Source organism: Variovorax sp. P1_G12, assembly GCF_056405555.1.
The window spans coordinates 1-56,215 of record NZ_JBFUBW010000041.1; the positions used below are offsets into that span (position 1 = coordinate 1).

The window sequence follows — 56,215 nt, forward strand, 5'->3', positions numbered from 1 at the left end:
ACTTCCAATGGCCTCGGCCTCGGGTGCCGGAACGCCGGTCGTCGCTCGCCGCCGCTTCCAGTTGCCCACCGTTGCCACCGGCACCCCCAGCCGGCGTGCCGCCTCGTGGCTGCCGACCGATTCCGCCAGTCTGGTCGCCTCGACCCTGAATTCATCCGTGTACTGCCGTTTCGGCAGCTTGCTATCTCGCATTTCGATTCTCCATACAGCTCAAGTTTCCAACTTCTTGGTGTACGTGAAATCGGGGCAGGGTCAATCAGCCTCGGAGTCCACTTGAGGCACATCGACATGGCTGTTTCATGAGGATTGGAAGATGGGCCGGCGTGTGACACAAGCCAGCCCCTCACGATCAGATAGCTGGCGGCCAGATCTTGACTGCCAAACCACTGTAGACAGCGTTGAGCGCTATGCTGGATGAGGTCAGGGACACCGACGTCCATACACCGTCCGTCCCGGGGTTACCCGGGCAGGGGCCGCCAACCACCGGCACACTGCCTGCCGACGTCGGCGTGCCAGTGAAGCCCGTCAAGTTGAACCCCGTGATCTGATTCCGCGCCCGAGCGTCAAAGGCAACATCGCCCGACACACCGACGGTCGTGTTGTGCCCGACGTTGTGAGTCCGCTCCCCGCGAGTTCCTTCCCCAGTGGTCCAGGTGCAGACCGCGGTATAGCTCTCCGACGCCACAAATGAGAAGGTCAAGCCCGCTGCCCTGGTCTGCAACTGAGCGTTGTTCCAGCCGAAAGCAAGTTGTACGTCGCCTTTGCCGACAAACCCCGTCCCTGCATCGGGGTTAAAGGTCACTGTTGCGCTCGCGGCGCCGGCAGTGGCTATCAACACCAAGGCCATGCCCATCTTGAGTAACTTCATCTGGTTCTTCTCCAATGGGTCCGTCTTACTGTGGTTGTTGCGCCGGCCCAGACGCATTTCCAACTTTAGTGTTACATCTAGCCACACCCTCCCCTGGGAAATGCTTTCTTTTCAATGAATTAGGGAAAAGTTCACATGTAACTAAAGTTTGCATGCGTGCGGGCGACTCGGCATTGCGGTGCTGGCCTTTGACCATGTGCCCGTGCGCGGCGGTCCAGGCGAAGTGAGAGAGGTGGCTTTCGAGGGCGCGGTCACGCCAGGGCATTTCATCTGCATTGACCGCGGCGGGGTGGTCGTTTTGCCGAAGGCACCTCCGTCGGAACCAAAGGCTGCGGGCTCAGCGCGGATCAGAGTTGGTTCGATTCCTCACGCTTGAGGGCCGAGCGGAAGCAGACGGTCGTGACCGACGGGTTGTGGCCGTTCTAAGCCGTTGGCTGTCCGGGAGAACATCACCGCGGGGCTGACGCTCAGCTGATTTCGGCGACCCTTACGACCTCATCTGTTCGTCTAGGCGGACGCAGGGCGACTTGCCCCGTCCGAACGCGGCGCGCCTGCGCCAGAACGACAAAAGAAGGCCCGTACGAAACGGGCCTTAAGGGGTTGGTCCTTGATGCCTACCCTTGGAGAAACCAAGCCCTCACGGTATTCCGATTGACGTCAATCGCAAGTCGGCTGAAGGTTCACACTGTTGGCACTATTTCACGAATCCGTCTCATTTGGAGGCAGGCTCTTGCCGCCCGAAGTCTGGCGTTCCGCACGACCAACTGCTTGACGGAGAGAGAAACACGCTCGAACCCCAATGGTCCGCCCGCCTTGGCGCAGGAGTACCGTCGGGGTACACCTTGCGACGTCAGTCGTCGCCAAAGGGATCTACTTGAAGGCCGTCAAGGAATCGATAAAGCAGAAGCGCCATATGTCGGTGGCTTTCGCTGTTCGGGTGGACGCCATCTGGAAAGGACCGCGCATCAGACGACGCCCCCTCAAAGCCCGCTAGCGTCGACATGTCCATGACCAGGCTGCTGTACTTCCTGGCGATCGCGAGAATAGCTTGCCTGATGGCAGCCGTCTTCTGATTGATCTCTCCTCCGGCGTATGGGGTGTAAAGGGAGGGCGGGGTCAGAAACAACATCGTGGTGCCTGGTCGGTCAAGCAGAACTGACTCGACCACTCGGTTGTAGGCACCATAGAAAGTCGCCGGGTCTGCGTCGTCGATGTTGCCGATGGGGTATTCCCTGTCGTTGTACCCATGATCGAAGATGATCAGGTCCGGCGTGAGGCCGATCAATTTGGTCTCGAAGGACTGCGAACGATCAAACCCGGCTTCCATCAGTTCTTTGCGCGTCGCAGAAAGACTGCGCTCCCGCAGGCCATCCCACACTATTCCGCTTGATCCCACGGCGTGGTTGATGAACTTCGCCTTGTGCCAACGCACTGCCTGATCCACGAAGCCATCGAGAAATCGCCCGTCGGCACCTGCAGTGATCGAGGTGCCGACTGCGACGATCTCCACGTTGGCCCAACGACCGCTGCCGCTTGCCGAACGCGGCCAGATCTCCATCGAGCCATCCAAGCCGGTTTTCATGAATGGCGACTGCTTGACTGCGGTTTCGAATCTCGCGTACGGCATTCCAACCAACACTGCAATGCCAGCCGACACTGCAGTGCCGTAGACGATTCCAGCGACTGCTGCGACCAGCGGACGGCGTCGGCTGCGCGCGAGATAGGCAGGCAGTGCCACGATGGTGAATAGGAAAACCCCCACCGACCAAGCCCATCTTTCGCGATGCCGATCCTTGGCATCAATCAGGACCCAGGCTGCAATCAGAAAGTTGAGGACGAGGAACCAGATTTTGAACATGCGCTTCCGCGAAATGAGCTTTGGATTGATTGGTAGCGTCCGGGGTAGTTACCCCGTGCCGGCCCGGCCATTGACCGCCCGTGAAACGTGCGCGCGAGCGCAATCGTCCAGGCAGCCGCGGCTTCCTTTCGCTATGAAGGGCACGGCGGGAGGCGGCAGGTCACCCTATGTTTCGCGCCGCGCAGGCTTCACCACTTTGGTAGGGATGCCGGCGATTCTTGACTCGACACACGTTATCCATGCACACCTACAGGATTCGGCCCCCGCCATTGTTCACGATGGTGAGTTGGTGTGCACGCTCTTCGGCTCGAGGACTCCCAACCCGAACAGATTTGTTGTAAACGCGCCGAACGTCAGCTTCTGTTTAGGGTTGTGAGATACCTGCCCACGATTGGCCACTGAGACTTGTCCTCCCGACGGAAGGTTCAAGACCTGGGGAGATGTTCAGAAAAGACCTTGCAACAGCGAGCGTTGTGCTGCCTGTACCGCAGCCGACATCGAGCACCCGCTGCCCGGGCCCGGCCCAGACCGCTTCGACGACTTTGCAACTTCAAGTCGACTTGAGGTCAAGAGGGTGAGGCATCTGGACATCGCCGAGGTGGCGCAGCAATCCGGCGTTCCCGCATCCACGCTGCGGTTCTATGACGAAAAGGGGCTGATCGCCTCTACCGGCCGGCGCGGGCTGCGCCGCTCGACGAGATCGCGCGCATGTTCGCGCCCGAGGGCCAGCCGCGCATCGACCGCCAGATGCTCGCGGCCAAGGCGGAGGAGCTCGACCGGACGATCCGCAAACTGAGCGCCATGCGCGACGGCCTGCGGCACGCCGCTGCCTGCCCGGCGCCGAGCCATATGGAATGCCCCACCTTCCGGCGCATCGTGCGGGCTGCGGGGGCTGGGGGTGTGGGGGTGGGGAGGAAGAGGGTTGCGAAGGCGTCCGGGGAATAGTTCCAGGCGTGTTGTCCAGTGAAGCCGCTTGTCGACGTCATTGGCACAATGGCGAACTCGGCACCCGCCAAGCTTGGCTCCCGCGCCCATGGCAAGGGCTTCAGCCGCAGCAACCTGATTCGCTTCCGCCAGTTCACCTGGCCTATGCCGACCTAGCGACGAAAGGTGCGACGCTGTCGCTCCAATTGACCTGGATCTGCGCACGGTACCTGCGCCACTAGGCAATGAGCACGCGATCGAGTCCGAAATCTGCTGTCATTTTTCGGACAACTTGATGCCTTTTCTCTCCCCCGCGAGAGTGCAGCCCCCGACGTTTGTTCCAGCGCGGGGCCCACGTAGGTGGCCCGGACATGATCCTCGTGGCGCAAGCCCAGCGCTTCCTGCATCTGCTGGCGCGCCGTGTCGCCGGTCATGGCACGCAGCAGCCGAGCAACTTCCCCGGGAACTTCCCCTGCAACTTCCCCGGTGACTTCCGTGGCCACGCGTGTAGGCCAGCTTGCCGCCCAGGCAGAAGCCGAGCTCGACAGCGGGCTGCTGGCGCCAGAACAGCTCGGGCACGAGCACCACGTAGCCTTCTTCGGCGTAGAAGTCGGCCACTTCGTCCAATAGCTTGTTGGACATCTGCCCTGGGACCGCAATTTGGTGGCCGCGCGCTGTCCTTCGAGCGAGAGCGTGATGCCCTGGCGTTCGTCCACCGAGACCACGCGGCCGAAGAATTGTTGCTGCTCAATCAGGGTTTCGTCTGAATCGAAGTACGCCAGACCGATGAGCCGGTCGAATCCTTGACCGGCTTGCTATTCGGCGGTGGGTCGGGCAACCGACGCGGTTGTGGGCGCGTATTCAGGCCAGTAGAGCTTGACTTCCTGATCCGACAAATAGCGGCACTTCTCTTTCGCGGATTCCAGAAAGAGCCGTTGTGCAGTGCCGAGTTGGGGCGACCGGCTGTTGTAGCAATGCTCCGCATCGCACATGATTCCATTCATAACCCCTCCCGCCGCAGTTTGCATCGTCGGACAAAAATAGACGCTGCCATCGTTGAATTCGAAAGCGAGCGCATGCTGGTGGACGAGAGCGACGAAGCCAAGGAATGCAGCGGCCAAGAGCCTTCTTGGGCCGGCAGAATGATGGCGAGAAAAATTCATGGCTTGTTCCTTCCTGTGGGTTGGTTCGGTCTTCGATGAAGCTGGCCGAAGTTACTGCGCGGTCGTTCGCCAATCGTTCGCAAGCCCGAGCATGTGGGGCAGACCCCATCACATCGGCGCGTCGACATTGAAGAGCCAGGTGTCGACGAGTGCCGTGCCATTGGGGTCCACATGCAGCGCCCGGCCCTTTCCAGTCCGCTGATTGAGCGTGTAGACCCACAGCACCGATCGGCTCTTCGCCGTCGCGAACACCGATTCGCCCTCCAACGCAGCCAGCTCGAGCTGGCCGGAGAGACCCGAGCAGTTCACGCCTGCACCGGAGGCGAATCCGCAGTCGGGCCGCTCGCGGCCGCCGAGCAGCGCCTCCGCCGTCGCGGGCTGCTCGGCCGACCATCGAGCCACTTGCTCGAGCCGAACTCGCAGGCACACCTGGTCGGCGCCATTCATGAGCCCGGCGAGCCCGTGACGCGGAAATTCGTATTGGCGCACCAGCACGATGCCCTTCCTGGTCGATGGGTTGACCATCAGCACGAGCCAGGCCGCGTTCGCGCGGTAGCGCGTCAGGCCCGCATGCAGCCGTAGCCGGGACTGGGCGATGTACTGATCCTCCGCGCCGGATTGGATGGCGCCTCTGGCCACTTCCTGCCCGGCGAAGGTCCCGGCGTCGAGCGACACCTCGACCATCCGTTCGAGCTCCTTGCGGACGCGCGACGCGCCTGCGCTGCGCGTGGCGATCCCCTTGAAGGCGCTGTCGTCGTTGGCGATCTCGTTCGCATACAGAAAGCGGGCATAGCCAGCTTCCGAGCTTTGCTTGACGACCTGCTTGAGCGAGTGGCACTCGCCATCGGCGCGGGCTGGGCCGACGGCCATCAGGCCGGCCAGCAACAGGGCGGCCCCCAGCCGGTTCATGCCTCATTCTCCATACGGCATGAGGTCCGGCTCGTTCCGGGGGAGGGCCGCGAGCGCCTTCTGGACCTCCGAGAAGACGTCACCGATGTAGGCACCGGGCTCCCCTTGCGCAAGCTGGTGGCCCACCGCTTTGGCCGGCAGCACCACCGATGGGCTGCCAAGCTCGTGACACCCGGATGCGACGAACGCAATGCAGACACACATCGCTGCGTGAGTTCCGCGGATTGACTTCATGACGTTTCTCCCAGGGCGGCCGCGCAGCTTTTGACCGAAGAACATGCCGATCGCGACCGGACTCGATTGTCTTGATGCGCATGCCTTGACGGTACCGAGCCACCGTTCGCCAATCGTTCGCACGTTTGGCCCCCCCGATATATAGTCACGGCCGACCTTGAACCCGCCCGAACCACCCCCCGATCACGGCCTCCAACTCGGGTTGCTGGGCGGATTCAGGTGCGTCTTGGACGGACGTCCTGTTGCCGGGATTTCGTACGACAAGATGCGTGCGCTGCTCGCCTACCTGGCGATGGAGCAGCAGCAGGACCATAAGCGGGAGGTTCTGGCCGAGATGTTCTGGGGCGGCAACGACCCCGTCACGGCGCGCGGCAATCTGCGCCGGACCTTGTCGGACTTGCGCCGCGTGCTGGAGTTGCCCACAGGCAAACACTTGTTCTCGGCCAGCAAGAGCGCCATCCGATTTGTTCCGGAGGCCTACGTCGACGCGCTTGCGTTCAGCGGACGGGCGCAGCTTTCGCCGGACGAGCGCGTCGTCGACCTCTATCGCGGTGAATTCATGGCCGGCTTCTACTTGCCGGACTGCCCTGATTTCGAAGACTGGCTGCTCGTCCAGCGTGAAGCCCTGCACCGCCGGGTGCTCGCCATGCTGGAGCAGTTGGCAAACTTCCACGAGGCCGGCGCAGACCATGGCAAGGCCCTGCAATTCGCCTTGCGCCATGCGGACCTCGAGCCATGGGACGAGGCCGCACACCGCAGGGTGATGCGCCTGTACGCCTTGAACGGCCAGAACGGCGCAGCCCTGGCGCAGTTCGACGCCTGCTGCCGCCTGCTGAAGAAGGAGCTGGGCGCCAGCCCCGGCGAAGAGACGCGGCAACTGGCCGAGCGCATCCGCAATGCCGAAGTCGTGCGCGACGCGCCAGGGATCCCGACCGCGCCGTCGCCTGTCGTCCCGCAGGCGAACGCGGAGCGACGACAGGTCACCGTGCTGTTCTGCGAGCTGGCGCCCTCCGGCATCGACGACCCCGATGACGCGATGGAACTCCTGCTCGCACCCCGGGACCACTGTGTCGAGATCATCCGGCAGCTTTCAGGGCATCTGGTGCCGATGCACGGCGGCGGATTGCTGGCCTATTTCGGCTACCCGCAATCCCGTGAGGACAGTGCCGTGCGGGCCGTGCGAGCCGCCTTGGCCGTCACGCGGGAAGCCGCTCGCGGCATCGAGATCCGCTCGGGCGTGCATACCGGGCTGATCACTACAGGCAGCGACCCCTCCCTGCCGGACATCGTCGGCAAGACCTCCGGGGTCGCGATCCAGCTGCGCCGTTGCGTCGGGTACAACGAGACAGCGATCAGCCAGGAGACGCACAGCATCGTGGCCGGCTATTTCGATTGCACGAGCGTGGGCGCCCGATCCCTGCCGGACGCGTCGCGGCCCGTGACTGTGTTCAGGGTCGACAAGGAAAGTGGCGCCCGCACACGGCTGGATGCCGCCACGCAGCTGACGCCGCTGGTCGGACGGCAGGCCGAACTCGCTCAGCTCGCGGGATGGTGGGACGAGGCCACGCAGGGCGCGAGCCACGCGGTGCTGCTGCAGGGCGAGCCGGCCACCGGCAAGTCCCGCCTGGTGCATGCCTTCAAGCAGCGGCTGGCGGGCCAGCCGCACGCCGTGCGCGAGCTGCGCTGCTTCCCGGAATACAGCCGGTCGCCGTTTCATCCGCTGCTGGTGCTGCTCGAGGCCAACCTGGGTTTTGCCCCCGGCGACACGCCGGAGCTGAAGTCCGCCAAGCTGGCGCGCCACGTCGCAAGGAACTACCCCGCATTGGCTCGGGAAGCCGTCCCCTTGCTGGCCTCGCTGTACTCGCTGCCGCAACCCGCCGACTACCCGGCGACGGGTCTCTCGCTGCAAAAGCAGAAAGAACTCACGATCAAGCTCCTGCGCACGATGTTGAAGGGGCCGACGGCTCGGCTGCCGATCTTGCTCATCGCGGAAGACCTGCATTGGGCGGACCCTTCCACGCAGGATTTCCTGACGGCACTCTTCGAGCAAAAGGGAGTGCGGGCCCTGCTCGCGATCTTCACCGCACGGCCCGGATTCGTTGCGCCCCATGCGGCCTCCGTGCTGTCGCTCCCGCCCCTCGCCGAGCACGAGATGGAGCAACTGATCAGCTCGGTCAGCGGCAAGCTTCCGGCAGCGACTGTGCGCCGCATCGTGAAACGCGCCGATGGCGTGCCACTCTTTGCGGAGGAGCTGGCGAAGACGGCCACCAGCGTCGATTGGGCCAGCATCCCGGGCACCTTGCACGATCTGCTGGCGACCCGCATGGACCAATTGGGCGACGCGAGGTACACCGCGCAGATTGCCGCCACGATCGGGCGCGAGTTCGGTGTCGATCTGCTGGGCAAGGCCTCCCCGTGGGGTCCGGATGTGCTGGCGAGATCCCTGCGTCAGTTGAAGGATGCCGGCCTGATCGTGCAGGTCGACGAAGCGACCTGCCAGTTCAGGCACGCGTTGATCCAGGAAGCGGCCTATCAATCGCAGACCCGGGCCGATCGGCAGGCGACGCATCGGCGGATCGCGCAGGTGCTGCAAGACAGTTTCCCCGACAGCGTCGCGGCCCGGCCGGAACTCCTGGCGCAGCACCTGTCCTCCGCCGGAGAAATCCGGCAATCCATCGACTACTGGATCAAGGCAGGGCGACGAGCGATCTCCGGCTCGGCCAACCAGGAAGCGATCGCACATTTCAATCGCGGGCTGCGATTGCTGATGACGCTGCCCGCGTCACCGGAAAGGGATCAGACCGAATTCTCGATCCTGGTCGGCCTCTGCCCTGCGCTGCACGCGACGCGTGGCTACGGGTCCGAGGATGCCACCCGGGTCACCGCGCGAGTGTCTGCCTTGCGCGAGCTGGTGGCGGACAGTCCGGAACTGTTTCTGGCGGAATGGACGCGCTTGAGAAACACCGTGGCGACCGTCGGTCCCCGCGGCGTGCCGCAAGCCGCCTTGCGGTTGCTGGACCTGGCGCGCGATGACCCGATCGGAAAGCAGGCGGCGCACTATGTGGCCGCCGTTGCCTCTTTCTGGCTGGGTGAGTTCGAAGCCTCGAGCACGCACGCCGCGAAGGCCATTGCACTTCATTGTCCGGACCAGCACCACCTCATGCTGGAACTGTTCGGCGAGGACCTGTCCGTCTCGTTTGCCGGGCATTTGTCGTGGGCGCTCTTGTTCCTCGGTTTCGCGGATCAGGCGCTCGAGGTGTGCGAGCGGATGCTCGAGCGGGCACGCGCGATGGAACATCCGAAGACCCTGGCGATGGCGCTGCTCTTCGCGACCATGCTGCATCGCTGGTTGAACAAGCACGCGGAGACCCTGAGCTTGTCTGCCGAGACCATCGCCCTCACGCGGCAACATGGCATGTCGCACTGGATGGCGACGGGCGAAGCGTTGCACGGCAGGGCCCAGATCCTGCTTGAAGGCCGGCAGGACCTCTCCGAACTCCAATCGCTCGTGGCCCGCTTGAGCGCGGCGGCGCCTTCGTACTCGGCGCAGCGTTTGTCCGACTTGGCCCAGGTCCATATGCACCTGGCGCAGTACGACGATGCGCTCGGCTTGCTTGCGCAGGCGCAGGCCAATGAGCAAAGCACGGGGAGTTGCCAGTTCGCGGCCGAACGTCATCGCCTCGAGGGCATGTGCCTGCTGGCGCTTTCGCCGCCCGATACGACGGCCGCCGAAGCGTCTTTCAGCCAGGCGCTCGCCATCAGCCGTCGGCAAGGGACGAAAACGCTGGAACTGCGGGCGGCCATGAGCCTGGCGAAGTTGTGGCGGCAGCAGGGCAAGCAAGCGCAGGCGCGGCGCATGCTCGCGAAAGTTCACGACTGGTTCACCGAGGGCTTCGACACCCCGGATCTTGTGGAAGCGGCGAAGCTGTTGCGTGCCCCGATCTAGGGTTTGGGGCACTGCCTGCCCATCAAGGTGTTCGACGGCAGCGTCTTTCAGTTCCCTACGACAGTCTGGACTTATCAATCAGGCAATCCCGCCTTGCGGAGGCCCTCGATCAGCCGCGCGCGCTGCGCGAGGAAGACAGGGTCGGTCGAGGGACTGAGGAACACGACATAGGCAATCGAGTCGTTTGGCAGTAGTTCGCGATGCTTGGCCATGTGGGCGGCAGCCTCGGCGTCATGTCCGCGCAGCGCATCGATGGCGGCGAGCATCGCATAGGGTTGCCCGCTATTCGGATATTCGGCAACCCACCTCATTGCCCACCTGTAGGCTTCGTCGTCCCTGCCTTGCACGAAATTCGCGGTCGCCGACAGCGAATAGACGGCATACAAGAGGCGCGCGTCCGCCGGACTGAGCCCGCGGGCCTTGTCGATTTCCTGCTGGGCTTCGGCAAAGCGGCCCTCCCAGATCAGCTGGCGCGCAACGAAGAGGTGGGCGAAGGCGTAGTTCGGACTGATCTCCAATGCCTTTTTGTACATCGCCATCGCCTCGGCCGGCTGTCCACTCAGGCCGAGCAGGCTACCCCAGGGCAGGAGGTTTTCTGGCACATCAGGACGCAGTTCCATCGCCCTCTTGAGCGCCTTCTTGCCAGGTTCGACCAGGCTCTGCGGGGCGCGGCTGAAGCAGCTGACGATCTCGATCTGGTAGCTGGAACCCACCCCTTGCAGGGCGACCACCGAATCGGGATCGACTTTCAGCGCCGCCTCGAAGCGGCTGCGAGCCCGCAACACGTCGTCGCGCGTCGCGAAGCGATTCAGGTCGCGCCAACCCAAACTGGTCAGATCGGCGGCATCGACCACGTGACCGGGCCGACTGGCACGCACCTTGTCGATTTCGAAAAACTGCATGCGAAAGGCACTGGCAACCCGCTGGTCCAGGTTGGAATGTTGGGCATCGGCAGCCGTCGGGAAGGTAGAACGGTTCAATCGGATCACCTCGCCGGTCTCGACCGAGGTCAAGGTCGAATCGATGAGGATGGCGCCGCCGTCGCGCGTCACGCGACCGCCAATGACGTAGCGCACGCCCAGTTCGCGCCCGATGTGCGCAATGTCGGGCGCTGCCGCGTTGTAGCGCGCGGTCGACGCCGGGCCGATCACACGCGTTCCATGTCGCAGCGAGATCTGCGCGCTGATATCGTCAGCCAGGGCATTCCCGAGCACGGAAGTGCCGCCAGGCGCGTCGGCATCGGCCAGCGGCAACACCGCAACGGCATGACGCGCAGTCAGCTCGTCGTCGATGCGGAACGGCGTGGGCTGGCGGATCTTCCAGACGGCACCAGCGACGCCCAAAAGCAACGCGCACATGAACGGTACCAGCCACCAGCGCCGGTCCGGAATCCGACGTGTGCGTTTCGGTCCATCCATCGCCGGCTCGGCTTGTGGCAATTCCTGAGGTCGGGTGGCCAGTCTTTCGACCGTCGTGTCGAGCATGTAGCCGCGGCGCGGCAGCGTCTTGATCAACACGCCCCGATCTCCCAACGCCGCACGCAGCTCGCCCACGCATTGAACCAACGAGTCGTCGCCGACAACCACCGACCCCCACAGGGCCCTGATCAATTCTTCCTTTCCGAGCAGCCGGCCCGGATGGTCGAGCAGATGGCGCAGCAAGGCGCGCGGCTTGGGTCGCATCGAGATAGGGACGCCATCCTTGCGCAGTTCGTCGCGCCGCGAATCGAACTCGAAGCCGGCAAAGGCCGCGATGCCGTCGCCGACGGCGTCTGGCGCACCCATCGGGAGCCCGTCGCCGATTCGGTGATTGATCGTCGATCGTTCGTCGTTCATTCGGCCACCCCTCGGGCGCCGCGTGCCCGCCAGCACTAGCGTCGGCATACCGGCCACCAAGCCGCATTTTGATCTTTACATACCAAGATGGGGGGGTTTCGTGTGCATTCAAAACAAGCCCCGCCCCGGTGCTGCCAAGCGCCTTGCAGGGCGCACCACCAAGGCGCGTGCCGGCACGGCCGCGACGATCGGCCGATGCCTGATCCGCACGCTCTTGTGCGTGGTGGCGGTCCCTTCCATCTCCGACGACCCCGCGCATGCGCCGCCTTCGGTCCGCGATTTGCCCGGGCGGTCGCTTGCTCTTCGTATTCCTGCGCTGCTCACCGATCCTCCCATCGACTTCGATCTCCCGTCCCGGAATCTTGTCTTTTCAAGGAGTCGAAGCTGCCCGGCGGACTTGTCTGGCTCGAAGGCAGGTGGGTTCAAGGGGTCGCCGACGTCGCGTTCTTCCGCGTCACCGACCATCCTGCAGGAAGCTAGACTGTGCAACTTCAAGTCGACTTGAGGTCAAGAGGGTGAGACATCTGGACATCGCCGAGGTGGCGCAGCAATCCGGCGTTCCGGCATCGACGCTGCGGTTCTATGACGAAAAGGGGCTGATCGCCTCTACCGGCAGGCGCGGGCTGCGCCGCCTGTTCGATCCCGGTGTGGTGGAACGGCTGGCGGCCAAAGCGGACGAACTCGACCGGACGATCCGCAAGCTGAGCGCCATGCGCGACGGCCTGCGGCACGCCGCTGCCTGCCCCGCGCCTAGCCACATGGAATGCCCCACATTCCGGCGCATCGTGCGGGCTGCGGGGGCTGGGGGTGTGGGGGTGGGGAGGAAGAGGGTTCCGAAGGCGCCGGGGGACTAGTTCGCGTCCGCGTGGCGCGACTGTTGTAGGCTGCCATGCCATGACCGAACGCCCCGCCTCCCTCATCCGCCCGCCGGCCGGCTACGCCGATTGGCTGGCCGAGCTCAAGACCCGCATCCACAGCGCCCAGCAGCGCGCGGCGCTGGCCGTCAATCGCGAGCTGGTGTGGCTGTATTGGCAGATCGGCCGCGACATCCTGGAGCGGCAGGCGCGCGAGGGCTGGGGCGCCAAGGTGATCGAGCGGCTGGCGCACGATCTGCGCACGGCCTTTCCGGACATAAAGGGCTTTTCGCGCGCCAACCTGATGTACATGCGGGCTTTTGCCGAGGCTTGGCCGGACAGCGCAGATGTCCAACAGCTTGTTGGACATTTGCCCTGGGGCCACAACCTGGTGCTGCTCAGTCAGCTGAAAGACCGTGAGCAGCGCATCGGCTACGCGCAGCGCGCCATCGAACACGGCTGGTCGCGCAGCATGCTGAACATCCACATCGAAACCCGCCTGCTGGAGCGCGAAGGGCAGGCGGTCACGAACTTCGAGCTTCGCCTGCCGGCACCCGGCGCAGACCTCGCCCATCAGACGCTCAAAGACCCCTACCTGTTCGATTTCTTGGCGTAAATCGGGAAGCCGACGAGCGCGCGATCGAGTCTGCCCTTGTGCAGCACATCTCGCGCTTCCTGCTGGAGCTGGGTGCCGGCTTTGCCTTCGTCGGCAAGCAGGTGCCGCTGGAAGTGGGCGGTGACGATTTCTTCATCGACCTTCTGTTCTATCACCTCAAGCTACGCTGCTACGTGGTGATCGAGCTGAAGGCCGGGCCGTTCAAGCCGGAGCATGTGGGGCAGTTGGGTTTCTATCTCAGCGCCGTGGACACACAGATGAAAACGCCCGCCGATGCGCCCACCATCGGCCTGCTGTTGTGCAAAAGCAAGAACAAGGTGGTGGCGGAATATGCGCTGCGCGACAGCGCCAAGCCGATGGGCATTGCCGAATACCAGTTGATCGAAGCGTTGCCGGCTGAACTGCAGACCAGCCTGCCCAGCATCGAGCAGATCGAGCGTGAGCTGGCAGGCCTGCCGGCGCCCGGGACCGACGCGGAGGCCGACAGCCAATGACTTCGCTCCGCCTGCTCGCACGCGAATCGCTCACGTTCGAATTGAAGAGCGGCCGTGGCGCTTCGGCCGGCCGGAGCCCGACTACCGGCGCACCGCCCCGGTGACTTCGCGTCCACCTGCGCCTTGAGCAGCTCCTTGACCCGCTGGCCAGCCGCGGTGAGACGGTAGCGCAGCTTGCTGCTGCGCGGTGCCTCCGGAAGCGTCCTTTCCAGCACGCCGCTGGCCAGCGCCGGCAACAGATAGGCCTTTCGGAAATGCTCGGCATTCGCCAGCCTCAGCAGGCGCTGAAGTTCCTGGCGTGACAGCTCACGATTCATGGCCGCGACGACCCGGCGTACTTCCGTGGTGACTTCCATGGTGACTTCCCTGGCCGCGCGCCTGCGTGCACCGGCAGCCGGATGACGAAAGCCGTGCGATCGTCGTCGGTCTCGAACAGCGGGGGCGGCGTGCCAGTACCGCCACGTTCAATCAGCCGGCCGCCGTGCTGCTCGATGCACAAGGCAACCTTGTCGTTGCCGACCACTTGGGGGGTCTCGCCGCAAGATCGGTCAGTAACGATGCGGGGGCCCCACCAAGGCGGCGAGATGGCTGCCGATGGCGTAAGGGGCAGCGCCGGAGCCTACTGAGCCCAATCCACGTGCGATTGCGGCACAGACCCCACCAGGGCGGCTGCTAGCCGCTGCGCCTGCCCTCATGACTGCACATGGCTGACCGTCGCCGGGCCGGCGGTCAGTTCACAGGCGGAGTGTTCCCCAAATGCGGGGCGGAAAAATGAACGGTTGCTTCGTCGGGTCGAGGTGGGTGTCGTCGAGGCAGCCAACGAATGTGCCAGGAGTAAACAGGCCTCGCACTGTCAGCGTGAACTGCGCCACGCCTGCACCGCAGCCGGAGCCGAGGATTTCCTGATCGAGAGCGGGCGGCCACGTCACGTAGCCCCCCTCGACCCGTCCGAAATTCACGTGGTTGTCTCGGTCGATCCGGTACCAGCGCCCGCCGACGACCGTGACCCCGCTGCCTCCGATCCCGGCAACGCCGACGCGGTCAATCTTCGCGGTCCAGCTACCGCCGTTGCCGCTCGTGGTCCAGCGATCACATGCGGCAGGGTTCGGGCCACCGTCCAGATAGGGAAGGTTGTCGATCCCGGCGAAGGTCACGCCTTGGGTCACACCGAACACGTCGCTGCCGGCCGACACCTCGTAGCCCGAAAGGCAGGTGTCGAGGGCGAACGCGAAATTTCCGCCGCTGAAAGCGAGGACACCAGCCACGACGGCACTGCGGCAAACGCCTGTACTTTTACCGATGGCGCGCTTGGTCGTTTCCTTGACCGTTTGCATGCCCTCTTCGGTGGAACTCATTAAACCAACGTAGGTGACCATGTCATCTCCTTCGGGTTCGGCATGAGCGGCCGAGGCCATTTGCCTCGAACCGACGCGGCCGCCTGACGTCGGTCAAGCTCACTGACAGTGAAGTGACATTCGACCCATTCGGCAAGGCGGGTTCCGTGATGGAAGTGGACCTAGCGCGGCGGGAAGGAACTTCACTGCGAGATGCGGCCGATATGCTACGCGCTTCCGACGCAATGGCAAGATGATCGGCCTCCCGCCGATCTAGCGGCGTTTTGGTGCGCCGCTGACCGCTTATATCCTTACCGGAGATCACGCTCTCTGAAGGTGATGACCGTAGCCAACGCAATTGAACAGGGCCGCGAAGCCATGGCGCGTCGGGCGTGGGCGCGCGCCTACCGCGCGTTCGTGAGGGCTGATCGGACGTGTCCCCTCGACCCGCAGGATTTGGCGCATCTGGCCGTCGCGGCCTACATGCTGGGCCGCAACGACGATCACCTGGAGTGCATGAAGCGGGCAACCTTCTCCTGCCCACACTGCGGCCCAGCACATGCAGCAGGAAGCGCCGCATGAATTCATCGGCATCGAGCGTCATCGTCTTCGAGCGTGTGCGGCCCTTGGCCCGGCAGTCCTTCCAACGGAAGGTGACGCGGCGATCGTCAAGAGAGATCAGCCGGCTGTTGGAGATTGCGACCCTGTGCGTGTAGTGCGAGAGATAGGCCAGCACCGCCTCGGGGCCGGCGAAGGGTCGCTTGGCGTAGACCACCCATTCGCACTTGCGCAGCGGTGCGAGCCACTCGGCGAACGCCTTCGCGTTGACCAGTGCGGCGTACTCGCCGAAGAATTGCAGCCGACCGGCTCGGTGTGCGTCCTGGAGTTCTTCAAGGAAGCGCCGCCGGAACAGGCGCGACAGCACACGCACCGGCAAGAAGAACCCCGGCCGACAGGCGATCCAGCGTTCGCCGTCGGGCGCTACTCCGCCGCCCGGAACAATCCCATGCACATGCGGGTGATGCGTCAGCGCCGATCCCCACGTGTGCAGGACCAGGGTAGCGCCGATGCTTGCGCCAAGATGCTTCGAGTCAGCCGCGATGGTCGCCAAGGTCTCGGCGGCCATGTCGAACAGCAAGGAATAGATCGTGGCCTTGTTGTCGCGATACCAAGTGAAACCAGGAGATCCAAGACGTGCCGCCCACCCGGCGCACTGGGCGGATTTGATGGGGGGTGCTGGCGACCTTCTCCGCGGTCATTCAACGCTCGCATTGATGAGCGATCGCCGCATCACAAGCTTCTCATGCGCGCCGGCAGGCAACTAGCCGATACCTCCGGCGAGACGAGCCGATTCCGGCAAGGACTTAAGCCGAAGCATCGCCAGCACGCCGAGAGCTGGACCTGGGGCCAGAAACGCAAACACCCACCGCCATCCAAAGGCATCTGCGATCAATGGGATCAGCCAGATCGTCACGATCGTGAGGATGAACCCAACGGCAAGCTGCAGTGTCAACGCTGTTCCTACATAAGATTGATCGGCAAGCTCGGTGACCATCGCCGAAAACTGCGCAGAGTCGGCCACGACGGTAAAGCCCCACACCAAGCCGACGATGAGCAGCAGCCACGGGGATGAGCCGAACAGCAACCCGATCAGAATGCAGCAGCTCCCGGATACAGCCATCATCAGCGCGGTCGTTCTGGTCCTGCCCCAGCGATCTCCCAGGATACCGCCTACCCAACAGCCCAATGCCCCAACGGCAATGACCGCGAATGTCGCGAAGGCGGCAGCCGAGCCCACAGTCTTCCCTCGAGCTACCAGCGCCTCGGAGAAGAACGGCATGAACCACGCATACATGGCAAACAGCTCCCACATGTGGCCAAAGTAACCGAAGGAAGCCAGCCGGACGCCGCGGTTGGCAAATACGCGCCACACCTGCTTGGGATCGAATGTCGCCGTCGGGAAAGGAGAGGGACCTTCCTTCACTGCGAACTCTGCAATCAAACCACCAATCAGCGTCAAAGCGGAGGTCATGTAGATCACAAAGCGCCAATCCAGCCCACCGAGCCCATTGATAAGATGAGGCGTCGCTTGTCCCAAGACAATCGCACCAACGAGGATGCCGAGCGCGACTCCGCGGCCTCTCCGGAACCATGTGGCCATCAGCTTGAGGGCTGGGGGATACACGCCCGCCAGGAAGAAACCTGTTGCGAAGCGAAGCGCGATTCCGATGTCGCCTGCGCCAGCGAGCTCCAAGAGCCCGTTCGCGGTGGCAGCACCGATCGATCCGCCAAGGACTACATGCTTCGGCGGGACGATGTCGGAGAGATTCAGGAAGCTCGAGACCAGCGCGCCGCATACGAAGCCGAGTTGAACGGCGATGGTCAGCCATGCGGCGGCGTTGGCGGAAAGCGCCCACTCTTGCCGCAGTTGGGGGATCACCGCGGAGGCCGAGAACCACGTTGTCATCGACAAAACCAGAGTCAGTGCGAGCAGCGCCAACATTTGCCAGCGACCGGCACCCTCCTCCTCTGGCCCGTTCGAATTCATCGTCGTGCTCTAACCCGATTGTGTGGATCAGTGGGACTCTTGGGCAGCACCCAGGGCGTTCTTGATGTTATGCATGGCGGTTCCTCGCTATTTGTTGACCGCCGGAGGGCATTCTTACGGGAGCCGTTCCCTTCGAGCGAGAGCCTATCGCAAGCACCGTAGCACCGAAAGTAGCCAAATGGGACATGCTCCACCCGTAGCGCCTGCTGTGCCGGCAGTGCGGATTCATCGGCAGCATCTTCGCTTCGACGCCGGTTGCCTATGTTTGCGAGGGCGCGGACAGAAGGAGCATGCTTGATTTTCCAGTCGGCAGGCTGCGCCTCTGTGCGCAGCCATCCGGTGCGTCGACTCCCGGTGGACAGCAAATTTGCCTGTGTGGCTTCATCATCACCGGACCATGCGATTCCAGGTCAAGTTTTGTCGTGAACGGGGATCACTTCAACGGGGTGATTCACACGTGGTTGCCGCGCGACTGAGCCAGTGACAGACACAGCGCCGGCCGGGGCGCTCCAGGCGCGCAGCGTTTCAGCTGATTTCTTTCCCCGGAGGTTGGCTACAGCTCGACCGGACGATCCACTTGGGATGGCTCTATTGCTTGGACCAACCCGAGGCCGCGACGATCGGCTCCCATAGTTTTGTCTCGGCGGCAATGCGTTCGCTCAACTGAGCCGGGGTCGAAGCCTTGGGCTCGAACACAAGGCCGGCCATGCGCTGCTGCACCTTGGGAGCGGCAAGCGCCTTGCCGAGCACTTGGTTGAGGTGTTCGACTGCAGCTTTGGGGGTGCCGGCCGGCGCGAACATGCCAACCCAGAAGTCGACCTGCATCGGATAGCCCAGTTCAGCGGCCGTGGGCACATCAGGGAGGATGGATGAGCGCCGCTGTCCGACCATCGCGATGACTTTGAGCTTGCCGGCGCGATCGAACTCCAGGAAGTCGCCGAGCGCCGTGATGCCTGCAGTCAGGTGTCCGCCCGCGAGGTCCTGCACCATCGGCACCGAGCCGCGAAATGGCACTGTGGCCAGCGGCACACCCTGACGCTTGGCGAGCGCATCTATCTGGAACTGCGGCTTGCTGCCGGCGGCCGAGACGCCGATGTTTCCCGCCTTGGGATCGGCCTTCGCCGCGGCCAGAAGGCCCGGCAGGTCCTTGATGCCGCTGGCCTGGCTTACCGCCAGAGCACCTGCGTAGTTGGCGACCAGCCCGATCGGCGCGAAGTCGTTTGCGACATTGAAGCCTGGATGGGCGAGCGTCAGCGGGATGATCACCGCCGTGTGGTCGGGCGCGATCATCAGCGTGCGGCCATCGGGCGCAGCACGCTTGAGCGCCTGGGCTGCGAGTTGGCCGCCGGCGCCGGTCTGGTTCTCCACCGTCACCGGCACGCCCAGTTCTTCGCGCATCTGCTCCGCCACCTGGCGCGCCACGACGTCGATGGTGCCGCCGGCCGGAAAGCCCACCAGGATGCGGATCGGCCCGGTGGGAAACGGGTCTGCCGCCCAGGCAGGAGAAGTGGCGGCAGCGATGGCGAGAGCGGTGAGGCCGAGGATCTGACGTCGAATGAGGTTGAAGACTTTCATCGAATACTCCTGATGGGGAATGGAAGGGCGGGTGCCTGAGCGGGTGGCAAACTTCGCAAGAGCTAGGCCGCCAGCAAACATTCGCGCGAGACGCTGCGCGCGTCGATTTCGATCTCGAGTTCCTTGATGGGTGGACGCACCCAGTGCCAGCCCAGTCCGCCGGCCAGAGCGCCGCGCTCGGCGAGTTCACACTGCATGGCGTGGTGCAGGTCGTGAACGGTGTAGAGGCGTGTGTCGGCCACGTCGGCCCAGTCGACGCCCATCAGCGCGAAGCGCGACTCGAGGTCGCCGATGGCGAAGCGCAGCTTGTCGATCAGCGCCTCCGCCGAGGTCTCGCCGAGGCGAACAATGTTGTCGCGGTAGCCGGGGCGGTCCGGGCACTCGGCGGCTCCGGAGGTCACGAAGTCCCGTGTCCTGGCTGACGCCGGTGCACGCAGCGTGTAGCTGAATGCATGGAAGCTGGGCTCGCGCGGAGCATCGACGGCTGGCACCAGATTGCATCGCGCCACGGGATTGATGTCGTCCTTGAAGAGCCCCCACTCGGCCAGCGGTCCGACGTAGGCACGGTTGAAGGCGATGAATCTCGGCTCGTCCATCGGTGCAGGCGAGCGCAGCTCGCAGGCGCACAGCGCCGTCAGCGGGCGCCCCAGAGAGGTCAGGTGGGACCGGATGCGGGCGAAGCCCTCGGCCAGCGCCACCGGCCGCCGAAACCGCGCGCGCTCGATGAGGTGCCCGTCATCAGCGATCACCGCCGCCGAATACTGGAAGCCGCCGGCGAGGTAGTGGTAGTTGCCGGCCGGAAACGCGATGGTCTGGATCATGAGTTTCAACACTTATTAACTACGTATTCGTAGTATTAAATGGCTGGACCCCCACAGTGCATATAGGGATAACCCTAGCGCGATTCAGCCGGCGGGCTATCCGCCGAATCCCAGCATCTTGCGCAACAGCGCTATGAGCTGGTTTCGCTCGGACGCGCTGAGCCGACTCGCAAGGGCATCGCGGTATTCGATCGCCTTGGCCGTGGAGTTCAGCAGCGCCTGCTGGCCTTCGTCTGTGAGGGAGAGGCAGAAGCTGCGCGCATCGACGCTCGATCGCTCGCGGTGAAGCAAGCCCTTTGACACGGTTCGCTGCACCAGATCGCTGCAGGTGTTCAGGTCCAATCCGATGTCCTGTGCCACTTCACTCTGCGATGCGCCGGGGCGCTGGTCGACTGCGACCAGCAACGCAAGTTGGCGTGAAGTCAGTGCGGTGCCGTAAATCTGCGGAAACAGAGCGTCCGCTTCGAAATGTGCCCGGCGCAGGAGATGGGGCAAATGATTCAGCAGCTTGAAGTTTGAATTCGCCATTGCGGAGTGCCGTCAGGTTGAAAGCTTGCCGCGTGCCTACGTGCAGCAAATGATGTCAAGGAAGGAACCCTTCCGCGGCGTGGGCGATTGTGCTTGAAGCGCACCACGGCCGATGACCGATCGCCCCGCCCCCCTCACTCGGCCGCCGGCCGGCTACGCCGATTGGCTGGCCGCGCCACACTTGACGGCGGCGCGAGGTTTCATCGAGTTGCGGCACCAGGTCCGTGGCCGTTGCAAGAGGGCACGACAACAGTTGCGAGTCAACCGGTGCCGGGCGAGGTCCGCGAGCGCACAATGCGCAGCTTGCAACCCGCGGTGATCGCCGTGCCAAGGAGCGCGTCCATGAGCAATGACAGCCGATCCGTTCTTGTTACGGGCGCGAGCGGCGGTATCGGACGCGCCGTCTGCGCCCGGCTGGCGCAATCGGGGCGTGCGCTGGTGCTTGCGGCTCGCGATGAAGGCAGGCTGCTTGCGCTTTGCGATGAGCTGAGGTCGGTTCGCCCAGGCCGCTACGAAGCCATCCCAGTGGAGATGGGTGACGACGTCGCCGTCGCCGCCTTCGGTGAGCGGCTCGTCGACCAGGGTATCGTGCTCGATGGCGTTGTATTGATGCCGCCGCAGATGACTCCGACGAACGATTGCCTGCCGCCCAACGACACCTGGCGCACGCTGTTCCAGCGCAGCTTCATCGGCCCCTTGGGGCTTCTGAAGGCGGTTATCCCTGCGATGAAACCCGAGCCGGCCCAGGGCCAGCGCGTCAAGGTAGTGATCATCTCGGCCGTCACGTCGGTGCAAGCTCTCGGGAACTATGCGACGAGCAACGTTCTGCGCTGTGCCTGGCTGGCCGAGGCCAAGACGCTCGCGTTCGCCTTGGGCGAGCGTGGCATCCACATCAACACCTTGTCACTCGGCGGCACGCTGACGCCCGACTACACAGCCTCGGTGCAACGGCGCGCCGATCGGGCGGGCGTCAGCCTCGCTGAGCGCCTGGCCGACGAGACCTCGAACATTCCGCTGGCCAAATACGGCAGGCCGGAAGAAGTTGCCGTGGTCGTTGAGCAACTGCTCGGTGCATTCTCGGATCACATGACCGGCGCGAACTTGCTGCACGACGGCGGATTCACCCGCGCGTACTGAGGGGAAGCCGAGGACAGGGTCGCCGCAATCCCCGTGGCGGTCGGACGCGGGGCATGAGATAGTGAATCGTTCTGCACTCTCTTGACCCAGCATGCGCTTGCAGCGGAAAACCGTCATCGTCATCGGCCTTGCCGTGTTGACGGTGCTGGTGGTCGTGTGGTGGCAGTGGCCCGTGCGCGTGGAAGTTGCACTGCCCACGCGCGGCCCCGCCATCGAGGCGGTGTATGCCACCGGCACCGTCGAGCCGACCGTGATGGTGCCAGTGGCGCCGCGCGTCGGCGGTCGGCTGGTGGCGATCGACGCTCAAGAAGGCGAGAAGGTCAAACGCGGGCAGATGCTGGCGCGCATCGAGTCGATTGACCTCGATCAGACCGTCGAGGAGATGCGCGCGCGCGAACAGCTGGCGCGGGCCCAGTTCGAGCGCACACGAGTTCTGGTGGCGAAGAGCTTCGTCGCCCCGGCCGAGCTCGACCGCACGCGTAGCGAGCTGCATGCCGCGCAAGCAGCGGCCAGGCGGGCCGAGGCGCAGCGCGACTACAACCAGCTCGTGGCCCCGGCCGACGGCGTGATACTGCGCCGCGATGGCGAAGCCGGCCAGTTCGTGCCTGCCGGCCAAGCGGTGTTCACGCTGGCCTGCTGTGCGCCGTTGCGCGTGACGGCCGAGGTCGACGAAGAAGACATCGCACGCGTCGAAGTGGGCCAGAAGGTCTCGATGCGCAGCGATGCCTTGCCCAACCGCCTGTTCGAAGGCGAGGTGGGCGAGATCACGCCCAAGGGCGACCCGGTCTCGCGCAGTTACCGCGTGCGCATCCGGCTGGCCGACGCACCGGCGGTCGATGCCGGCCCGATGCGCAGCGGCATGACGATGGACGCCAACCTGATCGTGTCGCGGCGTGAAGGCGCACTGCTGGTGCCCAATCGCACGCTGAAGTCGGATGTGGTGTGGGTGTTGGCACAAGGCCGACTGCAGCGGCGCACCGTGGTCAAGGGCGTCGTCGGTGGCGAGCGAACCGAGATCGCGTCCGGGCTCGCGGATGGCGAGATGGTCGTGCTGTCGCCGCCCGATGCGCTGCGCGACGGGCAGCGCGCGCGCGGCGTGCCGGCTCCGGCGGCTCCGGCGGCATCGCGCAGGAATTGATGTGATGACGATCGCCCTCGACGTCGCGCTGGCGCACCTGACGAGCCGCAAGCGGCAAACGCTGGTCTCGCTCACCGGCGTGGTGCTCGGCGTCGCATTCTTTCTCGCCGTGTCGGGGCTGATGCGCGGCTCGGAGACCGACTTCCTCAAGCGTCTGGTCGACAACAGTCCGCACATCACCGTCTACGACGATGTGCGCCAGGGACGCGTGCAACCGGCCGCGCTGAGTTGGCCGGATGGCGCGGTCAGCGTGCGCAACGTGCGACCGCTGCGCGAAACGCGTGGCATCCGCGGCTGGCAGCAACGCCTCGCCATGATCGAGACGCTGCCGGGTGTGAGGGCCACGCCGGTACTTGCCGACGCGGCCGTGCTGACCTTCGCCGGACGCCAGCAGGGGGTCACCTTGTCCGGGGTGGTGCCCGAAAAGATGAAGCATGTGACGACCATCGAGGAGAAGATGCTCGAGGGTTCGCTCGACGCGCTGTCCGCCGATCCCAACGGCGTCGTCATCGGTCGCGGGCTGGTCGACAAGTTCAGCCTGCACCTGGGCAGCACACTGATCGTGCTGGCCGCCGACGGCACCAGCCGGTCCTTGCGCGTGGTGGGCATCTTTCGCACCGGCAACGCCGCCTATGACGAAGCCCAGGCCTTCGTGCTGCTCAAGCGGGCGCAGTCGCTGCTGGGGCGCGAGAACCGCGTCAACCGAGTGATCATCCAACTCACCGACCCCTACACGGCGCAAAGCGTGGCGCAGACCATCGAAGCCGCCACCGGCTACAAGTCCGTGTCGTGGATCGAGGCTTCAGAAGACCTGCTGAGCCTGCTGCTTGTGCGCAACATCATCATGTACAGCGTGGTTTCGGCGATATTGGTGGTCGCCGCATTTGGCATTTACAACACGATCTCGACCATCGTGATGGAGAAGACACGCGACATTGCCATCATGAAATCGATGGGTTTCCATCCGCGCGACCTGCGCCGCATTTTCCTTCTCGAAGGGCTGATCGTCGGAGTCATCGGCAGCGCCTTGGGCGAGTTGCTTGGCCTGGTGCTGATGTATCTGATGGAGCAGATCGAGATCAGGCCGCCCGGGGTGACCGAGGTCGTGCATCTGCCGATGTTCTGGGGCGCCGAACAGTATGTGCTGGCGGCGGCGTTCGCGATGCTGTCGTGCGTCGCGGCCTCGTATCTGCCCGCGCGGCGCGCCGGGCGCGTGCGTCCGGTGGACATCCTGCGGGGTGCGGCGTGAGTGGTGCTCAATCGCCGTCCGGCCCCGTGATTCGCGTCGAACACGTGACGCGCACGCTCGGCGGCGAAGTGCCTGTCACGCTGGTGAACGACGTCAGCCTGCAGATTGAACGCGGCGAATTCGTCTGCGTGATGGGACCGTCGGGTTCCGGCAAGTCCTCGCTGCTGTACTTGCTGGGGCTGCTCGACGCACCCACCCAGGGGCGCGTCTGGATCGACGGCGAAGACACGAGCGGGTTTGATGAGGACCGGCTCACCGATTTTCGGCTGGTGCGGCTGGGCTATGTATTCCAGTTTCACTTCCTGTTGCCCGAATTCAGCGCGCTCGACAACGTGACGCTGCCTATGCGCAAGCTCGGCCGCGTCTCCATCGAAGCGGCCAGGGCGCGCGCCGGCGAGCTCCTGGACAGGATCGGGCTGGAGGGCCAGCACCACAAGCGGCCAAGCCAATTGTCGGGCGGCCAGTGCCAGCGCGTGGCGATCGCCCGCGCGCTAGCGAACGACCCGCTTGTGGTCCTCGCCGACGAGCCAACCGGCAACCTCGATTCGGCCGCCAGCACCAACGTGCGCGACATCCTGCGCAACCTGACTCACGAGTTCAACAAGACCGTGGTCGCCGTCACACACGACGCCGACTTCGCCTCGGCCGCGGACCGGCGAATCGGTATCGTCGACGGCCGCATCGATATGGCGTGGCGGCCGGGATGACCGCACGACGGTCGGTGTGCGCGCCGGCGGGCCCAGGGCGCGAACAGCCGTTCTGGGGAGCTCTGCGTTCATGCTGAGCGGTGTCTATCGCTGGCTGGACGCTCTTGGCCCGTGAGCGGCTGGCCGTCCCATCTTGCTGCTCGGTGACGGGGGCGCCGCCACGTCCGTGTCATTTCTTCGGACTTCAGCGGCGACGTAGGAACTCCGGCTCACCTGGGCAGACTTGCCATTTCAGGTTCCCGCCTGATGTCGCGCCTGAAAAAACGCCGTCATATGGAGCATCGCGAAAATAGGCACGAGGTAGGCTGGGATGAGCAGGAGCGGCAACAGTGCCATCGGGCTGGTCGTAGGCTCCCCGGCGACTCCGACGGCGAGGCTCGCAGTGAGTGCCCCGGTGCCAACGGCCACGACGAGGTCCAATAGCCCGAGCGCATTCCATACCATGAAGGTCTTGCTGGCGGCGAAGCCGGGCCGGTTGATCAGGGCAGCCAGCATCCAAGGCGCGGTCAATCCGATCGCGATGTCGCCAAGTCCTGCGGGCCAGGCAAAGCTGCCCGGCAAGACGCCAGAGGTGTGTAGCGCCAGGAAGACCAGCCCGGCCAGTCTCCACGCCTGGACCGCCATCATGAAGCGAAGGTCAGCCGTCAGAACAAGTTCTCGGAATGAGCGCGAGATCCGATAGCCGGCGAGAAACACGACGATGGGTGCCGTGACGCCGATCAACAATCGCAAGGGCGGCGAGCCGGGGGGCGTGACGAAGGCACCACTGGCGCCCAGCAGCATGACGAGGATGAACCAGGCGGCCAGCACGATTGCGACGACCCGCCTTGTGCCCGGAAGGGCTGGCGGCCTCGACTGAGTGGGTTGCGACAGGACAGCATTTGACATGGCATCTCCTTTGCATAGTAACTTGCACTTTGCAAGTTACTATCAACGTAGCATACTAACTTGCATTTTGCAAGTTACTCGCGCGGACGACGCCGCGACAGATGGAAGCGAAGATGAACAAGCCGGAAGATGGATTTCGAAGATCGGTCTGCCCCGTTGCCAACACGCTCGATCTGGTGGGGGACAAATGGTCGTTGCTCGTCATTCGGGACATGCTCCACGGCAAGCGCACCTTTGGAGAGCTGTTGGACTCGCCTGAGAAGATTCCGACCAACATCCTCGCCGATCGGTTGAAGCGCCTCGAGGCCGCCGGGATCGTCGAGAGCTCGGCATACCAGGAGCGTCCGGTTCGCTATGCGTACGTGCTCAGTGAGAAGGGCACCGCCATGGGAGACGTTCTGCTCGCGTTGGTGCGATGGGGCAAGAGGCACATACCAGGTACGCAGACCTTGAGTCGCCCCACCCGCGCCAAGACGGAGCGCGCGCGCCAGCGGCATCGTTGAAAATCCGCTGGCGCGAGGCCCCAGCGCTCGCGCCTGGCGCCTGGCGCCGGCTCACTGGGATTGATGAACCGGCCAGCACAGCCGGGCGGCCGGATAGCGGCCGTTCGCCAAGGACTCCATCTGGCCGTGAGCCGTCTCAGCATACCGGCCCACGATCGGCCACCGAGACTTGTCCTCCCGACGGAAAGTTCAAGACCTGGGGAGATGCTCGACGACCCGCTGGAGCGGGGCTTCCATGAACAGCAGGCGCTGCGCGAACGCCGGTCGGTGCGCGCAACTGAGTGCGCACCAAAGCTACCGTTCAGACGAGGTCTTCACTAGCGGACCTCGGCTGTCGCAACGCGGGCCCACCTTTCACGGGCCGTTGAGCGCCTGCGGCCCCCGACCGGCCACGAACGTCTGCCGACGCCGAGCGGCCACCAGGGTCACCGCCGCACAACACACCAGGTTGAGCATCGCAATCAGCGAGAAGAACAGGTCGCAGGCGACGAAGGCCCCATAAGCAACAGCCGTCGCATTGGCCACGACCCAGGATCCCCAGGTTAGCAGGGAGATGTCGCGTGCGCCGTCAGCGCTGCGCCAAACCGCCCTCAATTGCGGTACGTAGGTGAATATCCGCGCCGCGTTGGTCAGGATGTAGAGCCAAGCGATCATTGTGTCTGACACGTGGGGCGCCGGAATGGGAAGCAGGGTCATCTTGCGGCGATCAGCGTCGGTATCGAGTTGTAGACGCCGGCAAGGATCATGACGAAGCTTTCGATCCACTGCGGTGGTCGCAGGCGTGTCGATTCACTGGCGAGCCTCCGCATTGAAGAGCCAGGTGTCGAGAAGCGCCGTTCCCTCCGGGCCTACGCGGAGCGCCCGGCCCTTTCCCGTGCGCGAATTGAGCGTGTAGACCCACAGCACCCTTGTGCCGCGCGCTGTTGCGAAGATCGATTCGCCTTCCGACTCGGCAAGTGCAATTTGGTTGCCGAGACCCGCACAGCCTACGCCCGCACGTGAGGCGAATCCGCAGTCGGGGCGCTCGGGTCCGTTCAGAAGCGACGCCACCGAAGGTTGTTCGGTCGGCCAGAATGTGACCTCCTCGAGCCGTTCGCGCACGCAGGCCTGCTCCGCGCCATTCATGACCCCATCGAGCCCGTTGTGGGGAAACTCGTATTTGCGCACCAGCAGCACACCACTTCGGGTCGTCGGATTGACCAGCAGCACGATCCACGACGCACCGGCGTGCTCGCGCAGCAGACTGGCGCGCAATCGTTGGCGGAGCTGCGCGACGAATCGCTCTCGTTCGCCGGACTGGATGGCGCCGCTGTCCATCGCCCGCTCGGCCACTGTCCCGGCATCCAAGGACATCGCGGCCATCGCCTCGAGCTCGACGCGCACGCGCGAATTCAACGCGCTGCGAGTCGAGACCCCATCGGAGGCGCTGGCATCGCTGGCGATCTCGTTCGCATAGAACAAGCCGGTATAGCCGGCTTGCGTCGTGCCTCTGATGGCTTGCTTGAGCGAACGGCATTCGCCATCTGCATGCGCCGTGCCAAAAGCCAACATGCCAGCCACCAAAAACAGAACAATATGCAGCCACCTGGTTGCGACGCATGTCATCGAGACGGCGTAACGTCGATGTTGTACAGCCTTCCAGGACGTGAACGCAAAAACCGCTGCTCCCATGCAAGGTTTCATCGCCGACGCCAGACCTGGCCAAGCCAACCCGATCAAGGGGCCGGCGAACAACAACGCCGGACCGCGGCGGTCTGCAAAACCGAGTAGGGACTTCATCGTGGGCTCTCCTCCTTCAACGGTCTGCGGTGGCTGCCCGTGGAAGGCATGGTCGCGGCGCCTGCGCTGCCCGGCGCACCAACGTTCAATACTGACCGGCGGGCCCTGGCGTCGTTGTGAGATGACTCAAGCAGGCGGCCGCCGGCCAGCCGCGCCTGCGGCAGGCCTTCGCCCCAGTCTGGTACGCGTTAGATCAGGCTCGGGCGCGCACGGCAGGCCGAGTTGGCGCTTCGAAGGCACTGGTCAGCCGGCTGCTGACCGACCTGACCAAGGGCGGCTACGTCGAAGTCTCCGGCGAGCGCATCGCGCTGTCGGAAAGTTGCCACTCCGCTGGTAACTGCGCTACTTTTCGTAGCGCACGACGCCGTCCCAACGGCCACTTATGGCGGCTGGACTTGGGTTGTACGATCGCCAGCGCAGTCATCAAACCCTTAACCGTGGTGCCGGCTGTCTCCAGTCTTCAGGCGTCCGATTGCGCGCCCCTCGGCTCCAAGAGGCGGGGTGCGTGCGCCGTTGGATTGAGACGCCGGGAAGCGCCTCTTCCATGGCGGCCACTACCTCCAGACGAAGCCAGGGTCCGCGCCGTCGCCAGGCACGGGACTATTGCCGAGCGTGCTTCTGCATGTACGCGACGATTGAACTCATCTCCTGTTCAGTCGGCGTGTTGATGCTCTGCCAGCGGCTGTCCATGTGGATGTGCATGCGCTGGGTCACGCTGGACCACTCCTTGGCGGTATGCAGTGAGGGCGCCGGTGCTGCGTGGCACTGAACGCAATAGGTTGAGACCAGCTTGGCGCCCGCGGACTTGGCGTCCGGTAGCGGGCTCGAACCTGGCGGCGGGCCGCTACCCATCATCCCCCCACCCATCATGCCGCCGCCCCACATCCATCCCCTGCCGCGCATGGTCTGCATGCCCTGATACATCTCACGCCATTGCTCTTGCATGAGGCGTTGGCGCTCCTGYGGGTCGGTGGTCTGCTCAATCTTGTTCATCTGCTCTTGCATCCGCTGCGTGTAGTCGCGCATCTGCTGGCTGTATTGGTCGGGCGTTACGCCCTGGGGCGCGGGCCACGATGCACCTCCCCCCATCATTCCGGGTCCCATCGTCGACCATGGATGTCCCATCATCCACGGATACCCCATCCCCCACCGGTCGTGCATCTGTCCCATGTAGGTTTGCATGCTCTGCCAGTGTTGCTGCATCAGCTGCTGGCGGGCGGCCGCGTCGGGCGCGGCCTTGAGCTGGTCCAACTGCTTTTGTAACGTCTCGACTTGCTGCTGCAGCTCGCGCACTTGGGCGTCGGTCGRCGCAGACATTGCGGTTGGAGCCTGCGCCGGCGCCTGGGCGAAAACCACCGCTCCTGCGCTCATGAGGCCAGTGAGCAATGCGGCAAGTGCCGCTCTTTGCAACATCGTCATGGCAGTCACTCCTTGATGGTCAGCTTGACGGCGTCGTCAAGGGGAAGGCAGAGCGTCGTCCCGCCCGCGCCTGACATCTGGCCGACTCGGTCATCCGAACTGGCGGCCGCTGAGCTGAAGATACGCCGCGATATGCGCCGGGAACTGATGCAGGTCAAGGAAGGGCCTTCTCTGGAATGGATTGGCTGCCGACCATTCCAATGGTTGGGAGGGCACCCCTTTCGAACGGATGGCGCTCGTATCCGTGGCGCCAGGGTCCGAAGTCTCCTGCGCTCGGGCAAGGGATTCCCAGTCACTAATTCTCAGCGGCGAGTGAACGCCTCTCCCTACTCCGATTCGAACTTCCTGGCAAGAGACATTTCAAGGTGGCGCGCTGGTTAGACGCGCGACGATACTGGCCGCCCGCTGAAGGAGAGTGCGATGGCCAACAAGAAAGTTCAGCTCAACGACGAACAGTGGAGTGCTCTCCAAGCTCTCGAGAAGGCCAATGCCCGGCGGTATCCAACCGACTCAATCAAAGTCTCGAATCGCCTAAGGTCAAACGGATTTGTGGAAATGGACCGCCAAGGCGGCAAGCTCCTGACAGACCAAGGGCTGCACCGGTTGCAGCAAGGACGCTAAGCGATTTAGTCGTCTTTGTAGGCGACTACGTCCTCTCAATGCGTGGTTTGCCGGTGTCGGCACGGGGCGACGACGGGTCGAAGTCAAGCGGGGCTCAGCCGGACCGACCCATCCGCCGCGGCCAGCAACGGACGCGGTGAAGGTCGGCTTGTGGCCGCGTGCTGAAGTCCACCGGGACAAATCCATCGCTCAGCCGCCACCGTGGAAAACTCGCCACCCCTAGATCCGCTCCCTGGGGATGCCGGTCACGGTCACAGGCGAGGGATCGCGCGTCGCCCGCTTGAAGATCGACGGCGAGACGCCGGTGTGCTCCTTGAAGAAGCGCGAAAAGTTGCCCGGCGCGGAAAAGCCCAGATCCATCGCGACCTCCGTCAGTGCACCACCTTCGGCGACTCGGCGCATGGCTTCCTCGACCCGCACGCCGCTCCAGAACACCTGCGGTGTCGTGTTGAGCTGATCGCGAAACAGGGCAAAGAAGTGCGCGCGCGACAGGCCGACTTTTGCCGCGATCTCATCAATGGTCGTGAGCTCCGACACGTGGTCGCGCATGTGTGCGATGGCGCTGCGAAGCCGGTGGTCGAGCATCACGCCCACACCAGCCACAGGCGCCTCCGCGCCGCCCGTGGTCGATGCCGCAATGGCCGCCTCCAGCAGCCGCTCCACCTCGTCGTCGATAGCCGGGCGCGACTTGTCGGCGGAGATGATCAGATCGAGCACGCGCCAGCACGAGCGGCGCAATGCTGAGCTGATGGGAACGCGCGGGGAGGGAAATCGGAAGTTGCGTCCCGTTGCGTTGCCCAGCGCGTCAAGCCATTGCTTGGAGATCATGAAGACGAGGAAGAGGCAGGAACCGCTGCCCTCCATCACCATGTCGTGCGCCTCGAAGGCGTTGACGCCCAGCGCGAGGTTTTCGCCGTAGGGAACGACCTCGGCGCCCACGTTCGCGACCGCGCGGGTGCCACCGAGCCACAGGGCCAGCTGCGATTCGGAATGGGCGTGCGACACCAGGTTGGCGCGCGATTCGAGAACGATCGCCGTACCAAAAGCTCCCTCGTGCAGCGCATAGGCCTCGGCCATGTATTCCAGTCCCTCAAGGTGGGTCGACGGGTGCAATTGTTCGCCTTCGCGAGGCCTGAAAGGGCCTGAACCCGGGTAAATCCCTAGCACTCCACCAGACTCCCTGATACGTCGCCGGATTCGTCGATAAGCGCCCAAAGCGCTGCGTTTTTAAAGTTGCTCCATCCCCGCGGCACCTTCACCGGAACCGCAAATCCGCAGAGAGAAATCACAGGAGCCAACTGAAATGCGCATCGCCACCTACATCGCCGACGGCACCCGCCGCGTGGGACTTGTTTCCGACGACGGCCTCACCCTCCAACCCCTCGAACTCACGCCGCAGCAAGCAGCCGCGGGTGCCTTGAGCATCATCGAATCCATGGCTGAGGGCGGCGCTGCACCGGTCGCGACCGGCGCTGCCATCAAGGTCGCGGATGTCGCGCTCGACGCGCCGTTGCCCAAGCCCCGTCGCAACCTCTGGTGCGTGGGCCGCAACTACCACGCGCACGCCAAGGAACTCTCGGCATCGGTATTCAAGGACAGCGGCGCGAAGACCGACGAGTGGCCCATCGTCTTCACCAAGGTGCCCGAATGCGTGGTCGGCCCGCACGACGACGTGCTCGTGCCCAGCGCGATCTCGACGCAGATCGACTACGAGGCCGAACTCGCCGTGGTCATCGGCAAGGGTGGCAAAAACATCACGCGCGCTGCCGCCATGGAGCATGTTTTCGGCTACACGGTCGTAAACGATGTGACGGCGCGCGACGTGCAGATTCGCCACGGCCAGTGGGACATGGGCAAGTCCTTCGACACCTTCTGCCCGATGGGCCCGTGGATCGTGACGGCCGACGAGTTCGACGGCACCAAGACACGCGTGCGCTGCTGGGTCAACGGCGAGTTGCGCCAGGACGGCCCGACCGAGAACATGATCTTCGACATCCCGACGCTGATCGAAACCATCTCGCGCGGTATCACCCTGTATCCGGGTGATGTCATCGCTACGGGCACGCCGGCCGGCGTCGGCATGGGCATGTCGCCGCCGCGCTACCTGAAGGCGGGCGACGTGGTGCGCGTCGAGATCGACCGCCTTGGCGCGATCGAGAACAAGTTCGTCTGAAGCGCAGCGCAATGACGACTCGATTCATCAACGAACTGGCCGTCGAGATCGACGGCAACGGCGAAGCGCTGCTGTGCATCCACGGACTCGGCGGCTCGTCGAACACATGGACGCCTTTGCTGGCCGCCCTGTCGGGCTTCAAGGTGATCCGGCCGGATTTGCCCGGCAGCGCACGCTCGGCGCTGCTGGCGGAGCCGCTCTCGATCGAAGGCTATGCCGCAGCGCTTGAAGCCTTGCTCCCTGAGCTGGGCGTCGAATCTGTGCACGTGATGGCCCACTCGCTTGGCACCATCGTTGCGCAGCATCTCGCCGTGCGCAACCCCGGCAAGATCAAGTCGCTGGCCTTGTTCGGTCCGTTGGTTGCGCCACCCGAAGGGGCGCGGCCGAACATCGTGGCGCGTGCGGCGGCAGCGCGTGGCGGCGTGGCGGTCATGCAGGAGATTGCCGACGCCATCGTCAAGGGCGCCACCAGCCAGGAGACGAAGGCCGAGCAGCCCGCAGTGTTGGCACTGGTGCGCGAAAGCGTGATGCGCCAATCACCCGAGGGCTACGCTCAAAGCTGCGAAGCGCTCGCCGCCGCGCAGTCGGCCGAGATCGACCGCATCGAAGTGCCAACGCTGCTCGTGACCGGCGACCAGGATGGCGTTGCGCCACCGGCCAACGTCGCCGCGATGGCGGCGCGCATCAACGGTTCGCGACAGGTGGTCCTTGAAGGCTGCGGCCACTGGACGACCTTTGAGAAGCCGCAACGCTGCATGCAGGAACTCGAACAGTTCCACGCGTCGCTGCGCTGAATTCATTTTCACCTCCACACGTTCATCAACCCATTTCCGGCACCTCGGGCCGGAGGAGACAAGCATGACCCGCATCGCATTCACCAACGTCCGCATCTTCGACGGCACGGGCGAAGACACCTACACCGGCGACGTGCTCGTCGAAGGCAAGCGCATCGTCGAAGTCACCCGCGCACCGAAGCGCGTAAGCACCGACGACGCTCGCGTCATCGACGGCAAGGGCCGCTTCCTGATGCCCGGCATGACCGAGGCGCACACGCATTTCTCGTGGAACGACCAGCCGAGCCTCGCCGCCATCCAGTTCATGCCGCCCGAGGAGCACATGCTGTGGTGCGTGCGCGTGGCCAAGCGCTATCTCGACATGGGTTGGACCTCGGCTATCGGTGCCGCTGCCGCGAAGCCTCGACTGGACGTGGTGCTGCGCAACGCGATCGATGCGGGCGAGTTCCCCGGACCGCGCTACCTCGCGGGCAGCCAGGAGATCACCACCATCGGCGCCCTCGGCGACAACACGCTGCCGCACATGAAGTTCGAGGAACTGAGCTTCGGCAGCGTGTGCAGCGGACCGGAAGAAATCCGCAAGTCGGCCCGCACCTTCATCAAGTACGGCGTAGATCATCTCAAGATCAACTTGTCCGGCGAATACATTGCCGGCCTGCCGGCCGAGATGTCGCCGTTCGCGGAGGATGAGGTCGCGATGCTCGCGCAGGAAGCCAAGCGCTATGGCAAGCGCATGGCCGCGCACGCCCGGTCAAGCGAGTCGGTCAAGCAGTGTGTGCGACATGGCATCGAGATGGTCTACCACGCCAGCTTTGCGGACGAAGAGGCGCTCGACATGCTTGAGGCGGCCAAGGACAAGCACTTCGTCGCCCCCGGCATCGGCTGGCTCATTCGTACGACCTTCAACGCCGCCGAGTACGGCATCACCGAGGCCGTCGCGACGCAAATGGGCTACAAGCGCGAGCTGGAGATTGCCTCGGCATCGCTGCGCAAGATGCATCAGCGCGGCATCCGCATCCTGCCGGGTGGCGACTACGGCTTTGCTTGGATGCCTCACGGCACCAACGCCAACGACCTGCAGTACTTCGTCGACTACATCGGCATGACGCCCAAGGAAGCGCTGCTCGCAGCGACCAAGCTGGGCGGCCAAATCATGCTGCGTCCGGACGAACTGGGGCAGTTGAAGGCGGGCTACCTGGCGGACATCGTGCTGGTGGATGGTGATCCGCTGAAGGACCTGTCAATCCTGACCGATCCGGCGAAGTTCCAGCTCGTGATGAAGGATGGCGTGATCTACAAGGATTGCGCGACCCCCGTGCCTGCGGAGGCTGCGTTGCATCTGGAAGGGGCTGACTTTCCGCTACGTGAGGAAGGCGTCAAGGAAGCGCTTGCTGAAATGCATTGAGCCAAACTACCCAACGGGGGCGGCGGCAACGCCCCCGCTCTTTTCCTTCGACCGCAATGCAAGCGCAAGCTGGCGCTGAAAATCACGCCACGCACGACGGCTTGTGGCCGACTGCCGACAGCGCTGATGACTGACAAAAAATGAAGGCCCGCTGAACTACGCCGGACCTCCCGGCAACGCACCGAGCTGCTGCATGAGGCCCAGCGTATCCATGAGAATTCGAGTGGATTTAACTTTCGCACCCTCGAAGCGGTCGATGACCATACCCGAGACACGGACTGACCTCTGCGTAGGAGGAATTCCCAAGAAGGCGCCCTGATGCGTTCCGTGCCATTCAAAGCGCGTTAGCACGCGGTTGTCTTCTGCCATCTGCTCTTCAACATCCCAGCGCATGTCGGGAAACGCCAGTCGCAGTGCCCCCGCGCCGGCCGTCGCCGGTTCGCGCCGTCCGCGCGGGTTTCAGGCAGCCGGCGGCTGTTTTGCGCGTCGGCCGCCGGCCGCGGGGCGGCTTTCCTCGGATTCGGCCTTGGGCTCGGGGTCTCGCACGCGCGCTTCGAGAAAGTCCAGCAGCGCCCGCAGCGCGGCACTGTTGTGACGGCGCTGCGAATAGGCGGCGTACAGCCAGAGGTCGCGTGGCATGAACTCCTTCAGCACCGGCACCAGCGCGCCGCGTTCGATGTGCGACTGCGCCATCATCGTCGGCACGCAGACCGCGCCGAGTCCGGCCAGCGCGACGCCGATCAGCGCTGCGGCGTCGTTGGCGTCCATGCGGCTGGTCACCGGCACGCTGTAGGGCTGGCCGTCGATCTCGAACGGCAGGTGCGGCGCGCCGCCCGCCAGAGAATAAGTCAGGACGTCGTGCCGGCGCAGGTCGTCGGGCTGCTTCGGCATGCCGCGGCGGACCCAGTAGTCGGGCGTCGCGCACAAGACCAAGTCCATCAACCGCAGGCGCCGCACGATCAGGTTCTCGTCTGGGATGCGGTCCAGCCGCAGGGCGATGTCCACCCCTTCCTCGACCAGGTCGATCACGCGATTGCTCACGTGCAGGCTCACGTGCACCTCCGGATAGATGACCATGAATTCGCCGATCCATCCCGCAAAGCTGCTCTGGCCGAGCCCGTGCGGCGCCGTGACCCGCAGCCGGCCTCGCGGGTGTCCCGCATGTCCCTGCAGTTCGGACTGGGTCAGCTCGATCATCTCGAGCAGCGGCTTGCTGCGCTCGAGCAGGAGGTGGCCCGCGTCGGTCAGGCTGACCGAGCGTGTCGAGCGATTGAGCAGCCGTACGCCGAACCGGGTCTCCAGCAGCGCCACGTACTTGCTGGCGTTGGCCTTGGACATCCCGAGCGAGTGGGCGGCACGGGAGAAGCTGCCGCGCAGGGCGACTTCGCGAAAGGTCTCAAGCAGGTCCTGGCCGTCCATGGCGCTCCATTGATTCTGTTTCTCTTGTGTGCTTGGGTGGGCTGCTCAGTGGGATGGTTTCGCCTCGACGCCGAAGGCTGCCGCAGACCGTGGTGCGCGAAGCGCCCGCCGACAACGTGCTGGACCGCGTCAAGCTGCGAGTTGTGGTTCAGGCAGACTTGTGTGATCGACAAGCGGGCTTGCGGCCCGCTCGACATCGCGCTCGTAGGTACGGGAACCGATGACCAGCATCCAGGCGGCAGCGATCCCGAACACGGGTGTCACGGCCAATGCCGTCTGCAGCCCGAAGGCATCGGACAGCGCCCCCCCAATGAGCGGCCCCATGGCCATGCCGAACAGGTTCTGGAGCAACCCGAGGATCGAAGCGCCCGTGGCGCGAAAGCCGGGGTGAACGACGTTCATGACAATGGCAGCAGAAGGACCGGCGGTACAGGTCGCAAAGAAGCCGCCAAGGGCAAACAACGCGAACTGCACCTGGTTGGAGAGCTGCACGCCGAGCAACGGCAGACCGAACGCGGCGCCAAGGACGGCTGTCGAGATCAGGCACAACACGCCCATCGAAAGCACCCGGGCACGCGGGTAGCGCTTTCCGGCCATGTCACACACGACGCCCCAGATCACACTGCCCAGCGCGCCGCACAGCACGACAAGCGCGGCGTGCACTCCCGCCTGTGCAGGCGCGATCCCATGCACACGATTCAGGAAACTCGGCAGCCAGGCCCACATCGACGACAAGACGATGAGTTGCACGGCGCTCCCGATGCCGACCCACAGCAGCGTCGGCGACCGCTTCAGTGCCTCGAAGGCCGCGCGGAAGACGCCGACCGCTGAGCGCGTGGCTCCCTGGGCATGCGTGCCGACGTCGACCGTTTGGTAGTCGCGCACCTTGATGTAGGCCAGACTCACCAGGAGGCCAGGAATGCCGACCACGCCGAACGCCGCCTGCCAACCCCAGCGCGCCGCGATGACGCCGCCGAGCGCGACGCCCAGCACGGAGCCCACGGAGGCGGCCGCCATGAAGCTGCCCATCAGCGCGCTGCGCATCCGGTCGGGGAAGTGGGTCGCAATCAGTGCGGCGCCCACCGCACCGTAGCCGGCCTCTCCGACGCCGACCACAGCGCGCGCCGCCAAGAGCGCGCTGTAGTTGCGCGTGAACATGCAAGAGATCGAGGCGATGCTCCACACCGTGGCCATCGTCACGATGCTCTTGACGCGGCTCACGCGGTCGGCAACGAGCGACACCGGAAGCGCGCAGGCGGCGAGGACGATCGAGAGGGCCGAAACCAGGGCGCCGAGCTGCTTGTCCGAGAGGCCCCAATCCGCCTTCATGTACGGGAACAGCGAGACGATGACCTGGCGATCGATGTAGTCGAAGAGCATCAGCCCAATGGTCATCGCAAAGGCGAACCACGCCTGGCGCGGCCCGAACAGGTAGCCGTCATTCGGCTTTGAGCTGGTAGTTTGGATATTCACTTTGTCTCCTTCGTTGTAGATATGCGGCGCCCGAGAGCGTGGTGTGGATCTTCCGAACTCAGGCTGTCGGCAGCAGGTAGTCGCGGAAGTTCTCGCGCAGCCGGTTCTTCAGCATCTTCCCCGTGGCGCCCAGCGGAATGCTGTCGACGAATGCCACGTCGTCCGGCGTCCACCACTTGGCGATCCGTCCGTCGAAGAAGGCGAGAAGTTCGTCGCGCGTCACCTCGGCGCCCGGCTTCCTCGCCACCACCAGCAGCGGGCGCTCGTCCCACTTCGGGTGCTTGACGCCGATGCACGCGGCCATCGCCACTGCCGGGTGGGCCATTGCAATGTTTTCGAGGTCGATCGATCCGATCCACTCGCCGCCGGACTTGATGACGTCCTTGCTGCGGTCGGTGATCTGCATGAATCCGTCGGCATCGATCGTCGCGACGTCGCCCGTCGGGAACCACCCCTCGACCAGGGGATCACCGCCTTCGCCCTTGAAGTAGGCGGCAATGACCCAGGGACCGCGCACCATGAGCTCGCCCGAAGTCTGGCCATCGCGCGGGAGTTCGCTGCCGTGCTCATCGACAATCTTCATGTCGATGCCGTACAGAGAGCGCCCCTGCTTCGCCTGCAGCGCCCGGCGCTGCGCCGCGTCAAGGCCCGCATGCTTGCCCTTGAGTTTTCCCAGCGCACCCATCGGGCTCAGCTCGGTCATGCCCCAGGCATGGATCACCTGGACGCCGTACTTGTCCTCGAAGGCATCCATCATGGCCGGCGGGCAGGTCGAGCCGCCGATCACGGTGCGCTTCATGGTGCTGAACTTCAGGTTGTTGGCTTCGACATGCGCCAGCAAGCCCTGCCACACGGTCGGCACGCCTGCCGACATGGTCACGCCTTCGGTCTCGAACAGCTCGTGCAGCGACTTGCCATCCATCCATGGGCCGGGGAACACGAGCTTGGCGCCGACCATGCACGCCACATAGGGCAGGCCCCAGGCGTTGACGTGGAACATCGGCACGACCGGCAGGATCGTGTCGCGCGAAGAGCAGTCGAGCGAATCCGGCAATGCGCTGGCATAGGTGTGCAACACCGTGGACCGGTGGCTGTACAGCGCGCCCTTGGGGTTGCCGGTGGTGCCCGACGTGTAGCACAGCGACGAGGCCGTGTTTTCGTCGAACACCGGCCACTTGAATTCCGGGGAATGCGCGTCGATCAGGTCCTCATAGCACAACAGGTTCGGGATCATCGACGCCACCGGCATGAAGTCCCGGCTGGTCATGGCAACGAATGCCTTGATGGTTTTCACGCGCGAGGCGATCGCCTCGACCAGCGGCAGGAAGGTCAGGTCGAAGAACAGCACCTGGTCTTCGGCATGGTCGGCGATCCACACGACCTGGTCCGGATGCAACCGAGGATTGAGCGTGTGCAGCACGGCGCCGGATCCCGACACCGCGTAGTACAGCTCCATGTGGCGGTAGCCATTCCATGCGAGCGTTGCGACGCGATCGCCGAAGCGGATGCCGTTCGCGGCCAGCGCGTTGGCCATGCGGCGCGCTCGCTGGGCGAGGTCGCCGTAGGTCTGGCGATGCAGGTCGCCTTCGACGCGGCGCGAGACGATTTCCTGGTCGCCATGGTGGCGCTCCGCATGATTGAGGAGCGTCGAGATCAGCAGCGGCTGCTGCATCATGTTTGCGTTCATGATGGTTCCTCTTACCAGCGGGTAGACACGAACCGGCCGTTCACGGCCGCGTCGATGAGATCGGGAACCGCACCGAAGTGCCAGCCCTGTCCGAAGCCGCCGCCGAGCTTGACGTACTTGAAGCTGTTCGTCGCGATGTTGAGGTCGTGACTCCAGGTGCGCACCGGGTTCATGCCCATGCACGTGGAGTGATAGATCTTTCCGCCGGCGTCCTCGATGATCTTGGCCTCGCCGTTGTCTCTGGCCATGTGGTAGGACGGAGTGTCGGTCTGCACCCACATGTGCACGTTCGAGCTCACCTTGCGGCCCTTGATCAGGCCGGCGATCTGGCGAATCTCGTGGTACGTCAGGTGCGGGCAGCCGAAGACGACGATGTCCACCTTGTCGCTCTTGGCCGAGTCGAGTTTGCGGTAGTACTCCCGCACGTCGTCCAGCGTCACGATGTGCTTCTCGACGTTCGCCGGGACCTTGCCGCCGAACGCGGCTTCCAGCGTGCGCGACTCGGGCAGGGCCGAGCCGATGATGTGCAGCATCGGGTCGTTCATTCCCGCGGAGACGCAACCCGACAGGCACTTGCCGGCCGTCGGGCTCAGCAGCGGCGGCATGTTGACGACAGCCGGGATGCGGTTGCCACCCTTTTCGGCAATGACGGCGCCCAGGGCCGCCCAGTCCGCCGGGTCGGTCATCTTCTCCTTGACCTCGTCGGTGAGTTCGACGATCACCTTCGCGAGCCGGTTTTCGTCGAGCAGCATGCCGTATTTGGGCAGGTAGCCGGTATAGCCGGCATACACGGTGTTGACCGTGCTCTCGCGGTTGCTGCGCGCACCGACGAAGGTGTTCAGATAGGCGGCGACGCTGGACTCGGAGGAGGCGCAGAACTCGCCGTACCTCGGCGTGCGGGTGGTGAGGTGCGAATTGCACGACTGCGACATGATCCAGCCGTGCGCCTTCAGCGCGTCATGGCCGCGCACATAGCCGTCGTAGATGTCCTTGGGCAGCTTGTAGCTGCCGTCGCCCCACGAGAAGTTCCACGGGTAGCCGGGCTCCTCGTACTTGTCGATCTGGACGAGATACGGGTCGTTCAGGCAGATCGTCTTGCTCTCGTCGGCGACGCGGGCATCCTTGATCTCGATGAATTTGTCGTACAGCGGGCTGTGGCCCATGTCGAAGGTCGAGAGGTCGGGATGCGACCGGTCCTTCATCTCTATCGGACAGACGTTGAGGACGAAGGACAGCGGCACCATCTCCTCGGCGCCGACAGCCTTGCCAAAGTCCACCAGCTTTTCCAGCGCGAAGCGCCGTGCCTCGCCAAACTTTCCATCCAGCATTTCCTGCTGGTTTCGATCGAGCTTCATATAGTCCTCGTGTAATTCAAATGGGGGTTGGACAAGGCATCAGGCCGATGCTTTGCGCGTGATCGTGACGGTGGCTTCCTTGCCGACTTCGTCGGCGCGGATCTCCACCCAGTCACCTGTGCGGATCTCCTGGAGGGGGTCGCCGTCGAGGCAGTCCACCGCGGGAATCTCGCCGGCGATGGCGCCCGCGATGTCGATGTCGTGCACGTTGCGGCAGACGATGCCGGTCGGGCCGACCTTGGACACCTGGCACTTGTAGTACAGGCCCACCGAGCCCAGCGTCGTGCCGGACACGGTCGGGTACACCATGATCCTGCCCTTCACGCACTGGCCGTTCAGCGGGTTCTCGTAGGCACCGATGATTCCGCCGTCATTGGTGACCGTGTTGTAGCCCCACCCGAATCGCATTTCACTGACGAGAGCCTCACCGCTGGCCCGCCCCTTGGAGCGGGCAATGCCCTTCATTACTTTCACGTGTTCCATGTTTGTCTCCATGTTCTTCAGCCTGCTCAGATCAACATGCCGCCGTTCGGCGAAATGACCTGCCCGGCCAGGTAATGCTCGCCCGCCAGGTGCACGACCGTGGCGGCGTACTCTTCGGGGGTGCCCATCCGTCCGGAGGGCACGAGCTGCAAGAAGCGATTGCGGCCTTCCTCGCCCATCTTCTGCAGGACCGCTTCGACCTCCTGCGTGTGAACAAGGCCCGGTGCCATCACATTCACGTAGATGTTGCTGCCGGCGACTTCCGCGGCGACTGACTTGGTGAAGGCAATCACCGCCCCCTTCGTCGCGCTGTAATGGGGGCTGTGGGCGGACAGGCCCGACATGCCGGACAGCGATGCGACGTTGATGATGCGGCCGTACTTCTGCGGCTCCATCAGCTTGAGCGCTTCGCGCGTGCAGTAGAAGGTGCCGTGCACGTTGACGCCCCACCAGCGGTGCCATTCCTCATCGGTGATGTTGCTGGTGAACTCCAGCGACTCCCGCGGCACGGGCGTCGTGAGGTACGTGTAGTGGCGATTGCGCCGCACGTCGTCAGCCGGCCGGTTGGGCGTCAGCGCCGCGTTGTTCACCAGGATGTGCACGGTGCCGAAGCGTTCGGCCGCCTGGGCGAACATGCGCTGCACAGCGGCGCTGTCCGAGACGTCGCAACACACGGTCAGGCATTCCGAGCCGGCCTCCTCGACCGCGGCGCGCGCCTGCTCGAGACTTGCTTCATTGATGTCGCAGACGACGAGATTGGCGCCGGCTTCGGCCAGGGAGCGCGCCAGGGCGCGGCCGAGGCCCGGGCCTGCGCCCGTGACGAGCGCGACGCGCCCTTCGAGAGGTCTTGTGGATTTCACCATGACGTGCTCCCTGTCTCAGGCCACGCGGCGAAGCGGAGCACCCCGTTCGCCGGACTGACGGTTCGGCGCGTAGCCAATCTTTGCCAGGGTTTCGTCGACGGTCTTGTAGTGCTCGCCGATCTTGTAGATCTCCTTGGCCTGCTTGCCGGTAGCCACTTCGCGATGCATTTCGCGCGAGAGCCGCACCATCTGCTCGACCTGCTGCACGGAGGTCATGCGTTCACCCTTGCGGCCCCAGAGGTTGTCTTCGATGCCCACGCGCACGTGCAGGCCCATGGCGATCGCCATTGCATTCAAGGGCAGGACGCTGCGCATGATGCTTTCGATGGTCAGGACTGCGCCATCAGGGACCCGGCGGATGAACTCCATCATGTTGTAGGGGTTCGGACCGTCCATGCCGCCGCCGATCGCCGCCCAGTTCATGGTCAGGGGGCCGGTGTAGATGCCGCGCCGGATCAGTCGCTCGACCGACTCGAGCTGCCCCACGTCGCCGAGCATGAAGAGCGGCTGAATGCCGTTGGCCTGCAGCCGGCGCAGGTGTTCCTCGACGAAGCCGGGTCCCGAGGGAATGGTCATCTCGCGGTAGGCCTGCTGATAGGCCGGATTCGCAAGGGACGTGTTCGCGACATCGTCCGCGGTCAACAGCTCGCAGATGTTCATCTGGTTGGTGTTGATCGCGATCGTCACCTGGTCGGGCTTCGGCGTGAGTTCCGCGAGCATGTGGCGCGTGTCGTCGCTCAGCCATTGAGCCGCCTCGCTGTCGGTCTCGGGCGCAAACGAAATCGAGCCGCCGACCTGCAGGATCATGTCGGGAACTGCATTGCGCAGACGGGCGAGCAGCTCGTTGAACATCGAAAGGCGCTTGGAGCCCTTGCCGTCCGCCTCGCGGACATGGACGTGCAGGAGCGTGGCGCCGGCGTTGTAGCAGTCCACCGCCTTTTGAACCTGCTCGTCCATCGACACCGGGATGTCGCTGGAGTCGGCGGGAATCCACTCCGGGCCGTAAGGCGCGACCTGGATGACGAGGGGTTGCTGGTTTTCGGGGAGGAGTGAGTCGTCGAGGAATTGCATGGTTGTCTCCGTAGGGAATCGTTGAGTGACGGGTTGAGTATGGTTTTTCCGGATGCCAGGCGATTGACCCGAGGGGACATTTGGATGACCATTCGGGACATCCAAAACAGTCCCTCACGGCCCCGGAGAAATGCACTCCACCATTCGCAGCGCGACCCTGAGCGGCTACCTCGAACTGGCGCGCTCGGTCGGCCTCGATCCCAACCGCCTGATGCGCAAGTGCGGCCTGGATCCTTCGTGCCTTTCGGATCCGGACACGCAAATTGATGCGACAGCGGTGGCAAAGCTGCTCGAAACCTCAGCCGCGGAAAGCCGGGTCGAAGACTTCGGGTTGCGGCTTTCCACGGCCCGGCGCCTGTCGAACCTGGGTCCGTTCAGCCTGGTGGTGCGAGAGGAAACCACGGCACGGCGCGCCCTCGAAACGCTGGGCCGCTATTTGCAGTTGCACAGCGAACTGCTCTCCATCCGCATCGAGGATGCGGGCAATCTCGTGATCCTTCGGGTGGACATCGTGCGGGGGGCGCGGATGCCTCTGCGGCAGGCGATCGAACTCTTCGTGGGCTATCTGTTTCGCATCTTGCAAGAGTTGCTGGGTCCGTCGTGGATGCCCCGGCGTGTTCTCTTCACGCACCCCGCGCCTGCGAGCCTGACTCGGCATGTCGCCATGTTCGGGCGCATCGTCGACTTCGAGGCCGAGTTCAACGGCATCGCCTGCGCGGCGGAGGACCTGGCCGGGCAGCTTCCGTCCGCAGATCCGGTCATGGCGCGCTATGCGCGCCAATATCTGGACGCGATGATTTCGCGTCCGGACATGACGCTCGCGGACAAGGTTCGCTGGCTGGTGCGCGATTTGCTGCCGCTGGGCCGCTGCAACGTCGACAAGGTGGCGCAGCACCTTGGCGTCGATCGCCGGACCGTGCACCGCCATCTTGCGCGCAGCGGAGAAACGTTTTCGTCGCTCGTGGATGACGTGCGAGCCGACCTTGCCGAAAGCTACCTCGAAGGCAACAAGGGCCGCCCTACCGATGTCGCGGATCTGCTCGGGTTCTCGGCACTCAGCGCCTTCTCGCGATGGCACAAGCGCCACTTCGGCTTCACCCTGACGGAAAGGCGCAGCGGCAAATAGGCTCGGGCGGTCGGCCCGCTGGCGACATAGGCCCTGCTCCGACGCGCCAATCCCATGACGCCAGGTACGCTGCTGGAGCACATCAACAGCATGTACTAGAAAAGCGCATGCTTGGTGCAGAGGATCCGCCAGAGCCGAAGGCAGGCCATGTTGGGGCGGCGATCCCCCGAGGAGTGTGAAATGAAGATGCTTGTTTTGACAGTTGCGATGGCCATCGGCCAAATGCTGGCCCTGAGCGCACAGGCGCAGGCCGTGGGCGCCGACGACAAGGCGGCCGCACGCGCCGAGCGGAAGAAGGAAGGCGCGAAAGCGTCGCAAGGCCCGCAGATGGGCGAAGGTACCCCGATCCCGGAAGCGAAGCCGAAGACCTCGGCCGACGAACGCGCCGCCGCACGCGCGCCTCGCAAGGCCGCCGGGGCAGAAGCCGCCCGGGGGCCGCAAATGGGCGAAGCCGAGCCGCCGCGCGTGACCGCGCCAAAGGTGTCGAGCACCGATCGTTCGGCGGCGCGCAAGACCCGCAAATCAGAAGCCGCTGCGGCCAACAAGGCTGGCGAAATCAAGTCGAAAGGCGAAACGAGCTACTGAACGGGCGCGGTGGCCCGATGGCTGGCCCGGAGGATCTGTTCTGGAGGCGACAAAGCAGACATTCGTCGCTCACACGTCCCAGAGGTTGGTGCGAGGCCTACCGCGGCATTTCGTCAGACCGTAGTCAGCATGAAGGCTCTGGGCACTCGGCTGGGCGTTCAACTTTTCGCGTTGTCCGCATGCGCAGTGGCAACCTGACCAGCCTGTTGGATCTGGGTCTCCACCATCGAACTGGCGACAGCGCTGGCTGCGGACTTGAGCGGTGTACCGAGTGAGGCGGCCAGACTTCACTTGGGAAACATGAACTGCGCCTGCACTCGGATCTGCCAATTCGCACCGTTGTCCGGCTTCACCACGTTGTAGTACGCCGAGAGTTGCGTGTTCACCGGCAGCTTGCCCAGGTGGAAGATCTTGCCGACGCCGCCCCCGAGGGGTACGGTCCATCGCTGGCTGCTCTCAGCCTTCCAGTCGGCGGTGATGATCGGGGCGGTGGTGAGATAGAAACCGCCCGGGAAGTTGTAGTTGATGAAGGGCTGGAGCAGGAAGTTGTTGTACGAGCCACCCTGCTTGCTGCTGCTCACCGACCAGATGTTGTTGAACAGCGCGCCGTAAACCCACGGGTCGCCGTGGTCGAGGTGGAGCACGACGGCGGACGGGCCCAGGCCCCAGTTCTTGTTCCCCAACTCCGAATTGCTGTTGGTCGGGATCTGAACCACCGGGCCGGCGCCCCAGATCCACTTGCCGGGGTTGGCCGGCGAGAGAAAGGCAGTCATCACCACATCACCGACGCCATTGAGACTGTCGATGCCGGGCCCCAGCGAAGGCATCGAGATGACCGGCAATATCGTGCGGGTGATGATGTTCCAGTCCTTGTTGACCGAAACAGGAATCACCGGCTGGATGTTCAGGATGTTCTGCGTTCCCTTCTCGGGCCCGAAATTGAGATTGGTGTTGTTCTGGAACGGAACGCTGACGAGGTTGCCGACCGGATTTTGTGCAAGCTTCGCGAGCTCTTCGGCGCTCATCTCTGCGTGTGCCGGCAAAAGCATGGACGCTGCGATTGACGCTGCGATGCAAATTATCCGAGCAGGAAAAGCGAACGGCGTTTTGCGTACCCCGAGGAAATTCCTTGCGATTGGTCGAGGGGCAACTGAGCCCTTTGCGAGTTCGCTCGAACCGCTTGGTTTCGAGCGGTCCATTATCAGCAGCGGCTTGCGACATGCAATCCGTGCCCACACGTGGGTTCACGTACGTATCCGTAGGTGCTTGATACGCGCCTTGGCGCGGTCCGCTGCTTGCACAATGGATTGCTCGCGGATTCTCGCCCCGCCCGAGCGCGGCGATCCGGCCGGCAGCGTCTGGGTCACCAACAACTGGCAGGACATCGACAGCTGTATCGGCACGCCTGAAGAGGGGCTCTCGACCCGCTGCGGCGGTCAGGGTGTCGTCGTCTTTTACGGAATGGCCAAGCCGGTGCGTGCGCCGCAGATCGGTCCCGCACGCCCCTGCTAACGGCCGCGTGCGCTGAAGCCTTCCAAGTCAAGACCGACGACTCCAGAGCGGACGCGGCCGTGTGACTGCTGTTGGTCGATTCACGCGGCGCAGCAATCCGGCGTTCCGGCATCGATGCTGCGGTTCTATGACGAAAAGGGGCTGATCGCCTCCACCGGCAGGCGCGGGCTGCGCCGCCTGTTCGATCCCGGCGTGCTGGAACGGCTGGCGCTGATCGCGCTGGGGCGCGCCGCCGGCTTCTCGCTCGAGGCCCGCGGCCGCCTACCAAGGATTACTATCGGCCAGACACACGCCGCCCACCTCACGCTCATGAACGTCGACACCGCCGCTCTACCCCCCGCTACCGCCCAGGAAATGCCCGCTCCCGACGGGCCACTTTCGCGGGCGCGTCCGGGGCGCGAGCGCATCATGTCGGCGATCCGCGCCGCAGCGATCACGGAGTTCAGCCTGCATGGCCTCAAGGGCACCTCGACTCAGGCCATCGCGGTGCGCGCCGGCCTCACCAAGCCCCAACTCCACTACTACATCGAGGGCAAGGAAGAACTCTACGAGGAACTGCTGATGCAGGTGCTGCACGATTGGAAGGTCGTGTTCTCGTTCGAGGATGCGAGCGACCCGGCCACGGTGCTCGGCGACTACATCCGCAAGAAGCTCGACCACGCCTTCGACAACCCCGAGATGTCGCGCATCTTCTCGCGCGAGGTGCTCGACGGCGGCCGCAACCTCGACCGTTACTGGCCCAACGCGCGCGCCTGGACACAGAAGAAACTCGACGTGATCAACGGCTGGATCGCGCGCGGGCAGATGCGTCCGCTCGACGCGCGCATGCTGCTGATGCACATCTGGGCCATGACCCAGAGCTACGCCGACTATGCGATCCAGACGCGCGTGATGCTCGGCCTGCCGCCCGAGGCGCCAATCGACCGCGAGTCGGTCGCGCGCGAGCTGGTGGCCTTCGTGCTGAACGGCTGCGGCATCAAGGCTTGAGCGGCCTGCGCGTGGCACCCTCCGCCGCCGGCGGCTGGCGCTACGTGATCGATCGCGCGCTCGAATAGCCCGGTCCGGGCCGTCGCCCCGGAGTGCGGCACCCTTCCGGTGCACCCGCGCTGGCACGTCGTTTGCATGAGTCTGACCACTTGCTCTGATTGAGCGGTCAAACAAATCATCATGCGCGTGCTCGTCGTCTACTGCCATCCGGTCGAAACCAGCTTCCATGCCAGCCTGCACCAGCAGGTGCTGAAGAACCTGCGCGCCGCCGGGCACGAGGTGGACGACTGCGACCTTTACGCCAAGGGCTTCAACCCGGTGCTCTCGCGCGAGGAGCGCCTGGGCTACCACGAGGTGCCCGCCAACCAACTGCCGCTGAAGCCCTACGTGGAGCGGCTGCAGTGGGCCGAGGGCATCGTGTTCTGCTTTCCGACCTGGTGCTTCGGCCTGCCGGCCATGCTCAAGGGCTACTTCGACCGGCTCTTCATGCCGGGCGTGGCCTTCGACATCAGCGACCCGGCCAACGTCAAGCCGATGCTCACGCACATCAAGCGCATCAGCGCCGTGGTCACCTACGGTCGGCCCCGCTGGGTGGCCATGTACATGGGCGACCCGCCGCGCAAGATCGTCACGCGGTACATGAAGCGGCTCACCGGCCAGGGCGCGAAGGTGGACTACCACGCCCACTACCACATGAATGTGGCGACTGAGCCCCAGCTCAGACGCTTCATGGCGCGCGTCGGCCAGGCGATGGCGCGCTTCGCATGAACGCGCCCACGGTCCTGGACAACGTGCGGCTGCCGCGCTGGCTGCTGCCGGCCGACTGGCCGCAGCGCAACGGCGTGCCGGTGCTCGCACGCATTGCCATCGAAGCCGGCCGCGTGCAGTCGGTCCGCCCCGCAACCGGCGTCGGCGCACCCACCACGGGCTGGGATCTCGCAGGCACGCTGGTGCTGCCCGGCTTCGTCGACGCCCACACGCACCTCGACAAGGCCTTCACCCTGCCGCGCATGAAGCAGGTGCAGCCCGGGCTGCTCGGCGCCATCGACGCGATGCTGGCCGACCGTGCGCACTGGACTCCCGCTGACGTCCACGAGCGCGCGTCGCGCGGCCTGCAGTGGGCCTGGGAATGTGGCACCACGCACGTGCGCACGCACGTCGACTGGTGGGAGCCCGAATCGCTGCCCATGGCTTGGCCCGTGATGGCCGAGCTGGCGCAGGAATGGGCCGGCAAGGTGCGCCTGGAGCAGGTGAGCCTCATCAAGCTGCCGCTGTTCGAAGATGCTGCGCAAGCCCTGCACCTCGCGAAACAGGTGAAGGCCACCGGACCGCACGCGCTGCTCGGGGGCTTTGTGCACTCCACCAACTGGAGCGAGAACGCGCTGCGCAACCTGCTGGTGTCGGCGCTGGCCTTCGATCTCGACATCGACCTGCATGTGGACGAGGAGCTCAACGCCGCGGCCGTCGGCCTGCAGACCACGGCCCGCATCCTGCGCGAGATCGGCTACGAAGGCCGCGTGGTCTGCGGCCACATCTGCGCGCTGGCGGCGCAGCCCGAGGCGCAGGCCCTGGCCACGCTCGACGCCGTGGCGCGCGCCCCCATCACCGTGGTGTCGCTGCCCGCCACCAACCTGCTGCTTCAGGACGCCGTCACCGGCCGCACGCCGCGACAGCGTGGCCTCACGCTGGTGAAGGAGGCGCGCGAGCGCGGCATTCCGCTGCTGTTTGCGAGCGACAACGTGCAGGACCCGTTCTGTCGGCTCGGCAGCTTCGACCCCGTGGAAGCGCTGGGCACGGCCGCGCTGGTGGCGCAGCTCGACGAGCCCTTCGACACCTGGTCGCAGGCGCTGTGCCGCGGCGACTGGCTGCGGCGCGAGCGCGCACCTGCACGGCCAACGCTGGAAGGCGCATCCGCCGACCTCGTGCTCTTCACCGACGCCGACCGCTTCGGCTGGCCCTCGCGCACCGCGAACCGCATAGTGCTGCGCGACGGCCGCGTGACCCGCGGTGACGCCACCCCCTTCCTTCCCCGGTAACGAACCACAAGGACACCCATGCTCCACGGCTACATCCCGCCCCACCGCTTCCTGCCCTATCTGAGCTGGAGCGAAATCGCCGCGCTGCCCGACCGCGAGAACACCGTCATCGTGCTGCCCTGCGGTGCCATCGAGCAGCACGGCCCGCACCTGCCGTGCTCGGTCGACAGCGTGATCAGCTCGGGCGTGATGGGCAAGGCGCTGGAGAAGCTGCCGGCCGACGTGCGCGCCTTCGCACTGCCGACCATCACCTACGGCAAGTCGGAAGAACACCTGCACTTTCCCGGCACCATGACGCTGACCGGCACCACGCTGCTGTCCACCGTGATCGAGATCGGCGAGTCGGTCTACCGCTCGGGCTTTCGCAAGCTGCTGTTCGCCAACGGCCACGGCGGCCAGCCGCAGGTCCTGGAGATGGCGGCGCGCGAACTGCGCCTGCGCCATGGCGACTTCGTGATCGTGCCGTACGGCGTGTCGCGCCTGCCGAGCGCCGCGAGCAAGCAGGTGAGCGAGCAGGAGAAGAAGCTCGCGATGCACGCGGGCCATTCCGAGACCGCGCTGATGCTCGCACTCGCGCCCGAGACGGTGCATATGGAGCGCGCGGTGGCCAACTTTCCGCCGCCCTTTCCCATCAAGCTGCTGTCGGCCGACGGCCGCCCGGCGTGCGCCTGGACCGCGCGCGACTTCGGCCCCAGCGGCGTCATCGGCGACCCGACTACCGCCACGCGCGAGCAGGGCGAAGCCATCCTGGACACGCTGTCCGACAGCTGGGTGCAGGCGCTGACCGAGCTCCACGCGCTGCGCTGGCTCGTGCGCGAGGAAGCCACTTGGGAGCGCGGCCACCAGCAGGGCTTCGTCCAGCAGAGCTTCGCTCCCGCCTGAGCCTGCTACTTGAATCCGACCCGTTCACACATTTTTCTTTCTTCACTTCACCCCAGCCCTCGAGAGGTCATCCCATGCGCTCCTTCGCACTGTCCCTGGCCGGCGCCGCCGCCATCGCTTTCCTCGCCGCCGCGCCCGCGCAGGCCGAAGACAAGTTCACCTACATGACCAACTGGTACGCGCAGGCCGAGCACGGCGGCTTCTACCAGGCCGTGGCGCAGGGCATCTACAAGAAGTACGGCCTGGACGTGACCATCAAGATGGGCGGCCCGCAGGTCAACATCACGCAGATGATGGCCGCCGGCCAGGCCGACTGCATCATGGGTTCAAGCGACATCCAGATGATGCAGGTGCGCGAAGGCGGCGTGCCGGTGGTCAACGTCGCGGCCTTCTTCCAGAAGGACCCGCAGGTGCTGATCGCGCACGACGACGTCAAGAAGTTCGAGGACCTCAAGGGCAAGACGATCCTGATCGGCGCCCAGGCCAACCGCGGCTACTGGCCCTGGCTCAAGGCCAAGTTCGGGCTCACCGACGAGCAGACCCGGCCCTACACCTTCAACATCCAGCCCTTCGTCGCCGACAAGAACGCCGCGCAGCAGGGCTACCTGACCTCCGAGCCCTACGCCATCCAGAAGGCCGGCGTGAAAAGCACGGTGCTGATGTTCAGCGACCACGGCTTCCCGGCCTACGCGACCACGGTCTCGTGCATGGACAAGACCGTCAAGGAGCGCAGCAAGCAGGTGGCGGCCTTCGTCAAGGCCTCGGCCGAGGGCTGGAAGAGCTACCTCGCCGATCCCGCTCCCGCCAACGCGCTGATCAAGAAGGACAACCCCAACATGACCGACGACCAGCTCGCCTACAGCGTCGCCAAGCTCAAGGAGATGGGCATGGTCACGGGCGGCGACGCGGCCACGCAGGGCATCGGCGTCATCACCGATGCGCGCGCCAAGGCCAGCTACGACTTCCTGGTCTCCGCCAAGTTGCTCGACCCCGCCAAGGTCGAGATCGCCAAGACCTACACGACCGACTTCGTGAAGGACGCCAAGGTCCTGCCCTGACACACCGGGCGCTTCGGCGCCCTCTCGAAAGGCCCCGCATGAACGACACCGAATCCGCCTCCTACACGCTGCCGCCGCAGCCGCGCTTCACCGTCCCGGCGGTCGAGGTGCTCTCCGCCGAGAAGACCTATCCGAACGGCACCCAGGCGCTGCTGCCGGTCGACCTGAGCATCGCCGAAGGCGAATTCGTCACCTTGCTCGGGCCTTCGGGCTGCGGCAAGAGCACCTTGCTCAAGATGGTGGCCGGCATGCTCGAGCCGACCGACGGCCGGCTGCTGGTGTGGCGCAAGCCGGTGGCGCAGATCGACGAGAGCGGCCGCCGCATGGCCTTCGTGTTCCAGTCGCCGACCCTGATGCCCTGGGCCAGCGTGCGCACCAACGTGCGGCTGCCGCTCGACCTCGCCGGCGTGCCGCGCAAGGAGGCCGAGGAGCGCGTCGCCGAGGCGCTCGAACTGGTCGGCCTGGACAAGTTCGCTTCGGCCCTGCCGCGCGCCCTGTCGGGCGGCATGCAGATGCGGGTGTCGATCGCGCGCGGCCTGGTGACGCAGCCCGACCTGCTGCTGATGGACGAGCCCTTCGGCGCGCTCGACGAGATCACGCGCCACAAGCTCGACGCCGAACTGCTCGACCTCTGGCGCAAGAAGAAGCTCACGGTGATCTTCGTCACCCACTCGATCCACGAGGCGGTGTTCCTGTCGAGCCGCGTCGTGATGATGGCCGCGCGCCCGGGCCGCGTGGTCGAGCAGTTCCGCATCGACGAGCCCTATCCGCGCAGCGCCGACTTCATGGTGTCGCCGCAGTTCAGCCGCTACGCCAAGACGCTGCAGGACAGCCTGCTGCGCGCCAGCAGCGCGCACGACGAGGTGCAGGCATGAGCGCACTGGCACCGACAAGCGCCGCGGGAACGACGACGATGACCCCACCAGCAACGCCCACCAGACCGCGCCCTGCGCCGAAGCCGACGCTGAAGAAGCAGCCGGCCCGCATTCCGCTGCTCCAGCAGCCGCGCGTCCAGCGCGTGATGTACCCGCTGCTGGTCGGCGTGGTGCTGATCGCGCTCTGGCAGGGCCTGGTCACGGCGATGGAGCTGCCGCCCTACCTGGTGCCATCGCCCTACCTGATGATGCAGACCCTGGTCACCGACTGGGTGCCGCTCGGCATGGCCCTGCTCGTGACGCTCAAGATCACCGTGCTGTCCTTCGTGGTCGCCACCATCGCCGGCGTGCTGATCTCCTTCCTGTTCGTGCAGAGCAAGCTGATCGAGACCGCGCTGTTCCCGTACGCGGTACTGCTTCAGGTGACGCCGATCGTCGCGGTCGCGCCGCTGATCATCATCTGGGTCAAGAACCCGACCGCCGCGATGGTGGTCTGCGCGGCGCTGGTCGCGCTGTTCCCGATCATCAGCAACACCACGCTGGGCCTGCGCAGCATCGACCCCGACCTGCAGAGCTACTTCAAGCTGAACCGCGCCACGCGCTGGCAGCAACTGGTGCGCCTGCGCATCCCGAGCGCGCTGCCCTACTTCTTCGGCGGGCTGCGCATTTCCAGCGGCCTCGCGCTGATCGGCGCGGTGGTGGCCGAATTCGTGGCCGGCACGGGCGGCTCGGGCGCGGGGCTGGCGTACCAGATCTTGCAGGCGGGCTTCCAGCTGAACATTCCGCGCATGTTCGCGGCCCTGCTGCTCATTTCCCTCACCGGTGTCGCGCTCTTCGTGCTGATGGCCTGGCTCACCAAGCTGGCGCTCGGCTCGTGGCACGCGAGCGAACTTTCCCAGGATTGAACTTGACCATGAACGCTCCTGTTTCCTCCATCGAGCAACTGCTGCTCGAACTCCCCGACCTCGACTGGATCACCGACGAAGGCCGCGTCACGCGACTCTCGCAGGATTTCTTCTGGTTCAGCCCAGTACTCACGCGCCAGTTGAAGGGCAAGCGCGCCGACGTGGTGGTGCGCCCGCGCACCGAGGAAGAGATCCGCGCCGTGGTGGGCGCCTGTGCGCGTCGCAACGTGCCCATCACCATCCGCGGCAGCGGCACCGGAAACTACGGCCAGACTACGCCACTGGCCGGTGGCGTAGTGCTCGACATGACGGGCTACAACGCCTGCCTGTGGGTGCAGCCCGGCGTGGCACGCGCGCAGGCCGGTATCCGCCTGGGCGAGCTGGAGAAGCAGACGAAACCCACCGGCCAGGAGATGCGCTGCGTACCCTCGACCTATCGCAGCGCCACACTCGGCGGACTGTTCGGCGGCGGCTTCGGCGGCGTGGGCTCGATCAACTACGGACCGCTGGGTGCGTCGGGAAATATCATTGGCATCCGTGCGATGACTATCGAAGCCGAGCCGCAGATCGTCGAGCTACGCGGTCCCGACGCCATGCGCATGCATCACCTGTGGGGCACCAACGGCCTGGTGCTGGAGCTGGAGATCGCGCTGGCGCCCGCTCACCCGTGGCTCGAGACGCTGGTGACCTTCGACAGCTTCGAGAATGCGCTGAACTTTGCGGACAAGCTGGCAAATTCGCCAGGAATCGTGAAGCGCGGCGTCACTTTCTTTGCCGCGCCGATTTCCGACCACCTCACGCAACTGGCAGCGCACCTGCCGAAGGGCTGCCACACGGTGCTGTCGCTGGTGGCCGAGTCGGGCGAGCCCGCCATGATGCTTCTAGTGGAGGCGCACGGTGGCATCGTGGGCTACCGCAAGACCGCTGCCGAGGTGCAGAAGAGCAACCGCACGCTGATGGAGTTCACCTGGAACCACACGACGCTGCATTCGCTGAAGATCGATCCGACGCTGACCTACCTGCAGAGCGGGTTCATTCCGGGCAAGCATGTCGAGCAGATCATCGAGATGGAGAAGCTGCTGGGCGGCGAGGTGATGATGCACGTCGAGTTCCTGCGCAACGTGGCCGGCCTCTTGACCTGCAGCGGTCTGCAACTGGTACGCTTCAGCACCGAGGAGCGGTTGAACGAGATCATCGACATCCACCGTGCCCACAATGTGCACATCAACAACCCGCACGTGAACATCGTGGAAGACGGCAAGGCCGGCGGGCCGCTGCCGCCGGAAGTGATCGAGGTGAAGAAGCGCTTCGATCCACTGGGGTTACTTAACCCCGGTAAGTTGCGCGACTGGCCGGTGAAGGAGACGGTTGCGGCCTGAGCGCGGGCACTCGGTTCATTGAACTGGCACTGACCACGTAATGGCGCCCAACGATCCCGCGAACGGCGACCCCGGTCCCGCGCTCGGGCCTCGCTCGCCAGGTCAAGCTGGTAATTTCTAGATAGAACTCAATACGCATCGAGACCGAGAGTCATCCCCCAATAGGATCCGGCGGCCGAATTCGGGGTCGCACATCGTCGAGCTGCTGAAGATCGACGACCCGCTGGAGCGGGGCTTCTATGAACAGCAGGCGCTGCGCGAACGCTGGTCGGTGCGCGAGTGGGTCCGGCAAAAGGACAGTGCGCTCTTCCTGCGCCTGGCGCCAGCCAGGACAAGGCCGGCATCCTGCAACCGGCCAAGGCAGGGCCAAGTTGTCGATCGGCACCCAGGATGGAATCCCGAGGCGACTCGCAACAAGGGGTTAGGAAACAGATCTGCCAGGCTACTCGAGGGTTTTTCACCCATCTCTGAATTCTCCGGGCCGCGCGGACGGGGGACGAGCCGCCGGCGGGCCCAGGGCGCGAACAGCCGTTCCGGGCCCGTTGCCGTCCTTCAGCATCAGAAGAAGCTGACCTTCATCGAAGCTGCTGAACGCCATGCCTTGGAGATCGCCGCTCGAACGGCGCTTTCCGGCAGGAACGCAGCATGAGGCAGACAATGGAACGATCCGTGAGAGGCCAACATGACGCAACCACCTTCCGAGCTCATACATCTAGCTGGCGATCGGGGTCTGGTGGAGTCGCCCCGGTGGCACAACGGACGATGGTGGTTCGCTGACTGGACTGCTGGCGAGATCATGTCACTTGGCAATGACGACGGTGCGCCCAAAACCGTCGTACAAGCACCCGCGCCACCACTCTCGTTCGACTTCCTGCCTGACGGCGGCTTGCTGTTCGTCTCGTCGCGCGCCGGCAAACTCGTCCGCCAGAACTCGGACGGCGCGCTGGCAACCTACGCCGACCTGGCATCCTTCTCGAAGGGCTTGTGGAATGAGATCGTCGTGGACGGCCGTGGCAATGCTTACGTGAACGGTGAATGCCTGTTGGTCGTGACGCCCGATGGCAAGGTGCGGTCCCTCGCGGAGGGATTTGCTTTCCCGAACGGAATGGCGATTACCCCGGACAACAGGACGTTGATCCTTGCGGAGTCGCACGGCCGACGCCTGACCGCTTTCGACATTGCGGCCGACGGCGTGTTGTCAGGACGCCGGATTTGGGCGGACCTTGGTGAGGGAACGCCAGACGGCATTTGCGTCGATGCACAAGGCTGTGTCTGGTACGCCGACGTGCCTCACAAATGCTGTGTGCGAGTCCGTGAAGGCGGAACAGTCCAGCAACGCATCGAACTCGATCGCGGCGCATTCGCTTGCATGCTCGGCGGTCCTGATCGCAAGACCCTCTTGATCGCCGCCGCTCGCTGGTTCGGTATGGATCGCATGGATGACATGGCCGGTACCGGCCAGTTGCTCGCGGCGACGGTGGACATCCCCGGTGTCGGCTGGCCCTGACTGAAGTGCCATTTCAGCGCCGCAGGCAATAGAAAGAATCATTGAATCGTTGATCTGTTGAGCTGGGTGGCCCGATGTTGCCGCCAAGGTGGGCAGCTCTGGGGCGAGAGCGGCGTCGAGCGACTGCTTTTTGGCAGCCACATTGAACGGCGGGTGATGGCCGACTACGGCTGTCCGCATGTTCCTGCCACCGCGGTCAGTATGTCGCGCATTCCTTGCCGGTCCCTGCGCGTAACGAGCCCGATACCGACAGCCAGTTCTTCGCCCTCGACCAGAGACCTGTAGACGACGCCCGCCCGTCTCAATCCAGTGAAAGACTTGGGCAGTAGGGCCACACCGCGTCCGCTGGCCACGTCACTCAGCAGAACGTGATGGTCGGTCGGTTCCCTTAGCTTTGACGGGGCGAAGTCATAGCGCGAGAAGACCTTCTGGCAGTAGTCGTAGAACGCGGGCTGTCGCGCGCGCTCGAACCAGAAGACCGATTCACGCGCCAGGTCTGCGAGACTGACCGCCTTGCGCCTCGCCAGCTGATGTGAGGACTGCATCGCGACCACCATCGGCAGGCGGTCGAGTTCCAAGACATCCAACCCATGCGCATCCGTAGGCAGCGCGACGAAGGCGGCATCCAGTTTGCCGGCGCGAAGCTGGCGTACGAGCCGCGGTGAGGCATCGGACAAGGTTGACACGGCCGT

At 64.7% G+C, this 56,215-nt stretch carries 51 protein-coding genes and 6 pseudogenes (1 of these 57 cut by a window edge); 27 read left to right on the plus strand and 30 right to left on the minus strand.

Annotated features, from left to right (window positions below; all coding sequences use genetic code 11):
• The 3 genes from AC1D2O_RS32295 to AC1D2O_RS32305 all read right to left on the minus strand — a co-directional run.
• Nucleotides 1-192, minus strand: a 192-nt coding sequence (locus AC1D2O_RS32295) for a transposase (RefSeq protein ID WP_478158516.1), incomplete at its 3' end; no start/stop codon positions are given.
• A gap of 157 nt (nt 193-349) precedes the next feature.
• Nucleotides 350-883, minus strand: coding sequence for a hypothetical protein (locus tag AC1D2O_RS32300; protein ID WP_478158517.1), 534 nt, complete (start codon nt 881-883; stop codon nt 350-352).
• An 835-nt stretch (nt 884-1,718) separates the two neighbouring features.
• Nucleotides 1,719-2,726 carry an SGNH/GDSL hydrolase family protein gene (locus AC1D2O_RS32305; protein WP_477650614.1) on the minus strand — a complete coding sequence of 336 codons (1,008 nt, stop codon included), beginning with the start codon at nt 2,724-2,726 and terminating at the stop codon, nt 1,719-1,721.
• Between the two features lie 574 nt (nt 2,727-3,300).
• Here AC1D2O_RS32305 and AC1D2O_RS32310 point away from each other — a divergent pair.
• Nucleotides 3,301-3,671 (plus strand): annotated as a pseudogene (locus tag AC1D2O_RS32310) (MerR family DNA-binding transcriptional regulator).
• A 152-nt stretch (nt 3,672-3,823) separates the two neighbouring features.
• On the opposite strand, the gene AC1D2O_RS32315 reads toward AC1D2O_RS32310, so the two are convergent.
• On the minus strand, nt 3,824-4,153 hold the full coding sequence (locus AC1D2O_RS32315) for a Fic family protein (protein WP_477650774.1): 330 nt from the start codon (nt 4,151-4,153) through the stop codon (nt 3,824-3,826).
• On the opposite strand from AC1D2O_RS32315, the gene AC1D2O_RS32320 reads away from it, so the two are divergent.
• The gene (locus AC1D2O_RS32320) at nt 4,146-4,280 is read left to right on the plus strand and encodes a hypothetical protein (RefSeq protein ID WP_477650775.1); all 135 of its coding nucleotides are present in this window, start codon (nt 4,146-4,148) and stop codon (nt 4,278-4,280) included. The genes AC1D2O_RS32315 and AC1D2O_RS32320 overlap by 8 nt on opposite strands.
• 185 nt (nt 4,281-4,465) lie before the next feature.
• Here the strand turns inward: AC1D2O_RS32320 and AC1D2O_RS32325 are convergent, their stop codons facing one another.
• The 3 genes from AC1D2O_RS32325 to AC1D2O_RS32335 form a co-directional block, all read right to left on the minus strand.
• Nucleotides 4,466-4,813, minus strand: a complete 348-nt coding sequence (locus AC1D2O_RS32325; protein WP_477650776.1) for a hypothetical protein — start codon at nt 4,811-4,813, stop codon at nt 4,466-4,468.
• 108 nt (nt 4,814-4,921) lie between these two features.
• Nucleotides 4,922-5,722, minus strand: coding sequence for a hypothetical protein (locus AC1D2O_RS32330; RefSeq protein ID WP_478158518.1), 801 nt, complete (start codon nt 5,720-5,722; stop codon nt 4,922-4,924).
• Between the two features lie 3 nt (nt 5,723-5,725).
• Entirely contained in the window at nt 5,726-5,956 is a 231-nt protein-coding gene (locus AC1D2O_RS32335) for a hypothetical protein (RefSeq protein ID WP_478091400.1), read from the minus strand.
• 265 nt (nt 5,957-6,221) lie between these two features.
• On the opposite strand from AC1D2O_RS32335, the gene AC1D2O_RS32340 reads away from it, so the two are divergent.
• Entirely contained in the window at nt 6,222-9,902 is a 3,681-nt protein-coding gene (locus AC1D2O_RS32340) for an AAA family ATPase (RefSeq protein WP_478158519.1), read from the plus strand.
• A 74-nt stretch (nt 9,903-9,976) separates the two neighbouring features.
• Here AC1D2O_RS32340 and AC1D2O_RS32345 read toward each other — a convergent pair whose 3' ends face one another.
• Nucleotides 9,977-11,737, minus strand: a complete 1,761-nt coding sequence (locus tag AC1D2O_RS32345; RefSeq protein ID WP_478091403.1) for a winged helix-turn-helix domain-containing tetratricopeptide repeat protein — start codon at nt 11,735-11,737, stop codon at nt 9,977-9,979.
• A gap of 515 nt (nt 11,738-12,252) precedes the next feature.
• Here AC1D2O_RS32345 and AC1D2O_RS32350 point away from each other — a divergent pair.
• Together AC1D2O_RS32350 and AC1D2O_RS32355 are read left to right on the plus strand one after the other, a co-directional pair.
• The gene (locus AC1D2O_RS32350) at nt 12,253-12,591 is read left to right on the plus strand and encodes a MerR family DNA-binding transcriptional regulator (RefSeq protein ID WP_478091405.1); all 339 of its coding nucleotides are present in this window, start codon (nt 12,253-12,255) and stop codon (nt 12,589-12,591) included.
• A 40-nt stretch (nt 12,592-12,631) separates the two neighbouring features.
• A pseudogene (locus AC1D2O_RS32355) lies at nt 12,632-13,701 on the plus strand (PDDEXK nuclease domain-containing protein).
• A 167-nt stretch (nt 13,702-13,868) separates the two neighbouring features.
• On the opposite strand, the pseudogene AC1D2O_RS32360 reads toward AC1D2O_RS32355, so the two are convergent.
• The 7 genes and pseudogenes from AC1D2O_RS32360 to AC1D2O_RS32390 form a co-directional block, all read right to left on the minus strand.
• Nucleotides 13,869-14,057: pseudogene (locus AC1D2O_RS32360) on the minus strand (Fic family protein); the annotation flags it as partial.
• A gap of 378 nt (nt 14,058-14,435) precedes the next feature.
• Nucleotides 14,436-15,077: a hypothetical protein gene (locus tag AC1D2O_RS32365; protein ID WP_478094971.1), complete on the minus strand. Its 642-nt coding sequence runs from the start codon at nt 15,075-15,077 to the stop codon at nt 14,436-14,438.
• Between the two features lie 511 nt (nt 15,078-15,588).
• Nucleotides 15,589-16,194 (minus strand): annotated as a pseudogene (locus AC1D2O_RS32370) (IS91 family transposase); the annotation flags it as partial.
• A gap of 162 nt (nt 16,195-16,356) precedes the next feature.
• Complete coding sequence (locus AC1D2O_RS32375) at nt 16,357-17,583, minus strand: MFS transporter (protein ID WP_478158520.1); 1,227 nt, start codon at nt 17,581-17,583, stop codon at nt 16,357-16,359.
• Between the two features lie 588 nt (nt 17,584-18,171).
• Nucleotides 18,172-19,239, minus strand: coding sequence for a Bug family tripartite tricarboxylate transporter substrate binding protein (locus AC1D2O_RS32380; protein ID WP_478158521.1), 1,068 nt, complete (start codon nt 19,237-19,239; stop codon nt 18,172-18,174).
• Nucleotides 19,221-19,979 (minus strand): 2-amino-5-chloromuconate deaminase CnbZ, encoded by a 759-nt coding sequence (gene cnbZ, locus AC1D2O_RS32385; RefSeq protein ID WP_478158539.1) that lies wholly within the window; start codon nt 19,977-19,979, stop codon nt 19,221-19,223. Before cnbZ ends, AC1D2O_RS32380 begins: the two co-directional genes overlap by 19 nt.
• Before the next feature lie 96 nt (nt 19,980-20,075).
• Entirely contained in the window at nt 20,076-20,507 is a 432-nt protein-coding gene (locus AC1D2O_RS32390; RefSeq protein WP_478092231.1) for a MarR family winged helix-turn-helix transcriptional regulator, read from the minus strand.
• Nucleotides 20,508-20,849: 342 nt separating this feature from the next.
• Here AC1D2O_RS32390 and AC1D2O_RS32395 point away from each other — a divergent pair, with 342 nt between their 5' ends.
• The 4 genes from AC1D2O_RS32395 to AC1D2O_RS32410 all read left to right on the plus strand — a co-directional run bounded on the left by AC1D2O_RS32395 (nt 20,850) and on the right by AC1D2O_RS32410 (nt 24,738).
• Nucleotides 20,850-21,644, plus strand: a complete 795-nt coding sequence (locus tag AC1D2O_RS32395; RefSeq protein ID WP_478092229.1) for an SDR family oxidoreductase — start codon at nt 20,850-20,852, stop codon at nt 21,642-21,644.
• A 97-nt stretch (nt 21,645-21,741) separates the two neighbouring features.
• Nucleotides 21,742-22,782 (plus strand): efflux RND transporter periplasmic adaptor subunit, encoded by a 1,041-nt coding sequence (locus AC1D2O_RS32400; protein ID WP_478158522.1) that lies wholly within the window; start codon nt 21,742-21,744, stop codon nt 22,780-22,782.
• A 4-nt stretch (nt 22,783-22,786) separates the two neighbouring features.
• Nucleotides 22,787-24,031, plus strand: a complete 1,245-nt coding sequence (locus AC1D2O_RS32405) for an ABC transporter permease (RefSeq protein WP_478158523.1) — start codon at nt 22,787-22,789, stop codon at nt 24,029-24,031.
• Between the two features lie 26 nt (nt 24,032-24,057).
• A complete protein-coding gene (locus tag AC1D2O_RS32410) occupies nt 24,058-24,738 on the plus strand; it encodes an ABC transporter ATP-binding protein (RefSeq protein WP_478091441.1) in 681 nt (226 codons plus the stop codon).
• A gap of 231 nt (nt 24,739-24,969) precedes the next feature.
• On the opposite strand, the gene AC1D2O_RS32415 is transcribed toward AC1D2O_RS32410, so the two are convergent.
• Complete coding sequence (locus AC1D2O_RS32415) at nt 24,970-25,626, minus strand: hypothetical protein (protein WP_478158524.1); 657 nt, start codon at nt 25,624-25,626, stop codon at nt 24,970-24,972.
• A gap of 113 nt (nt 25,627-25,739) precedes the next feature.
• Here AC1D2O_RS32415 and AC1D2O_RS32420 point away from each other — a divergent pair, with 113 nt between their 5' ends.
• Complete coding sequence (locus AC1D2O_RS32420; protein WP_478091439.1) at nt 25,740-26,129, plus strand: winged helix-turn-helix transcriptional regulator; 390 nt, start codon at nt 25,740-25,742, stop codon at nt 26,127-26,129.
• Nucleotides 26,130-26,483: 354 nt separating this feature from the next.
• On the opposite strand, the gene AC1D2O_RS32425 is transcribed toward AC1D2O_RS32420, so the two are convergent.
• From AC1D2O_RS32425 to AC1D2O_RS32435, 3 genes are all read right to left on the minus strand, one after another.
• On the minus strand, nt 26,484-26,825 hold the full coding sequence (locus AC1D2O_RS32425) for a hypothetical protein (protein ID WP_478091437.1): 342 nt from the start codon (nt 26,823-26,825) through the stop codon (nt 26,484-26,486).
• A 93-nt stretch (nt 26,826-26,918) separates the two neighbouring features.
• A complete protein-coding gene (locus tag AC1D2O_RS32430) occupies nt 26,919-27,908 on the minus strand; it encodes a hypothetical protein (protein ID WP_478091436.1) in 990 nt (329 codons plus the stop codon).
• Between the two features lie 600 nt (nt 27,909-28,508).
• Entirely contained in the window at nt 28,509-29,327 is an 819-nt protein-coding gene (locus AC1D2O_RS32435) for a hypothetical protein (protein WP_478158525.1), read from the minus strand.
• A 420-nt stretch (nt 29,328-29,747) separates the two neighbouring features.
• Between AC1D2O_RS32435 and AC1D2O_RS32440 the strand changes: the two genes are divergently transcribed.
• Entirely contained in the window at nt 29,748-29,948 is a 201-nt protein-coding gene (locus AC1D2O_RS32440; RefSeq protein WP_478158526.1) for a hypothetical protein, read from the plus strand.
• Nucleotides 29,949-30,167: 219 nt separating this feature from the next.
• Here AC1D2O_RS32440 and AC1D2O_RS32445 read toward each other — a convergent pair whose 3' ends face one another.
• Nucleotides 30,168-31,025 (minus strand): helix-turn-helix domain-containing protein, encoded by an 858-nt coding sequence (locus AC1D2O_RS32445; RefSeq protein WP_478089439.1) that lies wholly within the window; start codon nt 31,023-31,025, stop codon nt 30,168-30,170.
• A 226-nt stretch (nt 31,026-31,251) separates the two neighbouring features.
• Here AC1D2O_RS32445 and AC1D2O_RS32450 point away from each other — a divergent pair, with 226 nt between their 5' ends.
• The 3 genes from AC1D2O_RS32450 to AC1D2O_RS32460 all read left to right on the plus strand — a co-directional run bounded on the left by AC1D2O_RS32450 (nt 31,252) and on the right by AC1D2O_RS32460 (nt 34,320).
• Entirely contained in the window at nt 31,252-32,121 is an 870-nt protein-coding gene (locus tag AC1D2O_RS32450; RefSeq protein ID WP_478089440.1) for a fumarylacetoacetate hydrolase family protein, read from the plus strand.
• Nucleotides 32,122-32,132: 11 nt separating this feature from the next.
• Nucleotides 32,133-32,915, plus strand: coding sequence for an alpha/beta fold hydrolase (locus tag AC1D2O_RS32455; protein ID WP_478089441.1), 783 nt, complete (start codon nt 32,133-32,135; stop codon nt 32,913-32,915).
• Between the two features lie 64 nt (nt 32,916-32,979).
• Nucleotides 32,980-34,320, plus strand: coding sequence for a metal-dependent hydrolase family protein (locus AC1D2O_RS32460; protein WP_478158527.1), 1,341 nt, complete (start codon nt 32,980-32,982; stop codon nt 34,318-34,320).
• A gap of 156 nt (nt 34,321-34,476) precedes the next feature.
• Here AC1D2O_RS32460 and AC1D2O_RS32465 read toward each other — a convergent pair.
• The 8 genes and pseudogenes from AC1D2O_RS32465 to AC1D2O_RS32500 all read right to left on the minus strand — a co-directional run.
• Nucleotides 34,477-34,758 (minus strand): annotated as a pseudogene (locus AC1D2O_RS32465) (ester cyclase); the annotation flags it as partial.
• 21 nt (nt 34,759-34,779) lie between these two features.
• Entirely contained in the window at nt 34,780-35,739 is a 960-nt protein-coding gene (locus tag AC1D2O_RS32470; protein ID WP_478158528.1) for a LysR family transcriptional regulator, read from the minus strand.
• Between the two features lie 129 nt (nt 35,740-35,868).
• On the minus strand, nt 35,869-37,212 hold the full coding sequence (locus AC1D2O_RS32475) for an MFS transporter (protein ID WP_478158529.1): 1,344 nt from the start codon (nt 37,210-37,212) through the stop codon (nt 35,869-35,871).
• A gap of 58 nt (nt 37,213-37,270) precedes the next feature.
• A complete protein-coding gene (locus AC1D2O_RS32480) occupies nt 37,271-38,899 on the minus strand; it encodes a 3-(methylthio)propionyl-CoA ligase (protein WP_478158530.1) in 1,629 nt (542 codons plus the stop codon).
• Between the two features lie 11 nt (nt 38,900-38,910).
• Nucleotides 38,911-40,254: an aconitase X gene (locus AC1D2O_RS32485; protein ID WP_478093180.1), complete on the minus strand. Its 1,344-nt coding sequence runs from the start codon at nt 40,252-40,254 to the stop codon at nt 38,911-38,913.
• Nucleotides 40,255-40,293: 39 nt separating this feature from the next.
• On the minus strand, nt 40,294-40,737 hold the full coding sequence (locus tag AC1D2O_RS32490; protein WP_478093178.1) for an aconitase X swivel domain-containing protein: 444 nt from the start codon (nt 40,735-40,737) through the stop codon (nt 40,294-40,296).
• A 26-nt stretch (nt 40,738-40,763) separates the two neighbouring features.
• Entirely contained in the window at nt 40,764-41,600 is an 837-nt protein-coding gene (locus AC1D2O_RS32495) for an SDR family NAD(P)-dependent oxidoreductase (protein ID WP_478158531.1), read from the minus strand.
• Nucleotides 41,601-41,615: 15 nt separating this feature from the next.
• On the minus strand, nt 41,616-42,671 hold the full coding sequence (locus AC1D2O_RS32500; protein WP_478094646.1) for a beta-keto acid cleavage family enzyme: 1,056 nt from the start codon (nt 42,669-42,671) through the stop codon (nt 41,616-41,618).
• Between the two features lie 130 nt (nt 42,672-42,801).
• On the opposite strand from AC1D2O_RS32500, the gene AC1D2O_RS32505 reads away from it, so the two are divergent.
• On the plus strand, nt 42,802-43,797 hold the full coding sequence (locus AC1D2O_RS32505) for an AraC family transcriptional regulator (protein ID WP_478158532.1): 996 nt from the start codon (nt 42,802-42,804) through the stop codon (nt 43,795-43,797).
• A 180-nt stretch (nt 43,798-43,977) separates the two neighbouring features.
• Entirely contained in the window at nt 43,978-44,382 is a 405-nt protein-coding gene (locus tag AC1D2O_RS32510) for a hypothetical protein (RefSeq protein WP_478158533.1), read from the plus strand.
• Between the two features lie 287 nt (nt 44,383-44,669).
• Here the strand turns inward: AC1D2O_RS32510 and AC1D2O_RS32515 are convergent, their stop codons facing one another.
• Nucleotides 44,670-45,581 carry a transporter gene (locus AC1D2O_RS32515; RefSeq protein ID WP_478158534.1) on the minus strand — a complete coding sequence of 304 codons (912 nt, stop codon included), beginning with the start codon at nt 45,579-45,581 and terminating at the stop codon, nt 44,670-44,672.
• 103 nt (nt 45,582-45,684) lie between these two features.
• Between AC1D2O_RS32515 and AC1D2O_RS32520 the strand changes: the two genes are divergently transcribed.
• The 11 genes and pseudogenes from AC1D2O_RS32520 to AC1D2O_RS32570 all read left to right on the plus strand — a co-directional run bounded on the left by AC1D2O_RS32520 (nt 45,685) and on the right by AC1D2O_RS32570 (nt 55,523).
• Nucleotides 45,685-45,894 carry a hypothetical protein gene (locus tag AC1D2O_RS32520; protein ID WP_478158535.1) on the plus strand — a complete coding sequence of 70 codons (210 nt, stop codon included), beginning with the start codon at nt 45,685-45,687 and terminating at the stop codon, nt 45,892-45,894.
• Between the two features lie 78 nt (nt 45,895-45,972).
• Nucleotides 45,973-46,134 (plus strand): annotated as a pseudogene (locus tag AC1D2O_RS32525) (MerR family DNA-binding transcriptional regulator); the annotation flags it as partial.
• A gap of 69 nt (nt 46,135-46,203) precedes the next feature.
• The gene (locus AC1D2O_RS32530; protein ID WP_478158540.1) at nt 46,204-46,881 is read left to right on the plus strand and encodes a TetR family transcriptional regulator C-terminal domain-containing protein; all 678 of its coding nucleotides are present in this window, start codon (nt 46,204-46,206) and stop codon (nt 46,879-46,881) included.
• 180 nt (nt 46,882-47,061) lie between these two features.
• Nucleotides 47,062-47,649: an NAD(P)H-dependent oxidoreductase gene (locus AC1D2O_RS32535; RefSeq protein ID WP_478090997.1), complete on the plus strand. Its 588-nt coding sequence runs from the start codon at nt 47,062-47,064 to the stop codon at nt 47,647-47,649.
• Nucleotides 47,646-48,917 (plus strand): amidohydrolase family protein, encoded by a 1,272-nt coding sequence (locus AC1D2O_RS32540; protein ID WP_478090999.1) that lies wholly within the window; start codon nt 47,646-47,648, stop codon nt 48,915-48,917. The genes AC1D2O_RS32535 and AC1D2O_RS32540 overlap by 4 nt, the downstream gene beginning before the upstream one ends.
• 18 nt (nt 48,918-48,935) lie before the next feature.
• Complete coding sequence (locus tag AC1D2O_RS32545) at nt 48,936-49,799, plus strand: creatininase family protein (protein ID WP_478091000.1); 864 nt, start codon at nt 48,936-48,938, stop codon at nt 49,797-49,799.
• Nucleotides 49,800-49,873: 74 nt separating this feature from the next.
• A complete protein-coding gene (locus tag AC1D2O_RS32550) occupies nt 49,874-50,857 on the plus strand; it encodes an ABC transporter substrate-binding protein (protein WP_478158536.1) in 984 nt (327 codons plus the stop codon).
• Nucleotides 50,858-50,895: 38 nt separating this feature from the next.
• Nucleotides 50,896-51,732 (plus strand): ABC transporter ATP-binding protein, encoded by an 837-nt coding sequence (locus AC1D2O_RS32555; RefSeq protein WP_286370163.1) that lies wholly within the window; start codon nt 50,896-50,898, stop codon nt 51,730-51,732.
• Nucleotides 51,729-52,637, plus strand: a complete 909-nt coding sequence (locus tag AC1D2O_RS32560) for an ABC transporter permease (protein WP_478158537.1) — start codon at nt 51,729-51,731, stop codon at nt 52,635-52,637. Before AC1D2O_RS32555 ends, AC1D2O_RS32560 begins: the two co-directional genes overlap by 4 nt.
• Nucleotides 52,638-52,645: 8 nt before the next feature.
• Nucleotides 52,646-54,016 (plus strand): FAD-binding oxidoreductase, encoded by a 1,371-nt coding sequence (locus tag AC1D2O_RS32565; RefSeq protein ID WP_478091006.1) that lies wholly within the window; start codon nt 52,646-52,648, stop codon nt 54,014-54,016.
• Between the two features lie 682 nt (nt 54,017-54,698).
• A complete protein-coding gene (locus AC1D2O_RS32570; RefSeq protein WP_478091008.1) occupies nt 54,699-55,523 on the plus strand; it encodes an SMP-30/gluconolactonase/LRE family protein in 825 nt (274 codons plus the stop codon).
• A gap of 164 nt (nt 55,524-55,687) precedes the next feature.
• On the opposite strand, the gene AC1D2O_RS32575 is transcribed toward AC1D2O_RS32570, so the two are convergent.
• A protein-coding gene (locus AC1D2O_RS32575; RefSeq protein WP_478158538.1) for a LysR family transcriptional regulator crosses the window boundary here: on the minus strand, nt 55,688-56,215 show its 3' portion. 363 nt of this gene lie beyond the right edge of the window; the window shows 528 of its 891 coding nt (coding positions 364-891); the start codon falls outside the window, past its right edge; it ends in the stop codon at nt 55,688-55,690.

Coding starts and splice junctions, on each gene's coding strand:
- AC1D2O_RS32560 (WP_478158537.1), top strand. CDS start 51,729: ATGAGCGCACTGGCACCGACAAGCGCCGCGGGAACGACGACGATGACC.
- AC1D2O_RS32395 (WP_478092229.1), top strand. CDS start 20,850: ATGAGCAATGACAGCCGATCCGTTCTTGTTACGGGCGCGAGCGGCGGT.
- AC1D2O_RS32555 (WP_286370163.1), top strand. CDS start 50,896: ATGAACGACACCGAATCCGCCTCCTACACGCTGCCGCCGCAGCCGCGC.
- AC1D2O_RS32455 (WP_478089441.1), top strand. CDS start 32,133: ATGACGACTCGATTCATCAACGAACTGGCCGTCGAGATCGACGGCAAC.
- AC1D2O_RS32390 (WP_478092231.1), bottom strand. CDS start 20,507: ATGGCGAATTCAAACTTCAAGCTGCTGAATCATTTGCCCCATCTCCTG.
- AC1D2O_RS32530 (WP_478158540.1), top strand. CDS start 46,204: ATGAACGTCGACACCGCCGCTCTACCCCCCGCTACCGCCCAGGAAATG.
- AC1D2O_RS32520 (WP_478158535.1), top strand. CDS start 45,685: ATGGATTGCTCGCGGATTCTCGCCCCGCCCGAGCGCGGCGATCCGGCC.
- AC1D2O_RS32445 (WP_478089439.1), bottom strand. CDS start 31,025: ATGGCCGAGGCCTATGCGCTGCACGAGGGAGCTTTTGGTACGGCGATC.
- AC1D2O_RS32460 (WP_478158527.1), top strand. CDS start 32,980: ATGACCCGCATCGCATTCACCAACGTCCGCATCTTCGACGGCACGGGC.
- AC1D2O_RS32405 (WP_478158523.1), top strand. CDS start 22,787: ATGACGATCGCCCTCGACGTCGCGCTGGCGCACCTGACGAGCCGCAAG.
- AC1D2O_RS32375 (WP_478158520.1), bottom strand. CDS start 17,583: ATGAATTCGAACGGGCCAGAGGAGGAGGGTGCCGGTCGCTGGCAAATG.
- AC1D2O_RS32490 (WP_478093178.1), bottom strand. CDS start 40,737: ATGGAACACGTGAAAGTAATGAAGGGCATTGCCCGCTCCAAGGGGCGG.
- AC1D2O_RS32330 (WP_478158518.1), bottom strand. CDS start 5,722: ATGAACCGGCTGGGGGCCGCCCTGTTGCTGGCCGGCCTGATGGCCGTC.
- AC1D2O_RS32545 (WP_478091000.1), top strand. CDS start 48,936: ATGCTCCACGGCTACATCCCGCCCCACCGCTTCCTGCCCTATCTGAGC.
- AC1D2O_RS32565 (WP_478091006.1), top strand. CDS start 52,646: ATGAACGCTCCTGTTTCCTCCATCGAGCAACTGCTGCTCGAACTCCCC.
- AC1D2O_RS32570 (WP_478091008.1), top strand. CDS start 54,699: ATGACGCAACCACCTTCCGAGCTCATACATCTAGCTGGCGATCGGGGT.
- AC1D2O_RS32500 (WP_478094646.1), bottom strand. CDS start 42,671: ATGCAATTCCTCGACGACTCACTCCTCCCCGAAAACCAGCAACCCCTC.
- AC1D2O_RS32340 (WP_478158519.1), top strand. CDS start 6,222: ATGCGTGCGCTGCTCGCCTACCTGGCGATGGAGCAGCAGCAGGACCAT.
- AC1D2O_RS32470 (WP_478158528.1), bottom strand. CDS start 35,739: ATGGACGGCCAGGACCTGCTTGAGACCTTTCGCGAAGTCGCCCTGCGC.
- AC1D2O_RS32540 (WP_478090999.1), top strand. CDS start 47,646: ATGAACGCGCCCACGGTCCTGGACAACGTGCGGCTGCCGCGCTGGCTG.
- AC1D2O_RS32535 (WP_478090997.1), top strand. CDS start 47,062: ATGCGCGTGCTCGTCGTCTACTGCCATCCGGTCGAAACCAGCTTCCAT.
- AC1D2O_RS32415 (WP_478158524.1), bottom strand. CDS start 25,626: ATGTCAAATGCTGTCCTGTCGCAACCCACTCAGTCGAGGCCGCCAGCC.
- AC1D2O_RS32420 (WP_478091439.1), top strand. CDS start 25,740: ATGAACAAGCCGGAAGATGGATTTCGAAGATCGGTCTGCCCCGTTGCC.
- AC1D2O_RS32440 (WP_478158526.1), top strand. CDS start 29,748: ATGGCCAACAAGAAAGTTCAGCTCAACGACGAACAGTGGAGTGCTCTC.
- AC1D2O_RS32485 (WP_478093180.1), bottom strand. CDS start 40,254: ATGAAGCTCGATCGAAACCAGCAGGAAATGCTGGATGGAAAGTTTGGC.
- AC1D2O_RS32510 (WP_478158533.1), top strand. CDS start 43,978: ATGAAGATGCTTGTTTTGACAGTTGCGATGGCCATCGGCCAAATGCTG.
- AC1D2O_RS32335 (WP_478091400.1), bottom strand. CDS start 5,956: ATGAAGTCAATCCGCGGAACTCACGCAGCGATGTGTGTCTGCATTGCG.
- AC1D2O_RS32495 (WP_478158531.1), bottom strand. CDS start 41,600: ATGGTGAAATCCACAAGACCTCTCGAAGGGCGCGTCGCGCTCGTCACG.
- AC1D2O_RS32430 (WP_478091436.1), bottom strand. CDS start 27,908: ATGAAGTCCCTACTCGGTTTTGCAGACCGCCGCGGTCCGGCGTTGTTG.
- AC1D2O_RS32425 (WP_478091437.1), bottom strand. CDS start 26,825: ATGACCCTGCTTCCCATTCCGGCGCCCCACGTGTCAGACACAATGATC.
- AC1D2O_RS32480 (WP_478158530.1), bottom strand. CDS start 38,899: ATGAACGCAAACATGATGCAGCAGCCGCTGCTGATCTCGACGCTCCTC.
- AC1D2O_RS32365 (WP_478094971.1), bottom strand. CDS start 15,077: ATGGTCACCTACGTTGGTTTAATGAGTTCCACCGAAGAGGGCATGCAA.
- AC1D2O_RS32380 (WP_478158521.1), bottom strand. CDS start 19,239: ATGTTTGCTGGCGGCCTAGCTCTTGCGAAGTTTGCCACCCGCTCAGGC.
- AC1D2O_RS32345 (WP_478091403.1), bottom strand. CDS start 11,737: ATGAACGACGAACGATCGACGATCAATCACCGAATCGGCGACGGGCTC.
- AC1D2O_RS32550 (WP_478158536.1), top strand. CDS start 49,874: ATGCGCTCCTTCGCACTGTCCCTGGCCGGCGCCGCCGCCATCGCTTTC.
- AC1D2O_RS32450 (WP_478089440.1), top strand. CDS start 31,252: ATGCGCATCGCCACCTACATCGCCGACGGCACCCGCCGCGTGGGACTT.
- AC1D2O_RS32305 (WP_477650614.1), bottom strand. CDS start 2,726: ATGTTCAAAATCTGGTTCCTCGTCCTCAACTTTCTGATTGCAGCCTGG.
- cnbZ (WP_478158539.1), bottom strand. CDS start 19,979: ATGATCCAGACCATCGCGTTTCCGGCCGGCAACTACCACTACCTCGCC.
- AC1D2O_RS32505 (WP_478158532.1), top strand. CDS start 42,802: ATGCACTCCACCATTCGCAGCGCGACCCTGAGCGGCTACCTCGAACTG.
- AC1D2O_RS32325 (WP_477650776.1), bottom strand. CDS start 4,813: ATGAATTTTTCTCGCCATCATTCTGCCGGCCCAAGAAGGCTCTTGGCC.
- AC1D2O_RS32515 (WP_478158534.1), bottom strand. CDS start 45,581: ATGGACCGCTCGAAACCAAGCGGTTCGAGCGAACTCGCAAAGGGCTCA.